The organism is Janthinobacterium sp. CG_23.3 (assembly GCF_046115965.1).
Classification (GTDB): domain Bacteria; phylum Pseudomonadota; class Gammaproteobacteria; order Burkholderiales; family Burkholderiaceae_D; genus Janthinobacterium.
The window spans coordinates 1-55,520 of the sequence record NZ_JBJXIB010000017.1; the positions used below are offsets into that span (position 1 = coordinate 1).

General features: G+C 64.6%; 56 protein-coding genes (1 of these 56 running past the window's edge). 13 read left to right on the forward strand and 43 right to left on the reverse strand.

Translation table 11 applies throughout. The annotated features are described in order from the left end of the window. Positions 1-122 precede the first annotated feature (122 nt). The 3 genes from ACFDR9_RS06695 (at position 123) to gloA (ending at position 1,936) form a co-directional block, all read left to right on the forward strand. Complete coding sequence (locus ACFDR9_RS06695; RefSeq protein WP_409030496.1) at positions 123-851, forward strand: hypothetical protein; 729 nt, start codon at positions 123-125, stop codon at positions 849-851. A gap of 205 nt (positions 852-1,056) precedes the next feature. After that, a complete protein-coding gene (locus tag ACFDR9_RS06700; RefSeq protein ID WP_081611925.1) occupies positions 1,057-1,359 on the forward strand; it encodes a putative quinol monooxygenase in 303 nt (100 codons plus the stop codon). 184 nt (positions 1,360-1,543) lie between these two features. Next, positions 1,544-1,936 (forward strand): lactoylglutathione lyase, encoded by a 393-nt coding sequence (gloA, locus tag ACFDR9_RS06705; RefSeq protein WP_409030497.1) that lies wholly within the window; start codon positions 1,544-1,546, stop codon positions 1,934-1,936. Between the two features lie 56 nt (positions 1,937-1,992). Here the strand turns inward: gloA and ACFDR9_RS06710 are convergent, their stop codons facing one another. Then, complete coding sequence (locus tag ACFDR9_RS06710; RefSeq protein ID WP_409030498.1) at positions 1,993-4,260, reverse strand: YgiQ family radical SAM protein; 2,268 nt, start codon at positions 4,258-4,260, stop codon at positions 1,993-1,995. A gap of 305 nt (positions 4,261-4,565) precedes the next feature. Between ACFDR9_RS06710 and ACFDR9_RS06715 the strand changes: the two genes are divergently transcribed. After that, positions 4,566-5,057 carry a hypothetical protein gene (locus ACFDR9_RS06715; protein ID WP_017878363.1) on the forward strand — a complete coding sequence of 164 codons (492 nt, stop codon included), beginning with the start codon at positions 4,566-4,568 and terminating at the stop codon, positions 5,055-5,057. A 69-nt stretch (positions 5,058-5,126) separates the two neighbouring features. Here ACFDR9_RS06715 and ACFDR9_RS06720 read toward each other — a convergent pair whose 3' ends face one another. From ACFDR9_RS06720 to ACFDR9_RS06750, 7 genes are all read right to left on the reverse strand, one after another. Next, positions 5,127-5,399 (reverse strand): DUF4404 family protein, encoded by a 273-nt coding sequence (locus ACFDR9_RS06720; protein ID WP_017878362.1) that lies wholly within the window; start codon positions 5,397-5,399, stop codon positions 5,127-5,129. Positions 5,400-5,410: 11 nt separating this feature from the next. Next, positions 5,411-5,623: a VF530 family DNA-binding protein gene (locus ACFDR9_RS06725; RefSeq protein ID WP_017878361.1), complete on the reverse strand. Its 213-nt coding sequence runs from the start codon at positions 5,621-5,623 to the stop codon at positions 5,411-5,413. 179 nt (positions 5,624-5,802) lie between these two features. Then, the gene (locus ACFDR9_RS06730; protein ID WP_409030499.1) at positions 5,803-7,938 is read right to left on the reverse strand and encodes a M3 family metallopeptidase; all 2,136 of its coding nucleotides are present in this window, start codon (positions 7,936-7,938) and stop codon (positions 5,803-5,805) included. 337 nt (positions 7,939-8,275) lie between these two features. After that, positions 8,276-8,707, reverse strand: coding sequence for a hypothetical protein (locus ACFDR9_RS06735; protein ID WP_409030500.1), 432 nt, complete (start codon positions 8,705-8,707; stop codon positions 8,276-8,278). Beyond that, on the reverse strand, positions 8,637-9,278 hold the full coding sequence (locus ACFDR9_RS06740) for a nucleotidyltransferase domain-containing protein (RefSeq protein WP_409030501.1): 642 nt from the start codon (positions 9,276-9,278) through the stop codon (positions 8,637-8,639). Before ACFDR9_RS06740 ends, ACFDR9_RS06735 begins: the two co-directional genes overlap by 71 nt. A 187-nt stretch (positions 9,279-9,465) precedes the next feature. Next, positions 9,466-9,978, reverse strand: coding sequence for a thioredoxin family protein (locus ACFDR9_RS06745; RefSeq protein ID WP_409030502.1), 513 nt, complete (start codon positions 9,976-9,978; stop codon positions 9,466-9,468). A gap of 1 nt (position 9,979) precedes the next feature. Further along, a complete protein-coding gene (locus tag ACFDR9_RS06750) occupies positions 9,980-10,687 on the reverse strand; it encodes a cytochrome c biogenesis CcdA family protein (RefSeq protein ID WP_409030503.1) in 708 nt (235 codons plus the stop codon). A 391-nt stretch (positions 10,688-11,078) separates the two neighbouring features. Between ACFDR9_RS06750 and ACFDR9_RS06755 the strand changes: the two genes are divergently transcribed. Together ACFDR9_RS06755 and ACFDR9_RS06760 are read left to right on the forward strand one after the other, a co-directional pair. Further along, the gene (locus ACFDR9_RS06755; protein WP_409030504.1) at positions 11,079-11,372 is read left to right on the forward strand and encodes a proline racemase family protein; all 294 of its coding nucleotides are present in this window, start codon (positions 11,079-11,081) and stop codon (positions 11,370-11,372) included. Between the two features lie 9 nt (positions 11,373-11,381). Next, positions 11,382-12,296, forward strand: coding sequence for a delta(1)-pyrroline-2-carboxylate reductase family protein (locus ACFDR9_RS06760; protein ID WP_409030505.1), 915 nt, complete (start codon positions 11,382-11,384; stop codon positions 12,294-12,296). Between the two features lie 29 nt (positions 12,297-12,325). Here ACFDR9_RS06760 and ACFDR9_RS06765 read toward each other — a convergent pair whose 3' ends face one another. Both ACFDR9_RS06765 and ACFDR9_RS06770 read right to left on the reverse strand, forming a co-directional pair. Then, a complete protein-coding gene (locus ACFDR9_RS06765; protein WP_409030506.1) occupies positions 12,326-12,529 on the reverse strand; it encodes a SlyX family protein in 204 nt (67 codons plus the stop codon). A 195-nt stretch (positions 12,530-12,724) separates the two neighbouring features. Beyond that, complete coding sequence (locus tag ACFDR9_RS06770; protein ID WP_409030507.1) at positions 12,725-14,785, reverse strand: UvrD-helicase domain-containing protein; 2,061 nt, start codon at positions 14,783-14,785, stop codon at positions 12,725-12,727. 249 nt (positions 14,786-15,034) lie between these two features. On the opposite strand from ACFDR9_RS06770, the gene ACFDR9_RS06775 reads away from it, so the two are divergent. After that, positions 15,035-15,517, forward strand: a complete 483-nt coding sequence (locus ACFDR9_RS06775) for an SRPBCC family protein (protein ID WP_017878350.1) — start codon at positions 15,035-15,037, stop codon at positions 15,515-15,517. A 56-nt stretch (positions 15,518-15,573) separates the two neighbouring features. Here the strand turns inward: ACFDR9_RS06775 and ACFDR9_RS06780 are convergent, their stop codons facing one another. Further along, positions 15,574-16,701, reverse strand: a complete 1,128-nt coding sequence (locus ACFDR9_RS06780) for an HD-GYP domain-containing protein (RefSeq protein ID WP_409030508.1) — start codon at positions 16,699-16,701, stop codon at positions 15,574-15,576. A 159-nt stretch (positions 16,702-16,860) separates the two neighbouring features. Beyond that, positions 16,861-18,300, reverse strand: coding sequence for a dihydrolipoyl dehydrogenase (locus ACFDR9_RS06785; protein WP_409030509.1), 1,440 nt, complete (start codon positions 18,298-18,300; stop codon positions 16,861-16,863). 139 nt (positions 18,301-18,439) lie between these two features. Between ACFDR9_RS06785 and ACFDR9_RS06790 the strand changes: the two genes are divergently transcribed. Beyond that, entirely contained in the window at positions 18,440-19,339 is a 900-nt protein-coding gene (locus tag ACFDR9_RS06790) for an ArgP/LysG family DNA-binding transcriptional regulator (protein ID WP_409030510.1), read from the forward strand. A 79-nt stretch (positions 19,340-19,418) separates the two neighbouring features. Here ACFDR9_RS06790 and ACFDR9_RS06795 read toward each other — a convergent pair whose 3' ends face one another. Continuing rightward, the gene (locus tag ACFDR9_RS06795; protein WP_409030511.1) at positions 19,419-21,440 is read right to left on the reverse strand and encodes a primosomal protein N'; all 2,022 of its coding nucleotides are present in this window, start codon (positions 21,438-21,440) and stop codon (positions 19,419-19,421) included. 981 nt (positions 21,441-22,421) lie between these two features. Then, positions 22,422-23,504, reverse strand: a complete 1,083-nt coding sequence (hemE, locus tag ACFDR9_RS06800; RefSeq protein WP_409030512.1) for a uroporphyrinogen decarboxylase — start codon at positions 23,502-23,504, stop codon at positions 22,422-22,424. Between the two features lie 325 nt (positions 23,505-23,829). Between hemE and ACFDR9_RS06805 the strand changes: the two genes are divergently transcribed. From ACFDR9_RS06805 to yiaA, 5 genes are all read left to right on the forward strand, one after another. Beyond that, entirely contained in the window at positions 23,830-25,776 is a 1,947-nt protein-coding gene (locus ACFDR9_RS06805; RefSeq protein WP_409030513.1) for a S9 family peptidase, read from the forward strand. 47 nt (positions 25,777-25,823) lie between these two features. After that, positions 25,824-29,993: a DEAD/DEAH box helicase gene (locus ACFDR9_RS06810; RefSeq protein ID WP_409030514.1), complete on the forward strand. Its 4,170-nt coding sequence runs from the start codon at positions 25,824-25,826 to the stop codon at positions 29,991-29,993. 83 nt (positions 29,994-30,076) lie between these two features. Further along, positions 30,077-30,562: a hypothetical protein gene (locus ACFDR9_RS06815; RefSeq protein WP_409030515.1), complete on the forward strand. Its 486-nt coding sequence runs from the start codon at positions 30,077-30,079 to the stop codon at positions 30,560-30,562. A 136-nt stretch (positions 30,563-30,698) separates the two neighbouring features. Beyond that, positions 30,699-32,609: a DUF885 domain-containing protein gene (locus ACFDR9_RS06820; protein WP_409030516.1), complete on the forward strand. Its 1,911-nt coding sequence runs from the start codon at positions 30,699-30,701 to the stop codon at positions 32,607-32,609. 284 nt (positions 32,610-32,893) lie between these two features. Then, positions 32,894-33,331, forward strand: coding sequence for an inner membrane protein YiaA (yiaA, locus tag ACFDR9_RS06825; protein ID WP_409030517.1), 438 nt, complete (start codon positions 32,894-32,896; stop codon positions 33,329-33,331). 98 nt (positions 33,332-33,429) lie between these two features. Here yiaA and tatC read toward each other — a convergent pair whose 3' ends face one another. The 29 genes from tatC to ACFDR9_RS06970 form a co-directional block, all read right to left on the reverse strand. Beyond that, entirely contained in the window at positions 33,430-34,185 is a 756-nt protein-coding gene (tatC, locus tag ACFDR9_RS06830) for a twin-arginine translocase subunit TatC (protein WP_409030518.1), read from the reverse strand. Beyond that, positions 34,186-34,665, reverse strand: a complete 480-nt coding sequence (gene tatB / locus ACFDR9_RS06835; protein ID WP_017878338.1) for a Sec-independent protein translocase protein TatB — start codon at positions 34,663-34,665, stop codon at positions 34,186-34,188. A 53-nt stretch (positions 34,666-34,718) separates the two neighbouring features. Beyond that, entirely contained in the window at positions 34,719-34,949 is a 231-nt protein-coding gene (gene tatA, locus ACFDR9_RS06840; RefSeq protein WP_017878337.1) for a Sec-independent protein translocase subunit TatA, read from the reverse strand. A gap of 142 nt (positions 34,950-35,091) precedes the next feature. After that, the gene (locus ACFDR9_RS06845) at positions 35,092-35,463 is read right to left on the reverse strand and encodes a histidine triad nucleotide-binding protein (protein ID WP_017878336.1); all 372 of its coding nucleotides are present in this window, start codon (positions 35,461-35,463) and stop codon (positions 35,092-35,094) included. 12 nt (positions 35,464-35,475) lie between these two features. Then, the gene (locus ACFDR9_RS06850) at positions 35,476-35,847 is read right to left on the reverse strand and encodes a phosphoribosyl-ATP diphosphatase (RefSeq protein WP_017878335.1); all 372 of its coding nucleotides are present in this window, start codon (positions 35,845-35,847) and stop codon (positions 35,476-35,478) included. Next, positions 35,844-36,284, reverse strand: a complete 441-nt coding sequence (gene hisI / locus ACFDR9_RS06855; RefSeq protein WP_409030519.1) for a phosphoribosyl-AMP cyclohydrolase — start codon at positions 36,282-36,284, stop codon at positions 35,844-35,846. The genes ACFDR9_RS06850 and hisI overlap by 4 nt, the downstream gene beginning before the upstream one ends. Positions 36,285-36,319: 35 nt before the next feature. After that, positions 36,320-37,081 carry an imidazole glycerol phosphate synthase subunit HisF gene (gene hisF, locus ACFDR9_RS06860; protein ID WP_409030520.1) on the reverse strand — a complete coding sequence of 254 codons (762 nt, stop codon included), beginning with the start codon at positions 37,079-37,081 and terminating at the stop codon, positions 36,320-36,322. A 111-nt stretch (positions 37,082-37,192) separates the two neighbouring features. Next, positions 37,193-37,963 carry a 1-(5-phosphoribosyl)-5-[(5-phosphoribosylamino)methylideneamino]imidazole-4-carboxamide isomerase gene (hisA, locus tag ACFDR9_RS06865; RefSeq protein ID WP_017878332.1) on the reverse strand — a complete coding sequence of 257 codons (771 nt, stop codon included), beginning with the start codon at positions 37,961-37,963 and terminating at the stop codon, positions 37,193-37,195. A 57-nt stretch (positions 37,964-38,020) separates the two neighbouring features. Then, positions 38,021-38,659 carry an imidazole glycerol phosphate synthase subunit HisH gene (hisH, locus tag ACFDR9_RS06870; RefSeq protein ID WP_409030521.1) on the reverse strand — a complete coding sequence of 213 codons (639 nt, stop codon included), beginning with the start codon at positions 38,657-38,659 and terminating at the stop codon, positions 38,021-38,023. 52 nt (positions 38,660-38,711) lie between these two features. Beyond that, a complete protein-coding gene (gene hisB / locus ACFDR9_RS06875; protein ID WP_017878330.1) occupies positions 38,712-39,302 on the reverse strand; it encodes an imidazoleglycerol-phosphate dehydratase HisB in 591 nt (196 codons plus the stop codon). A gap of 20 nt (positions 39,303-39,322) precedes the next feature. Next, complete coding sequence (gene hisC / locus ACFDR9_RS06880; RefSeq protein WP_409030522.1) at positions 39,323-40,414, reverse strand: histidinol-phosphate transaminase; 1,092 nt, start codon at positions 40,412-40,414, stop codon at positions 39,323-39,325. A 13-nt stretch (positions 40,415-40,427) separates the two neighbouring features. Further along, a complete protein-coding gene (locus ACFDR9_RS06885) occupies positions 40,428-41,354 on the reverse strand; it encodes a DNA-methyltransferase (protein ID WP_409030523.1) in 927 nt (308 codons plus the stop codon). Further along, positions 41,351-42,685, reverse strand: coding sequence for a histidinol dehydrogenase (hisD, locus tag ACFDR9_RS06890; RefSeq protein ID WP_409030524.1), 1,335 nt, complete (start codon positions 42,683-42,685; stop codon positions 41,351-41,353). Before hisD ends, ACFDR9_RS06885 begins: the two co-directional genes overlap by 4 nt. Positions 42,686-42,701: 16 nt before the next feature. Continuing rightward, entirely contained in the window at positions 42,702-43,382 is a 681-nt protein-coding gene (hisG, locus tag ACFDR9_RS06895) for an ATP phosphoribosyltransferase (RefSeq protein WP_017878326.1), read from the reverse strand. Positions 43,383-43,386: 4 nt separating this feature from the next. Further along, complete coding sequence (murA, locus tag ACFDR9_RS06900) at positions 43,387-44,637, reverse strand: UDP-N-acetylglucosamine 1-carboxyvinyltransferase (RefSeq protein ID WP_409030525.1); 1,251 nt, start codon at positions 44,635-44,637, stop codon at positions 43,387-43,389. A 6-nt stretch (positions 44,638-44,643) separates the two neighbouring features. Next, positions 44,644-44,880 carry a BolA family protein gene (locus tag ACFDR9_RS06905; protein ID WP_017878324.1) on the reverse strand — a complete coding sequence of 79 codons (237 nt, stop codon included), beginning with the start codon at positions 44,878-44,880 and terminating at the stop codon, positions 44,644-44,646. A 176-nt stretch (positions 44,881-45,056) separates the two neighbouring features. Continuing rightward, complete coding sequence (locus ACFDR9_RS06910; RefSeq protein WP_409030526.1) at positions 45,057-45,818, reverse strand: ABC transporter permease; 762 nt, start codon at positions 45,816-45,818, stop codon at positions 45,057-45,059. Then, entirely contained in the window at positions 45,815-46,729 is a 915-nt protein-coding gene (locus tag ACFDR9_RS06915; RefSeq protein WP_409030527.1) for an ABC transporter ATP-binding protein, read from the reverse strand. Before ACFDR9_RS06915 ends, ACFDR9_RS06910 begins: the two co-directional genes overlap by 4 nt. A gap of 219 nt (positions 46,730-46,948) precedes the next feature. Then, complete coding sequence (locus ACFDR9_RS06920) at positions 46,949-47,269, reverse strand: lipid asymmetry maintenance protein MlaB (protein WP_017878321.1); 321 nt, start codon at positions 47,267-47,269, stop codon at positions 46,949-46,951. A gap of 16 nt (positions 47,270-47,285) precedes the next feature. After that, positions 47,286-47,927 (reverse strand): phospholipid-binding protein MlaC, encoded by a 642-nt coding sequence (locus ACFDR9_RS06925; RefSeq protein ID WP_017878320.1) that lies wholly within the window; start codon positions 47,925-47,927, stop codon positions 47,286-47,288. Positions 47,928-47,958: 31 nt separating this feature from the next. After that, complete coding sequence (locus ACFDR9_RS06930) at positions 47,959-48,816, reverse strand: VacJ family lipoprotein (RefSeq protein ID WP_409030528.1); 858 nt, start codon at positions 48,814-48,816, stop codon at positions 47,959-47,961. Further along, a complete protein-coding gene (gene mlaD / locus ACFDR9_RS06935; RefSeq protein WP_026133252.1) occupies positions 48,813-49,283 on the reverse strand; it encodes an outer membrane lipid asymmetry maintenance protein MlaD in 471 nt (156 codons plus the stop codon). The genes ACFDR9_RS06930 and mlaD overlap by 4 nt, the downstream gene beginning before the upstream one ends. Before the next feature lie 54 nt (positions 49,284-49,337). Then, the gene (mlaE, locus tag ACFDR9_RS06940; RefSeq protein WP_017878317.1) at positions 49,338-50,123 is read right to left on the reverse strand and encodes a lipid asymmetry maintenance ABC transporter permease subunit MlaE; all 786 of its coding nucleotides are present in this window, start codon (positions 50,121-50,123) and stop codon (positions 49,338-49,340) included. Then, the gene (locus ACFDR9_RS06945) at positions 50,120-50,923 is read right to left on the reverse strand and encodes an ABC transporter ATP-binding protein (protein ID WP_026133251.1); all 804 of its coding nucleotides are present in this window, start codon (positions 50,921-50,923) and stop codon (positions 50,120-50,122) included. The genes mlaE and ACFDR9_RS06945 overlap by 4 nt, the downstream gene beginning before the upstream one ends. A 246-nt stretch (positions 50,924-51,169) precedes the next feature. Then, entirely contained in the window at positions 51,170-52,414 is a 1,245-nt protein-coding gene (locus tag ACFDR9_RS06950) for an ROK family transcriptional regulator (protein ID WP_017878315.1), read from the reverse strand. Positions 52,415-52,590: 176 nt separating this feature from the next. Continuing rightward, complete coding sequence (locus tag ACFDR9_RS06955; RefSeq protein ID WP_026133249.1) at positions 52,591-53,046, reverse strand: RbsD/FucU family protein; 456 nt, start codon at positions 53,044-53,046, stop codon at positions 52,591-52,593. Beyond that, positions 53,039-53,830 carry an ATP-binding cassette domain-containing protein gene (locus ACFDR9_RS06960; RefSeq protein ID WP_035788861.1) on the reverse strand — a complete coding sequence of 264 codons (792 nt, stop codon included), beginning with the start codon at positions 53,828-53,830 and terminating at the stop codon, positions 53,039-53,041. Before ACFDR9_RS06960 ends, ACFDR9_RS06955 begins: the two co-directional genes overlap by 8 nt. A 5-nt stretch (positions 53,831-53,835) precedes the next feature. Beyond that, the gene (locus ACFDR9_RS06965) at positions 53,836-54,795 is read right to left on the reverse strand and encodes an ABC transporter permease (protein ID WP_026133248.1); all 960 of its coding nucleotides are present in this window, start codon (positions 54,793-54,795) and stop codon (positions 53,836-53,838) included. 94 nt (positions 54,796-54,889) lie between these two features. Continuing rightward, positions 54,890-55,520: the 3' portion of a sugar ABC transporter substrate-binding protein gene (locus ACFDR9_RS06970; protein WP_409030529.1), read on the reverse strand. Its footprint extends 362 nt past the window's final position; the window shows 631 of its 993 coding nt (coding positions 363-993); the start codon falls outside the window, past its right edge; its stop codon occupies positions 54,890-54,892.

The following is a 55,520-nucleotide window of genomic DNA, read 5'->3' on the forward strand; positions in this document are numbered from 1 at the left end:
GGGGCGGTTTTGGTGGCATGCACGCATGATGCGTTATCCACGATTCGTTTACAACAACTTTCTACGCTGTACGCTCAGGCTGAATAGTCACAATAAAATTTAATCAGCAATCAAAGACGAACATGTCAAAAAAAATTCAAGCCACAGCCGTTTTCCATACTAGCGCCGTATTGCTCACTTGCTTATTGGGCGCGTTTTCTTCCGTTGCCAGCTCCGCGCAAGCCCCGGGTGAATCGGTTTCGATGGAATTGGAACCCAATCACAAGGTCAAATTCGACAACGGCAAAGTGCGCATGTATGAAGTGAATTTGCCTAACGGCAATGCCACTTTAATGCACGAGCATCGGGAAGATAATTTCCTCGTCGTGTTCAAAAACGTCGACATTACCAACGACGTGCTTGGCGCAAAACCGGCAGCCGTTTCGTTCCCGGCCGGATCGGTACGTTTCACATCAACGGCGAAGGGCGAATATTCCCACCGCGTCATCGTTTCCGGCGAAAAGCCCTTGCACCTGGTTGCAATGGAGTTGTTATCGGCGGCGCCGGCTACACCCGCGGCGGCGGCGCCGCGTCGAGCCGCACCATTTACACTCGCGATGGAAAACTCGCGTGCCCGCGTCTACAAGCTGACGCTCGCCCCCGGCGAATCGACCGAGTCGTTCATCCGTCCGGCAGGCTCGGCTCTTTTCGCCATTTCCGCTGGACGTCTGCGCGAAAAAACGGATAAAAATCCCGACCGGCTGTGGGATTTTGAATCGGGCAATTTCAAATGGTCCGAAACCAGCGAGAAGGTTTCATTAAAAAACGAGAGCGCGGTTCCGGTTGACATGGTGGAAATTGACGTTTTTTAAATGAGAAACGGCGCGCACGGTTGGATAAAATACATTCATTTTAATGAGAATGTAAGTTACTATGCGTTCCGCTCAATCAGCAAGGGAGTTATTCCGGCGCGACCACCGGTGGCCGGCTATTACTCCCTCCCTTTAATTCAGAAAGGTGTCTGACGGCGCCGCTGGATTCCAACATTAAGCAGCACCATTCATACCAGGAGCACATATGTTAGTTCTTTCCGCATCCTTCACCGCCCGGCCCGACGCCGCCCCGGCCTTACTTGAACTGGCAGCAATGCTCACGCCGCTATCGCGCGCCGAGCCGGGTTGCCTGCGTTACGACTTCCTGCAGGCGCCGCACGAGCCGAACCAATTCATGTTTTTTGAGCTGTGGAAGAGCCGTGCCGATCTCGATGAACATTTCGACACGCCGTATTTCAAAATACTGGCGGAAAAGCTGCCCTTCCTGATCGAAGGCGAAGCAGACTTGTTGACGTATGAAACACCGGGCCCAAAGCCAGCCTTCTAAAAGAAGAAGTTTCCGCCCAAGGCAGGCGGATGAGCCAAGCACGCGGCACAGGCGCGTCGGATTACGGTCCGGTCGCCATTGTGCCCGTTGGCCATGACGCCGCAGTCCGAGGCGCGCGGCGTGCGGCGTGCGGCACCCAGTGCCCACATCTCGATATTCCACACCGTACTCGACAAATCAAGACATGAGACTTCTTCACACCATGCTGCGCGTTGGCAACCTGCAGCGATCCATCGATTTCTATACCAAGGTCATGGGCATGCTGCTGCTGCGCACCACCGAGCAGCCGGGGCAGGACTACACGCTGGCCTTCCTGGGCTACGGGAACAACCCCGACCACGCCGAGATCGAACTGACCTACAACCACGGCGTCGAGCACTACGAATTGGGTACGGCGTACGGGCATATCGCCATCGAGGTGCCCGATGCGTATGCCGCCTGCGAGAAGATCCGCGCCAACGGCGGCGCGGTCGCACGCGAAGCCGGCCCGGTCAAAGGGGGCGACACGGTGATCGCGTTCATCACCGATCCCGACGGCTACAAAATCGAGTTGATCGAACGCAAGCCGTCCATGTAGGGTACTGTATTGGCGAGCTGCCGGGCGCGCGGAAACACTCCCGCGCCCCCGGCAGCTTACTTGCGGCCGCCGCGGGCGGCGCCGGTGCCGGCGCCGCCGCGCGTCGATTTGGCGCCCGGCTTGCCGGCGGGCGCGGGCGCGGCCGGCTTGGCCTTGCTCTTGATGGTCGACAGGATCGACGGCCGGATTTTCGATTCGACCGCCGTCACCTTCGGCGCGGCGGCGGTGCCGCCGAGCGCGATGCGGCTCTTGCCGACCGGCGCCTTGAACTTGTCGGGCGTGCCGGCGCCGGACGTCTGGCGGCTGCGTTCGCCCGCCGCCAGGCCGCCGGACTCGGACGAGGTCCAGGCCGGAATCAGGTGCTTGTCGCTGTTACCGATCAAGTCGCCGCGGCCCATGCCAACCAGCGCCTCACGCAGGATCGGCCAGTTGGCCGGGTCCTGGTAGCGCAGGAAGGCCTTGTGGGTGCGGCGGATCTTGCCGCTGCGGGCCGTTTCCACCACTTCCGAATCGGCCGTCACCTTGCGCAGCGGATTCTTGCGGGTGTGGTACATCGTCGTCGCCATCGCCATCGGCGTCGGCATGAAGGTTTGCACCTGGTCGAGCTTGAAGTCGTTTTTCTTCAGCCACAACGCCAGGTTCAGCATGTCGAGGTCGGTGGTGCCCGGATGCGCGGCGATGAAGTACGGGATCAGGTATTGCTTCTTGCCCGCTTCGAGCGAGAAGCGGTCGAACATTTCCTTGAACTCGTCGTAGGCGCCGATGCCCGGCTTCATCATCTTCGACAGGGTGCCTTCCTCGGTGTGCTCGGGGGCGATCTTCAGCAGGCCGCCGACGTGGTGCGTGACCAGTTCCTTCACGTACTCGGGCGAGCGCACGGCCAGGTCGTAGCGCAGGCCGGAGCTGATCAACACTTTCTTGATGCCGGGAATCGCACGGGCCTTGCGGTACAGAGAGATCAGCTTGCTGTGGTCGGTGCCCAGGTTGACGCAGATCGACGGGTAGACGCACGACAGGCGGCGGCACGACACTTCGATCTCCTTGTCCTTGCAGGCCAGCCGGTACATGTTCGCGGTCGGGCCGCCCATATCGGAAATAGTGCCGGTGAAGCCTTTGGTCTTGTCCCTGATATGCTCGATTTCGCGCAGGATAGACGGCTCGGAGCGGCTCTGGATGATGCGCCCCTCGTGCTCGGTGATCGAGCAAAAGGTGCAGCCGCCGAAGCAGCCGCGCATGATGTTGACCGAGAAGCGGATCATTTCCCAGGCCGGGATATGCGCCTTGCCATAGCTTGGATGCGGCGCCCGCGCGTAGTTCATGTCGTAGACGCCGTCCATCTCGTCCATCGCCAGCGGCAGCGGCGGCGGATTGATCCACACGTCGCGCTCGCCGTGCGCCTGCACCATCGCGCGGGCGTTGCCGGGGTTCGATTCCAGGTGGAACACGCGCGAGGCGTGCGCGTACATCACCGGGTCGTCCTTGACCACGTCGTAGGCCGGCAGGCGCACCACGGTCTTGTCGTGCTGCTCCTTGGCCAGCGCCTGGCGCTCCTCGCGCGACATGATGCGGATCGGCTTGATCACCTCCGGCGCGCCCTGCGCGTTGTCGGTGGCGCAGACGGTCTTGTCTTCCTGCGCCATGGCGTAGGGGTCGTGGTGGGCGTCGACCTTGCCGGGCACGTCGACCCGGGTCGAATTGGCGACCGACCAATCGTCGGCCGGCAACCAGCCAGGCGGCGCCATGAAGGCGGTGCCGCGCAAGTCGCGGATGTTCTTGATGTCCTCGCCGGCGGCGAGGCGGTGGGTCAGGTCGACCAGCGCCCGCTCGGCGTTACCGAACAGCAGAATATCCGCCTTCGAATCGGGCAGCACCGAGCGGCGCACCTTGTCGGACCAGTAATCGTAGTGGGCGATGCGGCGCAGCGACGCCTCGATGCTGCCGATGACGATCGGCGTGTCCGCATACGCCTCGCGGGCGCGCTGGGCGTAGACGGTCACGGCGCGGTCGGGCCGCTTGTTCGGCTCGGCGTTGGCGGTGTAGGCGTCGTCGGAGCGGATCTTGCGGTCGGCCGTGTAGCGGTTGACCATGGAATCCATATTGCCGGCGGTAATGCCGAAATACAGCTTCGGCTTGCCCAGCACGCGGAAGGCCTCGGCCGACAGCCAGTCCGGCTGGCTGATGATGCCGACGCGGAAGCCCTGGGCCTCCAGCAGGCGGCCGACCAGGGCCATGCCGAAGCTGGGGTGGTCGATGTAGGCGTCGCCGGTGACCAGGATCACGTCGCAGGTATCCCAGCCGAGCGCGTCCATCTCGGCGCGGGACATCGGCAGGAAAGGCGCAACGGCAGCGCGGGCAGACCGTTTAGGAACGGTCGCAAATAAATTGGTAGGGGAGCTCATATGGGACGAATTGTACCGGAAATGTCAAGCCGTGGCCCGGACCGGCGTCGTTTCCGCGCCAATTTTACGAAAAAAACGTTTATTTTTCAATCACTTGTGAAGTTAACCCAAGAAAAAAGGCGGCCCGGCCCGGTGGCGCAAATGATGTTTGCATTTTGTTATTTTGCCGACTATAACGAATGCAGGGCCACCTTTACCGGGAGATCACCATGCGACGCAGACTCTACTTTATGTTACCCAGCGTAGCCAGCGGCCGCGCCATGCTCGACGAATTGCTGCTGGCGCGCATCGAGGAGCGCCATATGCACTTCCTGGCGCGCGAAGGCACCTTGCTGCCCGACATGCCCGACTTGAACGCGCTGCAAAAGACCGACCTGGTACACGGCGCGCAACTGGGCATGCTCATCGGCGGCGTGGCCGGGCTGGGCGCCGGCATCTTCCTGGCGCTGTTCCCGCCCGACGGGCTGACCCTGCGCACGGTGGCGATCTTGATCGCGGCGCTGGGCGGCGCCATCTTCGGCGCGTGGGCCTCGGGCATGAACGCGGCGGCGGTGCCGAACTCGCGCCTGGCGCGCTTTAGCGCGCCGATCGCCGCCGGCCAGGTATTGCTGATCGTCGACGTGCCGGTGCGGCGCGTGAAGGAAATCGAGGAAATGATCGAAAGACGCCATCCCGAAATCAGTTTCGGCGGCGAGGAACCGCCGATGCTGGCGTTCCCGTAGTGGCTGTCGTAGCGCTAGAGCTAGCGCTAGCGATGGCGGGGCCGGCGGCCCCGCCGCTATGCTGGCGGCTTAGATGCCCATGCTGGACAGGATATTGCCCAGCTCGCGCAAAGCCGGCTCCAGTTGCGGATGCTTGACCGCGAACTTGGCCGAGATTTCCTGCGTCCGTTCGGCCAGGCCGTAGGTGGTGCTGTCCTCCGCGTCGGCGACGCGCTTGTCGAGCAATTGCTTGATGTCGCCGTCCAGCTGCAACAGCAATTCCTGCAGCTCTTCATCGACGGGACCGGTGACCGCCAATTTCGCGTGCAGGTTTTTTAACGATGCCTTCAGATTGGTGTCCATGCTTTTTCCAGTCAATTGGTAAACTGCGTGCCGAGGTAGAGCTGTTCCACCTTCGCCCTGGCCCACGGCGTCTTACGTAAAAATTTCAGGCTCGACTTGACGCTCGGGTCACTGATAAAGCAGTTGATGTCGATCCGCTTGGCCAGCTCGGCCCAGCCGTAATGCGCCTGCAGCCGCGTTACGATCGCTTCCAATGTCACGCCGTTCAAATCTTGCTCGTTCATAGTTCCATCTTACTCATATTTATTGATAACGCCCATACCGCTGAAGTACTAGTTTGCCAAAAATCCATCGCCGCGCGACATGTCGCGGCGGCGCCGAGTTGCCGCCGCCCCGCTTAAAACCAACGGCGCAGAGCCGGGGTCGGACTCTGAGGGTCTGACCCCGGACTCACGCCTCTGGTTTACTTGCCGGCCAAACCACGGCGCTCCAACAAGGCGTCGACCTTGGCGTCGCGGCCGCGGAAGTTGCGGAACAACTGCAGCGCGTCATTGGTGCCGCCGCGCGCCAGCAGCTTCTGGCGGAACCAGTCGCCGTTCTTGCGCTGCAGGCCGCCGTTTTCCTTGAACCAATTCACCGATTCCGCGTCCAGCTTCTCGCTCCACAGGTAAGCATAATACGCGGCCGAGTAGCCGCCCGAGAAACTGTGCGAGAAATAGGTGGTGCGGTAGCGCGGCGGCACCGGCGCGAAATCGACGCCGGCCTCCTTCAGCGCCGCCGCCTCGAACGCCAGCACATCGCTCGGCACTTGCGCCGGCGTCAACTGGTGCCAGCGCTGGTCGACCAGCGACGCGGCCAGATACTCGGTGGTCATGAAGCCCTGGTTGAACTTCTTCGCGCCCGTCACCTTGTCCAGCAACTCCTTCGGCATCGGCGCGCCGGTCTGGTAGTGCTTGCCGTAGTTTTGCAGCACTTCCGGCCACAGCGCCCACATTTCGTTGACCTGCGACGGATACTCGACAAAGTCGCTCGGCACGCTGGTGCCGGCGAAGCGCGGATAGGTCACGTCCGAAAACATGCCGTGCAGCGCGTGGCCGAACTCGTGGAACAGCGTGTTGACCTCGTCGAAGGTCATCAGCGTCGCCTCGCCGGCCGGCGGCTTGGGAATGTTCAAGTGGTTGCCCACCACCGGCAGGTTGCCCAGCAGCTTGGACTGCGACACGTACTCGTTCATCCAGGCGCCGCCACGCTTGTTGCTGCGCGCGTAAAAGTCGGCGATGAACAGCGCCAGCGGCTTGCCATTGACGTCGATGACGTCGTACACGCGCACGTCCGGGTCGTAGACCGGCAAATCCTTGCGCTCCTTGAAAGTGATGCCGTACAGCTTGGTGGCGGCGAAGAAGACGCCGTTGTTCAGCACGCTGTTCAACTCGAAATACGGCTTCAATTGGTTTTCGTCGAAATTGAAGCGGGCGGCGCGCAACTTGTCGGTGTAAAACGCCCAATCGGCCGCGCCGACCTGGAAACCGCCCTTTTCGGCGTCGACGATGGCTTGCAAATCGGCCGCCTCGCGGCGCGCGTTGGCGGCGGCCGGCTTGGCCAGATCCGCCAACAGGGTGTTGACGGCCAGCGTGGTCTTGGCGGTCTGGTCTTCCAGCGCGTAGGCCGCGTAGTTCGGATAACCGAGCAGGGCCGCGCGTTCAGCGCGCAGCTTGGCCAGCTTGGTGACGATGGCGCGGTTGTCGAACTCGCCGCCGCGGCTGCCGCGCGCCATCGACGCCTCCAGCAGGCGCTGGCGCACCGCGCGGTTGCTCAGCACCGCCAGCGGCGCCTGGCCGGTGGTGTTGGTCAACGCGATGACGAACTTGCCGTCCAGGCCGCGCGCCTTGGCGGCGGCGGCGGCGGTGTCGATATCGCTGGCGGTCATGCCGTCGAGCTCGGCGCGGGTGTCGACCACCAGCCCCAGCGCATTGGTTTCCTTCAACACGTTCTGGCTGAAGGCGGTCGCCAGCGCGGCCAGCTCGCCGTTGTAGACCTTGAGTTTTTCCTTGTCGGCGGCGGACAGCTTGGCGCCGGCGCGCACGAAATCGGTGTGGTAGCGTTCCAGCACGCGCTTCGCCTCGGCGTTCAGGCCCAGCTTGTCGCGCTTGGCGTACAAGCTGTTAACGCGCTGGTACAGCTTGGCGTTGAGCAAAATGCTGTCGCTGTGGGCGGCCAGCTTCGGCGACAGGTCGCGCTCGATGCCTTCCAGCGCCTCGTTGGTGTTGGCGCCGGACATGTTCTCGAACACCGGGCGGACCTGGTTCAATAGCTGGCCGCTGCGTTCGAGCGCGACGATGGTGTTGTCGAAGGTGGCCGGCTTGGGGTTGTTGGCGATCGCCTCGACTTCGGCCAACTGGCGCCGCATGCCCTCGGCGAACGCCGGCGCGTAGTGCTCGTTGGTGATCTGGTCGAACTGCGGCATGTGGAAGGGCAGCGGGCTGGCCTTGAAGAAGGGGTTGGCGGCTTCGATCATGGCGGCGGGGGCCGCTGGCGCGGCGTGGGCAACATGGGCCAGCAACATACTGGCGGCAAGGACGAGCATTTGAGGACGGACCATAGCATCTTTCATGGGGACTACAACGGAGGTCGCGATAGTGTCGAACTATGGCGGGCTAAGCGCCAAATCATAGCAGCACGACACCATTGCGTCACCAGCAACGATGGAAATGGACGCGGCGATCACCTGCAATGCCTGCCCAGCGGATCGCAGGCTAAGGCGAAGCATTGGAAAAGCAGCAGCCCCCAAACCATTCCCACTCCCAAACCCGTCCAGTGCGCCACCAAGCTAAGGTCTGGATTACCGGAATCTGGGGCAGCAATCTACATCAGTACAGTGGCCACTATTTATTGCACAGTCCGCCCCATAGTCCGGCCGGATTCGTCCAATGTCTCTTCTAGCAAGCGCCGTCCAGCGCCTGCGCCGCCGCGATCAGCGCCGCGGCATGTTCGATTAACTCCAGCACGAAGCCCTCGGTGACGTCGAGGTCGCCCTCGTATTCAGCCAGGTTGCGCTTTTTGTGAGCTTGGTCGAGCAGCAGCCAACGCGCCGGCGCCCAGCCCAGCGTGTGCTCCAAACACTGGAACACCAGGTAGCGATTGTCGCTGCGGTAGCCGCGCGCGCGCAGCGCCGCCAATGCGCCGGCGTGCGCGGCGTTATAGGCCAAGTCGAAGCGGCTCTCCAGCGACAGCGTCGCCTGCCGCGCGTCCAGCAGGCGAACCGCGGCCGAGCGCAGCAGGCCGGCGCGCTCTCGCGCGTCAGGCGGCTCCGCCTTGAGCTTGCCGATGCGCGCCAGGTTCGCCAGCGCCGCCGAGCCGGTTGATGTCATGTTCGCTTCCTTTGATGAACATTTTTGGCTGTTCCAACACGCGCAGCATGAAGGACTTGCCATCGCGTACCCGCTGCGCGAACTCCTCGGGAGTATACAAGGTCGGGTTTACCACGCGCCCCAATTGGGCGTGGGCCGGCAGCAGCGTGTCGAGCAGCTGCGCGTTCGACGACGGTACGCCGACCACCATCAGGTCGACGTCGCTACCGGCGTGTTCGCCACCTTTGGCCAACGAGCCGTAGACGAAGGCCAGCTCGATTTGCGGCCACAGCGGCTGCAGCGCAGCCCGCAGCACGTCGGCCACGCCGAAGGTCTTCACGACAATGGCGCGCAGCTCGGCGAAGATGGGCGCTTCGTGGTTGGCCTGGTAATGCTTCTGGTTGCCTATCCGGCGCACCGTCACCAAGGCGGCCCGCTCCAGCCGGGCCAACTCGCGCTGCACCGCGCCGGACCCGCAGTCGGCGAGCTGGATGATTTCGTTGGCGTAGAAGGAACGCTGTGCCTGGCCGAACAACACCGCCAGCACCCGTTGTTGCGTTTTCGTGAATAGCGCGTCTGTATAAATACCCATAATGGGTATGTTAATACCCATTATGGGTATTGTCAAACACCAGGCTAGATGACGACGAACAGCCGGCAAAATCCGGGGCGCCGGCCGGTGAAACACAACGGAAACCGGATTAGGCGTCAACACGACCAAAAATGTGGCAGGTTGAAGTCGTATGACCATTCTGTTGCACCTCAACCCTCAGCCGGCATCAGCCTGGCTGCGCCAGCAGGCGGCGAATGGTCGCTTCGGTTTCCCCGTACTGGCCCTCGCCGAAGTGCGAATAGACGATCTTGCCACCCTTGTCGATCAGGTAGGTCGCCGGCCAGTAGCGGTTGTTGTAGACGCCCCATGTGGCGTAGCGGTTGTCCTGCGCCACCGGATATTGGATGTCGAAGCGTTTCAGCGCGGCCGTGACGTTGGCGGTGGAGCGCTCGTGCGGATATTCCGGCGTGTGCACGCCGACCACCACCAGGCCCTGGTCCTTGTACTTGGCGTGCCAACTTTTCACGTGCGGCAGCGTGCGGATGCAGTTGATGCAGGTATAAGTCCAAAAATCAACCAGCACCACCTTGCCGCGCAGTTGCTGCATGCTCAAAGGGGCCGAGTTGAGCCAGGTGTCGATGCCGGTAAATTCCGGCGCCGCCACCGGGGCGGCGGCTTGGGCGGCAACGGCGCCGGCCAGCGCGGCCGTGGTCAGCAGGGTTTTCATCAGTGAGAGCATGTCAAAGTCCTTTCAGGGTTAACGATACGTCGGCGAGCCAGGCGTATGCCAGCACGTCGTATTGGAAATAGATGGCGCAGGCGCTTAGCAGCACCAGCAGGCCGAAGAACTGTTGCAGCCGCCCGGTGTGGCGCGCCAGTTGGCGCACCCGGCCGCGCATAAACTGGCCGCCGTAGGCGATGACCAGCATCGGAATGCCGGCGCCTACCGCGTACAGCAACAGCAGCAGGGCCGACCAGCTGACGTCCTGCGCCCGCGCCACCAACGCCAGGATCGAGGCCAGCACCGGGCCGGCGCAGGGCGTCCATACCGCGCCCAGCGACATGCCCAGCAGGAAGCCGCCGGCCTTGCCCGGCCCGGCGTTGCCGCCGCCGGCGCCCAAGCGCTGCAAGGGGCCGTCCACGCGCGCCATCAGCCAACGGTACGGCCGCGGCCACAGTTGGAACAGGCCGGACAGGGCCAGCATGGCGATGCCGACGTTGCGCAGCGCCTCGTGGGCCAGTTCAATACGGCTGGACACCACGCCCAGCAGCATGCCCAGCGCCGCGAACGTCAGCACGAAGCCGGCCACGATGAACAGCGGGCGCACGCGGCTCGATTGCGCCACCGCCGTGCCGAGCAGTATCGGCAGTATCGGCAGTACGCAGGGCGAGGCGATGGTGATGACGCCGGCCAGCAGGGCCAGCGGCGCTTCGATCAGGTTGTGCATGGTGGAACTCCGTGAATGCATTGGGATGGGAGTATTGGAACCGGCCAGCGTATCTGCCGTGTGTCTCCCTGCCGCCTCAGTGCAATGTTTTGTATCAGGCCCGCGGGCGGATACACGATGATACAAAGCGCGCGCCAACTTCGGCTATAACGCAGGCATTGCCCAGCAAGGCGTCCCGTATGTTGAAGCACTTGTTCGGCGTTTTGTTCATCGCGTATCAGTAGTGTGTCAGCCGCAGCCAACGCGCATTCGCCGTGGACGAGCATGGCTAGGCGGCTCCGCCTCGTCATTGGGGCGATGCCCGTAGACGTACAATACGAGCAGATATTTGAACGATGTTCAACTTCCCGCATTCTCTCCACCACTGCGACCGATTGCTTAAAAGGCGGCCATGCTCAGCTATACACGGACCATCCACACCATCGACGCGCACACCGGCGGCGAGCCCCTGCGCATTCTCGTCTCCGGCATGCCGCCGGTGCCGGGCGCGACCATTCTCGACAAGCGCGCCTGGCTGAAGGCTATCGTCGGCAGCAGTGTCGAGGTGCGCGTCACCGACACGCTGCAAGTCGGCGCCTTCGACGCCGCGATCACCGAAGTGAGCGGCCACGCCCACATCGCCGGCTTCAACCAGTGGGTGCTGGAAGATTCCGATCCCTTCCCCACCGGCTTCTTCCTACGCTAGGCGCATTCCATGCAACTATTCGATCCCACTCACACGGCGGCCGCGCTGCCCTATTCCAGACTGGTCCCGGCGCTGGCGCTGGCGGCGCAAGAACTGGCCGCCAAGGCCATCCTGGCGCCGGAACGGCTGGTCGTCCCCGTCGACGCCGCCAGCGTGCTGTTGTGCATGCCCGCCGTCGCCGCCGACATCAGCGTGACCAAGCTTGTGACGGTACACCCGGACAACGCCCGCCACGCGCTGCCGGTGATCCAGGGCGAGGTCGTGGTGTTCGACACCGCGACCGGGCGCCGGCTGGCCCTGCTGGACGGGCCGACCGTGACGGCGCGCCGCACCGCCGCGATGACGCTGCTCGGCATCGCCACCCTTGCCCCGTGCAGACCGGCGTCCGTGCTCATCATCGGCACCGGCGCCCAAGCCGCGGCGCACGTCGACGCGCTGGTACAGTTCTTCGGCGTGGCGCGCTTTTGCGTCGCCGGTACCAGCGCGGCCGGCGCGCAGGCGTTTTGCCAGGCTTTGCGCGGGCGCCACGCCGGCGTCGAGGCCATTGCGCTGGAGGCCGCCTCGCTGCGGCACGAGCTGCCGGAAACGGACGTCGTGATTGCGCTGACGACATCGAAGACGCCGGTGATTCCAGTCGATGTTGGCGCGCATACGCTGGCGGTCGGCGTCGGCGCATTCAAGCCCGACATGGCGGAGTTTCCGCCGGAACTGCTGCGGCGCCGGCAAATCGTGGTCGACGACCTCGCCGGCGCACGGCACGAGGCCGGCGACTTGATCCAGGCCAAGGCCGACTGGAACGGCGTCGTCGAACTGGCGGCGCTGCTGTCCGGCCAGCGCCCGCGTCCGGCGCTCGTGCCGGTTTTCAAGACCGTGGGACAGGCGGCGTGGGACTTGGCCGCCGCCCGGGTGGCGCTCGGCGGATAGGCCCGCCCGGCGGCCGGTTACCGCGGTGATTAATAGTGCGGCGGCTTGTCGTTGACGGGGTTCGCGCCGCCGTCGGAATTGTCGCGGATGCGCTGGGCCAGCGCGCCGCACATCGCCTCCAACTTGTTTATGCGCTTTTGCTGTTCGTAGACCAGCTGGTTCAGCGATTCGACCATGTCTTCCTGGTGCGCCAGCTTGATTTCAATGTCGATAAAACGGTCTTCGTTACCCACGGCGTGCTCCTGGCGATAAAGCAGGCATTTTAACGCTACGCGGTCGCGGTAGCTTGCCAATTATGCTGGAAGCAGCCCTCCGCCGGCCTCTGCGCCAGCGCTATTCCAGATAAACGCCGCCGCGGACGATGATGTCGTCGAGCGCTTGGCAATACATGGCTTTCTTGCCGATCATCTTGGCGTTCGCGCCGTGCGCTACACTTTCGGCGCGGCCAACAGCGCCTTCATGCGCGCCAGGCGCTCCTTCGGCGAAATGGTCTCGGCCTCGGTCGGCACGGCGTCGCCGACGTCGAGCTGCATTTCCTTGATGAAGCGCGAGACGTCGCAATGGACCTGCTCGCCGGCGCGCTTGCGCTTTTTGCACCAGGTGATGCGCAGCGTGCGCTGGGCCCGCGTGATGCCAACGTACATCAGGCGCCGCTCTTCCTCGATGCGCGCGCCCATGCTCTCAGCCGGCGCGTCCGGGTCGCCCTTGTGCGGCAGGATGCCCTCTTCGACGCCAACCAGGAAGACGTGCGGAAACTCCAGCCCCTTCGAGGCGTGCAGCGTCGACATGCGCACCGCGTCGGGCTCCTCGTCCTGGCCCTCCAACATGGTCATCAGCGCCACCATCTGCGTCAGTTCCAGCAGGTTTTTCTCCGGCCCGGACTTGTCCTTGCCGCCGCAGCCGCGCTCCTTGAGCCACATCGTGAAGTCGAGCACGTTCTGCCAACGGCTTTGCGCCTGGCGGTCGTCGAAGCAGTCGTACAGATACGATTCGTAGTTGATTTCCTTCATCATGTCGTCGAGCACGGCGGCGGCGTTCTCGCCGCTGCCGGACGGGCCGGGGCGGCTGGCGCGCGACTCAAGCTGGTTGATGAAGGTGCAGAACTGGCGCAGCGGCAGCAACTGGCGGTCCGGCAACAACGCTTCCAGGCCGCCCTTGAAGGACGCCTCGAACAGCGAGCAATTCCATTGCTTGGAAAACGCCCCCAGCACTTCCAGCGTCGACATGCCGACCCCGCGCTTGGGCGTGGTGACGGCGCGGATGAAGGCCGGGTCGTCGTTTTCATTGGCCAACAGGCGCAGGTAGCTGATGATGTCCTTGATTTCGGCTTTGTCGAAGAAGCTCTGGCCGCCGGAAATCGTGTACGGGATGCGCTCCTTGCGCAGGCACTGCTCGATGACGCGGGCCTGGTGGTTGCCGCGGTACAAAATCGCATAGTCGGAATACTTGTTCTTGCGCTCGAAACGGTCGGCCGAGATCATGATGGCGACCTGCTCGGCCTCCTGGTCGTCGTTCTGCATGCCCAGCACCTTGATCGGCTCGCCCAGGCCGTGCTCCGACCACAGCGATTTTTCAAACAGCTTCGGGTTGTTGCCGATGACGGCGTTGGCGGCGTTCAAGATACGCATGGTCGAGCGGTAATTCTGCTCCAACTTGATGACGCGCAGGTCGGGGAAGTCGACCTCCAGCGTCTTCAGGTTTTCCACGGTGGCGCCGCGCCAGGCGTAGATGGCCTGGTCGTCGTCGCCCACGGCGGTAAACATCGGTTTTTTGCCGATGCCGGTGACCATCAGCTTGACCAGCTCGTACTGGCAGGTATTGGTGTCCTGATATTCGTCGACCAGCAGGTAGCGCAGGCGCCGCTGCCAGCGGTCGCGCACCGCGTCGTTGTTGCGGAACAATTCCACCGGCAGACGGATCAGGTCGTCGAAATCCACCGCCTGGTAGGCCGACAGCGTCGCCACGTAGCTGCGGTAGATGCGCGCCGACTGGGCCTCGTCCTCGTCCTTGGCCTGGTGCAGCGCGGTGTCCGGGTCGATCAAGCCGTTTTTCCACAGCGACATGTCGTTCTGTATGCGCCGGATCAACTGCTTGTCGGTGGTAATCGCCAAGTCCTGCACCAGCGCAAAGCAATCGTCGCTGTCCATGATCGAAAAACGGTCCTTCAGGCCGACCCCGTTGGCCTCCTGGCGCAGGATTTTGACGCCCAGCGAGTGGAAGGTCGACACCGTCAGCTGCTTGGCCTGGCGCGGTTGCTTGAGCAGCTTGGCGATGCGCTCCTGCATCTCCAGCGCGGCCTTGTTGGTGAAGGTCAGCGCGGCGATCGAGCGCGGATCGTAGCCGCGGTCCTCGATCAGATGGGCGATCTTCTGCGTGATCACGCGCGTCTTGCCCGAGCCGGCGCCGGCCAGCACCAGACAGGGGCCGTCGAGGTAGGTCACGGCTTCGCTTTGCGGAACGTTCAGGCCGAACTGGGGTGCTGTGGACATCGGGAGGGGTTTTCGGGGACGGAGGACGACGCCCCATTGTATCAGCAGCAAAACCGCGCGCGCCAAGCTGGAGCTAGGTCAAGCGGCACCCGGCCGCCATTGATAAAATCGACGTTGGGCGGATATCCTCTACATTGAGCATGCCATTGAACAGGCAAATTGAGCGCTTTGCTAACGGCCCGGCGCGCCGGTGCGTTACCATTGTCCCCGACGGGCGCTGCGCGCTTCCACTTATTTGACGGCAATCCAATGAAATTTGAACACCTGATCGAGATTAACGACCCCATGAACCCGCTGATCGACACCCTCAGCGACCAGCAATTGTGGCGCGGCCTGGTGCTGCGCGCCGAGTCGCCCAAGCTGTTCGTGCCGCATCTGGACGAGTGCGAGATCAGCGCGCGCGACGACAGCGGCTTCAAGCGCAGCCTGCGCTACGGCGAGCTGGTCATCCAGGACCGCGTGCAGCTGTCGCCGCCGCACCAGGTGCGCTACGAGGTGGCGCCGCAGAAGGACATCAGCGCGTCGAGCCTGGTGATGACGATCGAGGCGCCGACCGCCGACACGCTGTGGGTGCGCTTCCAATACGACGACGGCCAGGACGAGGCGACCGACTCGGCCAACGCGATGTACAACGATTTCCGCCGCTCGGCCTACCAGGAGTCCGATATCGACACCATCCGCATCTTGCGCGAGCTGGCCGAGCAGGGCCGCCTGGACGGGCTGCTGAACTAGGCGAAGCGAGCGAGCGCCGCTGCGGAGCATGTCGGATTACGCTGCGCTCATCCGACCTACACGCTGGCCGAGCGCCCCCACAACTGGTCGAGCCGGAAACTGAGCGCCGCCTGGTCGCCGCCCAGCACCTCGCGAATCGCATGGCGGTCGATCTTGGTGTCGCGCCGCAGCGGCACGTCGAGCTTGCCGCCCCAGGGGTTGATCAGCGACAGCACGTGCGGCGTGGTTGAATTGAGCCCCTTGCGCGTGACGATGCCGATCTCGCCGCTGAGCAGCTTGACGAAGGTGCAGATCGGATAGATGCCGAGTTCGCGCAACAGCACCGATGCCAGTTGCGCGTCCACCGTTTCCTTCCCCTCCAGCAAAATGTCGCGTAGCGCCGCGTTCGGCAGCATGGCCTTGCGGTAGCTGCGCGCCGACACCCGGGCGCAGTAGCGGTCGGCCAGCATGACGATCTTGGCGGCGACGCCGATCTGCGCCGAGGTCTTGCCGTGCGGGTAGCCGGTGCCGTCCTCGTTCTCGTGGTGCTGTAGCACGCAGGCGAGCCAGTCCTCGTCGTCGACGCCGGCCGCCCGCAGCAGCGCGACGCCGGCCTGCGGATGCCCGCGCAGATAGGCCAGGTCGGCCCCGGCCAGCGGCGCCGCGGTGTGCTGGAAGCGCTCGTGGTGTTGCAGCATGCCCACGTTCATCGTCAGCGCGGCCAGGGCCACGCTCGCCACCCGCTCCGGCGGCATTTTCAGCGCGCGCGCCATGACCATCGCCACCACGGCGGTGTCGACGCTGTGGCGCGTCGCGTACTGGCCGACGTCCTGGTTGAGCAGGATGCAGGCCAGCGCGACGTCCTGGTCCACATCGATGGCATCGGCGATCAAGGAGACGACATCGTCGAGCTTCTCGCGCACAGTGGCCTGGCCGTTGAAGATATCGACGAGCGCCACGTGCAACTGCGCGCGCGCCAGGTTGAGCATGCGCAAGGTCGACGGCGGCTCCTGGCAAGTGCTTGGGACGGACCCGTCGTCGACCTCGATGAAGCCGCGTTCGAGCAATAAATCCATTTGCGTGTCGCTGGCCACCACATGGCCCCGCTTCACCAGCAAACCGCCGCTTTCACCGTGCACGTCCCATTGCAGCGGCTGCCCTACCGCGAGCTCGCTGGTGGTAATGCGTCGTATTTGTAGTGTCATCTCTGGTCCCGGCCCCGCCTGCGCTCGTGGCTGCGCTTATTTTTAAGATACGCCGCGGGGCAAGGTGTGCAATGTTTAATGATACTTACCCACAATCAATATTGTGTCGTCTCCAGATGATCGTCGAAAGCGGGGCCGGCGTCTACCCGCCCGTGTGTTTTACGCGCCGGGCGTGCAATCCTGACACAATTGCTCGGCGCCATCCTTGGACAAATGGCTGGCCAGCTCGCGCAGCGCGGTGCGCACGCCCTCCTCCACCACCGGATGGTAAAACGGCATGTCGAGCATGGCCGCCACGGTCAGCCCGGCCTGGCAAGCCCAGGCCAGCAAATGGCCGATGTGCTCGGCGCGCGGGCCGACCATCTCGGCGCCGAGGAAGCGGCCGCTGCCGAATTCGCCGTAGACCCGCAGCATGCCGCGGTTTTGCAGCATGACGCGGCTGCGGCCCTGGTTCTCGAACGACACCGCGCCGACCGCGAATTTGCCGGCGTGGCTGTCGCACAAGTCCCTGTGGCGCGCGCCGACGCTGGCGATCTGCGGTTCGCAGAAGGCCACCGTCAGCGGCGTGCGGCGCAGGCCGGGCCGCACTTGCGGGTAGCGGGCGGCGTTGTCGCCGGCGATGCGGCCCTGGTCGGCCGCCTCCGGCAAGATCGGCAGCTCGTCGTCGGCGTCGCCGGCGATGAAAATGGCGCTGTCGCCGCATTGCATGGTGCCGCCGTCATACAGCGGCACGCCGCGTTCGTCGAGCGCCAGCCCGGTCAATTCCAGGCCGAGCCGGCCGACGTTCGGGCTGCGGCCGATTGCCGCCAGCACATAGTCGAAACGCTCGCTGCGCTGCTTGCCGGCGCTGTCGACGCTGCTTACCAGCGCCGCCGCGCCATCGGCGGCGACGCCGGTGACGCGGGTTTGAAAGCGCAGGTCGAGCTCCTCCGACAAGGTGCGCGCGGCCGTTTGCAGCACCAGCGGATCGCTCAACTGGGCCACGCTGGAACCGCGCGCGAACAGCGTCACGCGCACGCCGAGACGGTGCAGCGCCTGGCCCAGCTCCAAGCCGATGACGCCGCTGCCGACCACCGCCACCGATGCCGGCAAATCGGTCCAGTCAAACACATCGTCGCTGATAATGACCCTATCGCCGGCCTTTTCCCAGTCCGGCGGCACGCTCGCGGTGGAACCGGTGGCGATCACCACGCTGCCGGCCTCGACCACGGTATGCTGGTCCACCTGCAGGCGGCGCGCGTCCAGGAAGCGGGCGTAGCCGCCAATTTTATCCTCGGCCGGAATGCCGTCTATGCTCTCCAGCACGAAGCCGACAAAGCGGTCGCGTTCGCTGCGCACGCGCGCCATCACCGCCGCGCCGTCGATCCGCGCCGGGCCGGCATGGACGCCGAAGGCCGGCGCGGCGGCCACGGCGTGGGCCGCCTCGGCCGCGGCGATCAGCAACTTGCTGGGCATACAGCCGACCCGCGCGCAGGTGGTGCCGTAAGGGCCGCCCTCGATCATGACGACGCGCTTGCCGCGGGCGCGCGCGGCCCGGTACGCCGTCATGCCAGCCGTTCCGCCGCCTATCACGGCGACATCCACTTGTATGGTCTTCATTGCATTTCCTTGTGTCAAGCCGCGTCGTAGCGCCGGTTTCCCCCGATGAATATTACTCTTTTGCGTTACATTACGTTTTACTTCCCGGCAACGATGTATTAGCATGGCTAATCATAAATAAATTTTATAAGCGCAGCTTATGCCACAGTTAGATTATCGGGCGCTCGCCGTATTGGAAGCGGTCGCCGGCCACGGCAGTTTCGAGAAGGCCGCGTTGGCCCTGGGCATCACGCAGTCGGCGGTATCGCAGCGCATCAAGGCGCTGGAAGACGCCAGCGGGCGGCTGTTGATCGTACGCGGCCAGCCGGCCGTACCGACCGGACTGGGCCAGCGCCTGATCGTACACCACCGCAACGTGAAATTGATGGAGGCGGCGCTCGACATCGACCTGGGCAACAGCGTCAGCATGCCGGAAATCGCCCTGGCGCTCGACGCCGACAGCCTGGCGACGTGGTTCCAGGACAGCCTGCCGGCGCTGCTGTCGCCGCCGCGCTGCCAGCTCGACGTGCGCCTGGCCGACAGCGACAGCGCGCTGCGGCTGGTGCGCGAAGGCAGCGTGTTCGGTTGCATCGCGGGCGCGCCCGAAGTGTCGGCCGACAACGCCGCCGGCACTAGCGTGACCGCGCTGGGCCTGATGCGCTACGTCTGCGTGGCCACGCCGATGTTTGCCGGACACTGGTTCGGCGACGGCTTTTCGGCCGAGGCGGCGCAACTGGCGCCGGCCGCCGTCAGCGACCGCCGTCTGCTGGCGCGCTTCCTGCATCAGGAACTCGACATGCGCGGCCAGTTTCCGCACCACACCGTGCCGGTGTCGGCGGCGCTGAGCGACTGCATCCTCGGCAGCATGGCCTACGGCTTGATACCGCAGAAGCAGGCCAACGCCGCGCTGGCCAGCGAACGCCTGGTGGATTTGCGACCGGGGCGCACGCTGGACGTGCCGCTGAGCTGGCACGCGTGGACGCTGGACGCGCCGTTCACCAAATTACTGTCGGAACAAATCATCGGCAGCGCGCGGCGCTACCTGGTACAGCCGGGGTAAAGTGACGTTCAGTTAGCCTGTCGCCAACGTTGTCGGGTTACGCCGTCCCGGCTCACCCGACCTACGACATCGCGCTAACTTAAATATCGAGGGGGTCCACTTCCAGCGACCATTTGACGCGGCTTTTCATGTCGCGCAGCGCCGCCAGCCATTCTTTCAGGAACGCTTGCAACGCCGGCCGCGAGGCGGACTCCACCAGCAACTGCGCGCGGTCGACGTTGTAGACCCGCGTCATGCTCATCGGTATCGGATCGTTGATCGTAATGGCCGGGTGCGCGACGCAGCCCTGCGCCAGCTTCAAAAACGCGATCGCGGTGTCCAGCTCGGGCGCCTCGGCCCGCAGCAGCGCCTGGAACAGATAAGGCGGCAGCGCCGCCTGGGCGCGCTCCTCCAGCAGCGACGTGGCGAAATGGTCGTAGTCGTGGTTGACCACGGCGTCGTACAGCGGATGGCGCGCGTAGCGGGTCTGGATCAGCACCTCGCTCACGCTGCCGCCCTCGGTCTGCGCGGCGCGCCCGGCCCGGCCCGCCACCTGCATCAATTGCGCGAACAGCCGCTCGCTGGCGCGGTAGTCCTGCGAAAACAGCGCCGTGTCCGGGTTCAAGATGCCGACCAGCGTCAGCTTCTTAAAGTCATGCCCCTTGGCCACCATCTGCGTGCCGATCAGAATGTCGACCTCGCCCCGGTGCACCGTATCGAAGGCTTCCTGCGCGCTGCCCTTCTTGCGCGTCGAGTCGGCGTCGATGCGCAGGATGCGCGCCTCGGGGAACAGCAACTGCAAGCCCTCCTCGACGCGCTGGGTGCCGCGCCCCAGCGGTTGCAGGTCGACGTTGCCGCAGGTGGGGCAATGGCGCGGAATGCGCAGCTCCAGGCTGCAATGGTGGCAGCGCAGGCGGTGCTCCGGCTTGTGCAACACCATGAATGAGGTGCAGCGCGTGCAATTGCTGATCCAGCCGCACGATTCGCAGCAAATCACCGGCGAATAACCGCGCCGGTTGAGGAACAGCAAGGACTGCTCGCCGCGCTCCATGCGCAGCTTCAACGCCGCCACCAGGTGCGAGGTCAGGCCGTCCTTGGGGCGGTCGCGCTCCATGTCGAGCAATTTAACCCGCGGCAACACCGCGTTCTTGACGGCGCGCTCGCGCAGCTCCAGCTTGCGGTAGCGGCCCGACTGGGCGTGGTGCCAGCTTTCCAGCGACGGCGTGGCCGAGCCCAGCACGATTGGAATGCCGAGTTGCCAGGCGCGCCACACGGCCAGGTCGCGCGCCGAGTAGCGCAAGCCCTCCTGCTGTTTGTAGGACGGGTCGTGTTCCTCGTCGATAACGATCAGCTTCAGGTTCGGCAGCGACGCCAGGATCGCCAAGCGCGTGCCGAGGACGATGCGGGCCTTGCCCTGGTGCGCGGCCAACCAGTGCAGCATGCGCTCGCCCTCCGACAGGCTGCTGTGCAAGGTCGCCAGCATCACGCCGGGGAAGCGGGCGCGGATATTGCCCTCCAGCTGGGGCGTCAAATTGATTTCCGGCACCAGAATCAGGATCTGCGCGTCGGCCTCGCGCGCCAGCACCTGGGCGCAGGCTTGCAGATACACCTCGGTCTTGCCGCTGCCGGTGACGCCGTACAGCAAGGTCGGCTGGAAACCGCTGGCGCCGCCGATGGCGTCGGCCGCCAACTGCTGCGCCCCGTTCAAGCGCGGCATGTCGAGCGGCGTGCCGTCGTGCTCGCTGGTGTCCTTGGCCAGCTTCTTGATGGCGCGGTCGAGCGCGACGGTGGTCAAGACGCGCAAATTCTTCGGCAGGCCCGGCAACGCCACCTCGCCCAAGGGGCGCTGATAATAATCGGCGGCAAAGCCGGCCAGCGCCAGCCATTGCGGCGACAGCGGCGACAACTGCGAGCGCACCGCCAGCGCGTCCTTCAGCTTCGCCTCCGCCACCTCGGTGGCGCCGGACACCCCGACGATCAGACCCATCACCTCGCGCCGGCCGAACGGCACCAGCGCCAGTTGCCCCACCTGCGGCCACGCGTCCGCCTCGCACGGCCAGCGATAGTCGAAACAAGCGTTTAGCGGGGTGTCGAGCGCGATTTTAAGAATGCACTGCGCCATCTATGCTACCAATCTGAAAAAGGGCGCGGCAAAGCGCGCGCCGGGGCTGCTTGAATTATCCATGCAGCTTATCCGCCGCGCGGGCGGGCTGGACCAGCGCAGCCATCATACTGCGACTGCTGGTAAAACACCCGCGAACACCCGGCTCGGGCGGCCGGCGGCGCCGCGATTGTAGCAGCAAGGAAATGAAGGTTTTCCTGTTCCGCGTCAACCCCACCACGCCGGCGCGGGCACCGCCGCCGCCGGCCCGACGGACGCGCCGCGGCGCCGCCCGGCAGCGTTGGCGCCTGTGGATAACTTTGTGGACAAAGCGAAATTGACGCAAGGAAACCATCGTTTGATAACTCAGCTAGAGACGCCGCGGGCCCGAATTGACGAAAAATAAGCGAATAAAATCAACTACTTACAAATCACCTCGTAGGAGACAAGCAATGTCGTGATTTTTCTTGCTCTCTGTGCATAAGTGAGGTATTAGCGGCCATTTTCATACCGGAATCGCATCGATAATGACGCCCGGCAACGCCGGACCGGCGCACGCGCGGCCCCCAGTTATCCACAGAAAGCTTGCGCTCGCGCAAATCAGCGGGCACGACGGCAAAATTGCCACAAAAATATACTTTAGCGCCGCGAGCTCGCGTCGAACCTGCGCTTTTCAGCTAAGTCGCGGTAAACAAAGTACTTTTCATTTTTATCCACACGATCTGTTGATAACTTTGTGGACAATGAAGTTGTTATCTCCCCGGCATGGGGAACAACCTTGCCGAATACCAAAATAAGAGGCCAAACCGGGCAAATTAAACGCTTATAAATCAAGGACTTGGCGCTACGCGCCGGGCGTGTGATTTTGACTGCCTGTTATTTCCGCAGTAAAAAAAATTGTGCATAAGTCGGTTTTTCTGTATCGCCGCGGAAGGAAAAAAGGGCACGTTTCACAGCGAAACGTGCCCTTTTTCCGGCGCCGGGCGGCGCCGTCCGGCGACATCAGGCGGCGCGCATGGCCCGGCTCTGGCTGTGCACCGCTTCGACCATCGCCGCGACCGACTCCGGCGGCGTGAACTGGGAAATGCCGTGGCCCAGGTTGAACACGTGGCCGTTGCCCTGCGCCGGCGCGCCGAAGGCGGTCAACACCTTCGCCACCTCGGCGCGGATCTGCTCCGGGCTGGCGAACAGGATGGCCGGGTCCAGATTCCCCTGCAAGCCAACCTTGTGGCCGACCAGGGCGCGCGCGCGCGCCAGGTTGACGGTCCAGTCCAGGCCGACCGCGTCGGCGCCGATATCGGCGATCTGCTCGATCCACTGGCCGCCGCCCTTGGTGAAGACGATGGCGGGGATTTTCACGCCGTCCTTGTCGCGCTTCAACTGGGCCATCACCTGCTGCATATAGCTGAGCGAGAACTCTTGGTAGGCGCCGTCGGCCAGCGCGCCGCCCCAGGAGTCGAAAATCATTACGGCCTGGGCGCCGGCGTCGATCTGGGCGTTCAAATACTGCGCCACCGCGGTCGCGTTGGTCTGCAAAATGTGGTGCATCAGATCGGGGCGGTTGTACAGCATCTTCTTGATGGTGTGGAACTCCTTCGAACCGCCGCCCTCCACCATATAGCAAGCCAGCGTCCACGGGCTGCCGGAAAAACCGATCAGCGGCACCCGCCCGTTGAGCTCGCTGCGAATCTGCGTGACCGCGTTGAACACATAATCAAGCGAGCCCAGATCGGGGGCGCGCAAGGCCATCACATCCTGCTCGGTGCGTAGCGGACGCTCGAACTTCGGCCCCTCGCCATCGACGAAATACAGGCCCAGGCCCATCGCGTCGGGCACCGTCAAAATGTCCGAGAACAGAATCGCCGCGTCGAGCGGAAAACGGTCGAGCGGCTGCAGCGTCACCTCGGTGGCGTAATCGGGATTCTTCGCCAGGCCCAGGAAAGAGCCGGCGCGCTCGCGCGTGGCGCGGTATTCCGGCAAATAGCGCCCGGCTTGCCGCATCAACCACACGGGCGTGTATTCGGTAGGCTGGCGCAGCAAAGCGCGCAAGAAAGTATCATTCTGAAGCGGAGCGAATTGTGGCATGGAAGGCGATCAATAGCTTGGAGAAAGACGCTATTATCGCACCCAATCGCCACGGATTCATCATCCGAAATGCCTACGCCCAACAGCCGCGCCAACACAACAACCCTTGGGGTCGGGTCTCAACATGGCGGCTTACTTGCCCATCGAACACAAGAACCTTGCCGAGCGCGAACAAAACCGTCAAATCGAGACCGACCCCGGGGTTGTTGCGTGCCGCCCGGGAGTTGCTTATAAGTTTGTCTGGATGATTCGCCACGCTTTCATTATGATTAACGCCCCGCCGCCTTCGCGCGCCACGCTGTTTTTTCCTTTTTCGGGAGTTCGTATGACGTCTGCCTCTTCCAGCATTACCGCCCCTTTCGGCGTGTGGCCTTCGCCGATCAGCGCCGCGCTGGTGGCCGCCGGCGCGGCGCCGTTGTCGCAGTTGGCGCTGGGCGGGGCCGACGGCGGCGATATTTTCTGGCTGGCCGGCCGCGCCACCGAGGCCGGCCGCAATACGCTGCTGCGCCAGCGCTGCGCCAGCGTCGACGAGTTGACGCCGGCGCCGTGGAATGTGCGCAGCCGCGTTCACGAGTACGGCGGCGGCGCCTACGCGGTGGACGGCGCTACCGTGTATTTCTCGCATTTCGCCGATAACCGCGTGTATGTCCAGCGCGACGGCGCCGATCCGCTTGCGCTGACCCGAGCCGGCACCCAGCGCCACGCCGATTTCGTCGTCGACCGGCAGCGCCAGCGCTTGATCGGCGTGCGCGAGCTGCACCCGGCCGAGGGCCACGCCCATCCAGTCAATTCGATTTGCGCGATCGCCGCGGACGGCGCCGAAACCGTGCTGGCCCAGGGCCACGATTTCTTCGCCGCGCCGCGCCTGTCGCCGGACGGTGGTTTTCTAGCCTGGTTGAGCTGGGACCATCCGCGCATGCCGTGGCAGGGCACCGAGTTGTGGCTGGCCGAGGTCGGCGCCGACGGCGCGCTGTCGACGCCGCGCTTGATCGCCGGCGGCGCGCGCGAATCGGTGTGCCAGCCGGAATGGTCGCCCGACGGCTTGCTGCATTTCGTCTCCGACAGCAGCGGCTGGTGGAATCTGTACCGCTTGCGCGGCGCCGACGTCGAGGCGCTGTGCCCGATGCAGGCCGAGTTCGCCTGCCCGCACTGGACCTTCGGCGTCGCCATGTACGGTTTCCGCTCGGCCGGCGAGATCGTCTGCACGTATATCGAGAACGGCGTCAGCCGCCTGGGGCGCCTGCGGGCCGGCGGCGCCAAGCTGGAAACGATAGCCAATCCCTACCAGGAGATCCGCGAGCTGCGCGTCGGCCCCGGCTTCGTCGCCCTGCTGGGCGGCGGCCCGACCATTCCGCTGGAGCTGGCGCGCATCGACTTCGCCAACGGCGAGCTGGAGGTGCTGGCCCGCTCGATCGCCGAGCCGCCCGCCGGCGCCTACCTGTCGGTGCCCGAGAGCGTGGTCTATCCGAGCAGCGGCGGGCGCCAGGCGCACGCCTTCTTCTACCCGCCGCGCAACGACGACTATGCCGGCGGGCCGGGCACCAAGCCGCCGCTGATCGTCATCATCCACGGCGGCCCGACCAGTATGGCGAGCAACACGCTGAAGCTGGCGACGCAGTTTTGGACCAGCCGCGGCTTCGGCGTGCTCGACGTCAACTACGGCGGCAGCAGCGGCTTCGGCCGCGCCTACCGCGACGCCCTGCAGGGCGAATGGGGCGTCGTCGACGTCGACGACTGCGTCGCCGGCGCGCGCTACCTGGTCGAACGCGGCCTGGTCGACCCGGAGCGCCTGATCATCCGCGGCGGCAGCGCCGGCGGCTACACCACCCTGTGCGCGCTGACCTTCCACGACGTGTTCAAGGCCGGCGCCAGCTATTACGGCGTGTCCGACCTGAAGGGGCTGGACCAGGATTCGCACAAGTTCGAGTCGCATTACAATGCGTACCTGATCGCGCCGGCGCCGCGGGCCGAGGCGCTGTACCTGGAGCGCTCGCCGATCCACCATACCGACCGCCTGAAGCGGCCGATGATTTTCTTCCAGGGCCTGGACGACAAGGTGGTGCCGCCGCAGCAGTCGGTGTTGATGGTCGAGGCGCTCAAGGCGCGCGGCGTGCCGGTCGCCTACGTCGAGATCGAGGGCGAGGGCCACGGCTTCCGCAAGGCCGAGAACATCGTGCGCACGCTGGAGGCGGAGTTGTATTTCTACCTGCGCGTGTTCGGCCTGGACGCGCCCGGCGCCGCCGCCGCGGTGCGGATCCACAACCTGCCCTGACGCCCAATCCGACGCGACCACATTGAAGCACAACAGATGGAACCTGCATGATCGACCAGCAACTGCTTACCGAATTTAACGCCCTCGAGGAACACGAAAAAATGATCATGGCGCTGTTGGCCATCGTCGGCGAACCGATCGGCAAGCACGCGCTGTGCGAGCACCTGCAGCGCGCCAACATTAACGAGCCCGACGGCACCCACTTCCGCCTGGCCGTGGTGCTGGTGGCGCTGCAGCGGCTGGTGCGCCTGGCGATGCTCAGCGAGGCGGTGGGGCGCGGCTTCAGCATCGACTCGACGCTGCGCTGGCCGGCCATCCGCGCGGCGATCGAAGCCTGCCGCTTGCGCGACCTGTGCGACGCCGTCGAAACCATCAGCCCGGTGCGCCGCAGCTGGGACCATTTCGTCGAGCTGCGCAGCTACCGCCAGGGCGTGGCGCGCCTGCGCATCGCCCTGCTGCGCGGCGACGCCCCGCAACAGGTGGCGCCTATCCTCAACGCCTGCCTGGCCTGCTACGAGGCCGGCCAGTTGCATCCGCTGATCGATATCTGCGCCCGGCCGTTCGAGCCGGAGATGATGGCGCGCATCCATCCCCAGTTGCAGGACGAGATACTGGCCATCTTGGTCAACCACAGCCAGCGCGAGCCGGAGACGGCGCCGACGCTGGCGCTGTTCTGCGTCCAGCACCTGCAACGCCGGCTGGAAGCCGGCGAGCCGCCGGCGGCGGCGCTGTGCATGGCGTTGGCCGAGCACGCCATCGTCTGCGGCGCACTCGAACAGGCCGACGCCCTGCTGCGCAGCGCCCAGGGCGCCCTGGCGCAGTTCCTGCGCTGCGCCGCCGCGCAATTGCGCGGCGACCAGGACGGCGCGCTGGCCGGCTACGACGCGGCGCTCAAGCTGCTGCGGCGCGAAAGCGGCAAGCGCAAACTATGCTTCCCCGGCATGGGCGGCCATTTATACGTGCTGGCCCTGCTTCGCAGCAACGACCCGAAGTTGCTGAAGCAAGCCGAAACCTACCTCGACTTGGCCCTGCGCGCCCAGCACAACCACGACAGCACCGTCTACCAGCAACTCAGCATGCTGCGGCAGATCCGCGCCGGCACCTTGCAAGCCGACGCGCTCCCCTCGCGCAACTGGGAAACCCAGTTGCAGGCGCAAATGTTCCAGGCCCTGCTGTACTACTGGCTGGCGCTGCCGCAACTGGAAGAACGCAAGCCGCAGTTGCAGCAACTGGTGCGCCAGGCCAACGCCGGCGGCTTCTATTTCATCGCCGCGCAGGCCGCCGGTCTGTTGGGCCGGATGGGCGACGCCGAGCTGGACGACTATGCGGCGATGCTGCGCAAGCGCCACGGCTTCGTCGACCTGGCGCCGTGGTTCGAGCGGCAGGAAGCCTGGCAGCGCCAGCTCAGCGCGCTGATCAACCTGCAGCCGCAGGGCGGCGCCGGCGCGCCGGCCCAGGTCGACGGCAAGAGTTCGCGGCTGGTCTGGCTGATCGGTTTCAACGAGCGCGACGGCGTCTCCGAGATCGAGCCGCGCGAGCAGAAGCGCGACGCCCGCGGCGCCTGGAGCAAGGGCCGCGCGATGGGCTTGAAACGCCTGTACGACGAGGCCGCGACGATCGACTTCCTGGCGCCGCAGGACGTGCGCGTGGCCGCCTCGATCGGCCCGTTCGCGCAATACTACTCGTCGTCGCCGCGCTATGAAGTCGAGCGCGAAAAGGCGCTGGTGGCGCTGGTCGGCCACCCGCTGGTGTTCCGCCTGGACGCGCCCGAGACCCGCCTGGACTTGCTGGCCGGCGCGCCGGAACTGCTGATCAAGGCCAACGGCGGCGAGCTGTGGATCACGCTGCAGCCGCCGCTGCCCGAGCACGGCGCCGGCATCGTCGTCACCAAGGAAACCCCGACCCGCCTGCGCGTCATCCACATCCTCGACGAGCACCGGCGCATCGGCGCCATCGTCGGCGCCGGCCTGGCCGTGCCGCTGCACGCCGAACAGCAGGTGTTGCAGGCGATCGGCGCGCTTTCCTCGCTGGTCACGGTGCAGTCCGACATCGTCGGCGGCGCCGACAACGTCGAGCAAATCGCCGCCGACGCCCGCCTGCACGTGCATCTGCTACCCTACCAGCAGGGTCTGAAAATGCAAATCCTGGTGCGCCCGCTCAGCGACGGCGGCGCCTACTACGCGCCCGGCAGCGGCGCCGAGAGCGTCTTCGCCGACGTCGCCGGCCGGCCGGTGCAGGCGCGCCGCGAGCTGAACGGCGAGCGCGAGGCGCGGCGCCAGCTGGTCGACAAGTGCCGCGCGCTGGAGGCGGCCGACGAGGAGCACGGCGAATGGCTGCTGGGCCAGCCCGCCATGTGCCTGCAACTGCTGGTCGAGCTGCAGGAGCTGGACCCGGAAACGCTGGTGCTGGCGTGGCCGGAGGGCGAATCGTTCCGCGTCAGCAAGCGCGTCGAGAGCCAGCAACTGCGCCTGGCGATCAAGGGGGAGAAGGACTGGTTCGCCGCCAGCGGCGAGTTGCAGATCGACGAGGGCAAGGTGCTGGACCTGCGCGCCCTGCTCGAATTGATACAAAACGGCAAAAGCCGCTTCGTCGCACTGGGCGAAAACCAGTTCCTCGCCCTCAGCGACGAGCTGCACCGGCGCCTGTCCGAGCTGGCCGCCTACGGCCAGGCGCACGGCGACGGCGTGCGCGTGCATCCGCTGGCCTCGTTCGCGCTGGAGGAGCTGGCCAACGACGCCGGCGGCGTCAAGGCCGACAAGCTGTGGAAGGAGCACATGGCGCGGCTGCGCGACCAGGCCGGCTACGTGCCGCAACTGCCGAGCACGCTGCAAGCCGAGCTGCGCGACTACCAGCTGGCCGGCTTCGAATGGCTGGCGCGGCTAGCCAACTGGGGCGTGGGCGCCTGCCTGGCCGACGACATGGGCCTGGGCAAGACGCTGCAGGCGCTGGCGCTGATCCTGGCGCGCGCGCCGCACGGCCCGACCTTGGTGGTGGCGCCGACCTCGGTGTGCATGAACTGGCTCAGCGAGGCGGCGCGCTTCGCCCCGACCCTGAACCTGGCACTGTTCGGCGCCGGCGACCGCAAGGAAACCCTGAGCGGCGCCGGCGCCTTCGACCTGGTGGTGACCAGCTACGGCCTGCTGCAACAGGAGGCGCAACTGTTCGCCGACGTCAAATGGCACACCGTCGTGCTCGACGAGGCGCAGGCGATCAAGAACGGCGCCACCAAACGCTCCCAGGCGGTGATGGCGCTGCAAGCGGACTTCCGCATGGTGGCCACCGGAACGCCGCTGGAAAACCACCTGGGCGAGCTGTGGAATTTGTTCCGCTTCATCAATCCCGGCCTGCTCGGCACCCTCGACCAGTTCAACCTGCGCTTCGCCGGCCCGATCGAGCGGGCCGCCGAGCCCGGCGCCCGGCTGCGCCTGCGCCGCCTGATCCAACCTTTCATCCTGCGCCGCACCAAGTCGCAGGTGCTGTCGGAGCTGCCGCCGCGCACCGAGATTGTGATGCAGGTCGAATTGTCGGCGCAGGAAACGGCGCTGTACGAATCGCTGCGCCGCGCCGCCCTGGAAAAGCTGGCGATGGTCGAGGAGCCGGCGGCGAAAAAGGCGATCCAAATCCTGGCCGAAATCATGAAACTGCGGCGCGCCTGCTGCAACCCGCACCTGGTGGCGCCGGAACTCGGGCTGGCCAGCAGCAAGCTGGCGGCGTTCGCGCAACTGCTTTCGGGGCTGCTGGAAAACCGCCACAAGGTGCTGGTGTTCAGCCAGTTCGTCGACCACCTGAGCCTGATCCGCCAACACCTCGACCAGCACGGCGTGCGCTACCAGTACCTGGACGGTTCGACCCCTATGCTGGAGCGCAAGGTGCGGGTCGACGCCTTTCAGGCGGGCGACGGCGACGTCTTCCTGATCAGCCTGAAGGCCGGCGGCATGGGCATCAACCTGACCGCGGCCGACTACGTGATCCATATGGACCCGTGGTGGAACCCGGCGGTCGAGGACCAGGCCTCGGACCGGGCCCACCGCATGGGCCAGTTGCGCCCGGTGACGATTTACCGGCTGGTGGCCAAGCACACCATCGAGGAAAGCATCGTCAACCTGCACAAGCACAAGCGCGACCTGGCCGACAGCCTGCTCGAGGGCAGCGACGCGGTTGCGCGCATGTCGGCCGGCGACATGCTGGGCATGCTACAAGAAGGCTTGCGGCAATAGCCCGCGCACCGGCCGGCCGCGGCGGTGTTGGGCCGGCGCGGCGATCCGTGGCATTATCCGCGCACCACCAGACAAGGAAACTTATGGAAGACAGCAACGAATCCACCATCGGCCACTCGGCCACTCTACTGTGCGGCAAGTCCTGGACCGCCTACATCGGCATCACCATCGTCGCGCTGCTGCTGTTCTTCGGCCTGCTGCCGCTGGCGTTCAACTTCAACCAGATGGCGGCGGCCGGCGTGCTGGCCGTGTCGGCGCTGCTGGTCGGCTACCGCGTGCTGCTGATCCGCAGCTACCAGCTCTACTACGACGACGTCGGCGTTTGGCTCAGCTCGGGCATCCTGCCTTGGAGCAAGGGCGTCGCCGGCGTCAAATGGCGCGACATGGACGAAGCCAGCTACGTGCCGAACTTCCTCAGCTGGCTGTGCAAGTCCTACACCATCCGCATCGGCCACCGCTTCACCAAGTCCAGCGAAATCGTCCTCACCGGCATGGCCCGCGGCAAGGACGCCGTCGCCACCCTGAACGGCCACCACCAGGAACTGATACGCCGCGGCGCCATCGCCTGAGGGCCGGCTTGTAAAGCGCGTGTAACAGCGCGATGCAACAACGCCGATTGATGATAATCTGGCGGCCTCGTCGAGGGGCGCTGCGTTCGGACAGGCCACCTCGTCGCCCAGCTTGCTAAATATTCAAGAGACTACGATGATCAAAACCAAAATCGCGCTGGCCGCCATGCTGATGGCGTTTGCGCTGACCCCGGCCGGCGCCGTCCAAAAAACGCAGAAACACGCCAAGGCCACGTCCTCCAGCGCGGCGCCGAAGAAAGCCGCCGCGTCCAAGGGCGCCAAGCCGTCCAAGGGTAGCCAGCCGTCGAAGCTCGCCAAGGCGGCGCCGGCGGCCGCCGCCGTTGCCGCGGTGGCGGCGCCGGTGGCGGCCAGCACCGAACGGCGCCAGGACCGCGCGCTCGACACCCTGAGCGGCCAATTCCTGACGGCGCTGTGGCGCATCGACCCGGAAAGCGCGATCGCCGCCGGCAAGTACGACAACGCCGCCCAACTGAGCATTCCCGACCAGGCCGGCCGCGCCAAACAACTGGCCTTTATCGCCGACTGGCAAACCCGCTTCGCCAAGATCGACGCGCGCCAGTTGTCCGACAAGCAGCGCACCGACCTGGCCCTGCTCAACAACAAGCTGAACTCGGACCGCTGGTATCTGACCACCTTGCGCGAATATGAATGGAACCCGGCCTATTACAACGTCGCCGGCGCGCTCGACTTCATCCTCAACACCGAATACGCGGCCCAGCCGCAGCGCCTGCGCACCCTGCTCAAGCGCATCGCCGGCGTGCCGCAATATTACGCGGCGGCGCGCGAGAGCATCGCCAACCCGACCCGCGAGCATACCCAGCTGGCAATCGCCCAAAGCGCCGGCGTGCTGACCGTGCTGGCCGACGTCGAGCGCGCGGCGCTGGCCTCGATCCTGACGCCGGCCGAGAAGCAGCTCTACAGCCAACGCGTCGGCGCCGCCCGCGCCGCGGTGAGCGGCTACACCGCCTGGTTGGGCGAACTCGACAAGACGCTGGCGCCGAACGGCGGGCGCTCGTTCCGCCTCGGGCGCGACTTGTACGAGCAAAAATTCGGCTACGACATCCAGTCCGCCAGCAGCGCCGAGCAAACCTACTTCAAGGCCCTGGCCGCGCGCGAGCAACTGCTGGTCAATATGGACAAGCTGTCCGACGAGCTGTGGAGCAAGACCATGGGCGAGGCGGCCAAGCCGGCCGACCGCACCAGCAAAATCGGCCTGGTAATCGACAAGCTGTCGAACCAGCACGTGGCGCGCGCCGATTTCTTCCCCGAAATCCGCCGCCAGATCCCGCTGCTGCAGGACTGGGTCAGCAAAAACAACCTGCTGACGATGGACCCGAAAAAACCGCTGGTGGTGCGCGAAACGCCGCTGTACCAGCGCGGCGTGGCCGGCGCCAGCATCGAGGCGCCCGGCCCGTACCGGCCGCAGGACAAGACCTACTACAACGTCACCCCGCTCGACAGCGAAACGCCGGAGCAGGCGGAAAGCAATCTGCGCGAATACAACCACTGGATTTTGCAGATCCTCAACATCCACGAAGCCATTCCCGGCCACTACACGCAACTGGTGTACGCCAACAAGTCGCCGTCTATCGTCAAATCGATCTTTGGCAACGGCGCCATGATCGAAGGCTGGGCCGTCTACGGCGAACGGATGATGCTGGAATCGGGCTACGGCGACAACGCGCCGGAAATGTGGCTGATGTATTCGAAGTGGAACCTGCGCAGCGTCACCAACACCATCCTCGACTACAGCGTGCACGTGCTCGGCATGCGCCGGGAGGAAGCGCTCGACCTGCTGACCCGGCAGGCGTTCCAGACGCCGCGCGAGGCGGCGGAAAAATGGCGCCGCGTGCAACTGACCTCGGTGCAACTGACCAGCTACTTCAGCGGCTACAGCGAAATCATGGAATTGCGCGAACAGCGCAAGCAGGCGCTGGGCGGCAAATTCGTGCTGAAGGACTTCCACGAGCAATTCCTCAGCTACGGCAGCGCGCCGGTGCGCGTCATCAAAGACTTGATGCAATAGTTAAGGTGTCGTAGGTCGGATGCACGGGCCGCCGGGGCGGACGCGTCATCCGACCATGTTGGCCGGCGCGCAACGCGCCGCGCCGGGCCAACGTTGTCGGGTTACGCCCTCGCGGGCTGACCCGACCTACGCAATGCGCTGCATCGTTTGCGGCCGCGCAAGGCCGGGGGCCGCACCACAGCGCCATTTCCGGGCGGGCTTATACAATGTGCAATAATGCCCAATGGCACCGAAATTCGGTCCTGCACCCGCCCCGCGGGTGCCATTCCTTACACTGGAGAACCATGAAACCGCAATTTCAACGTCCGACCGCCGCCTTTGTCGGCGCATCCTGGATAGCGCTGCTGATCGGCGCGCTGACCTATCTGACCGGCTTATGGAACAGCGCGATGCCGCTCAACGAGCAGGGCTATTACTTCACGATTTTGATGTACGGCCTGTTCTCGGCGGTCTCGCTGCAGAAATCGGTGCGCGACCGCCTCGAAGGCATCCACGTCACCAGTATCTATTTCGGCCTATGCTGGATCTCGCTGCTGTTGTCGCTGCTGCTGCTGGGTGTCGGCCTGGGCAACGCCACCTTGGCCTTGAGCGAAAAAGGTTTCTTCGCGATGTCATTCACGCTGAGCCTGTTTGCGGCGGTGGCGGTGCAAAAGAACGTGCGCGACATCTCCGGCAGCGAATCGAGCGAGAACCGCGACGGTATCAAGGACGACGTGGCGTAAGGGCGTTAAGTTGGCGCGTCGTAGGTCGGATGCGCGGGCCGCCGGGGCGCGACGCGATGCTCCAGCAAACCACGGGCAAGGCCGCGACGCCCGGCGGTTCAGCCCAGTTCTTCGGGCGCCTGGGTGGCTCTGACGAAGACCGGCGCCACCAGCAGGCCTAGTTCGAACAGCAGGCACATCGGGATGGCCAGCGAGAATTGGCTAACGATGTCCGGCGGCGTGACGATGGCGGCGATGACGAAGGCGCCGACGATGACATAGGGCCGCACTTCCTTGAGCTTGGCCACGCTGACCAGGCCCATGCGCACCAGGACCACCACCACCACCGGCACCTCGAAGGTGGCGCCGAAGGCCAGGCACATCGACATGACGAAGTCCAGGTAATTTTCAATGTCCGGCGTGACCGCGATCGAGGTCGGCGAAAATTCGCTGATGAATTTGAAGACCCGGCCGAACACCAGGAAATAGCAGAACGCCACGCCCGCCAGGAACAGCAGCGACGACGAGATCACCAGCGGCGCGATCAGGCGCTTTTCGTGGGCGTACAAGCCCGGCGCGATGAAGGCCCACAACTGGTACAGCACCCACGGCAGCGCGACGATCAGGGAAATCATCAGCGTCACCTTCATCGGCACCAGGAACGGCGAGACGATGCCGGTGGCGATCAGTTTCGAGCCGGCCGGCAGCGAGGCGATCATCGGCGCGGCGATGAAGTCGTAGATCTGCCGCGGGCCGGGCCAGTACATCAGCACGGCGCACACCAGCGCAATGCCGATCGAGGCCTTGACCAGACGGTCGCGCAATTCGATCAGGTGGGATACAAAGGTCTCTTCAACCGCGGGTTTGCTTGTCATTTAGTAAAACGATCCCTGGGATTTTCCGCCGGGGCGGAACTTGGCGACCCGCGCCGCGCCCGACAGCACGTGCATCTTGCCGCCGTTGCGTTGTTTGTACCAGGCCGGCACGGCCGAGCTGCGCAGCAGTTTCTTGCGGCGGAACTCGCGCGCCTTGCGCGCCAGGTCGTCGGTGCTGGCGACCGGCAGCGGCACGTCGTCGCGCCACGCGTGCTCGACGTCGGACAGCTTGTGCGATATCGAGTTTTCGACGTCGTCCTTGATCGAATGGGCCGCGTCCCGCACTTCCTTCTGCAGGCTCTTCAGCTCGTCGAGTTCGATCTCGCGGCTGACCTCGGCCTTGACGCTGTTCAGGTAGCGCTGGGCGCGGCCGTACAGCGAGCCCGCCATGCGCGCCACCTTGGGCAGCTTTTCGGGACCGATGACGATCAGCGCGACGACGCCGATGATGGCGAGTTTGGAGAGACCGAGATCGATCATAGGGTATCAAAGTCCAATACCGGCGGGACGCACAAGCCGCCCCGTACCGGTGCTCAGAGCTTGCTTTTCTCTTTCGCGTCGACGTCGATCGTGCTTTTCTCGGCGGCGACCTGGGACGGCGCGGCGCTTTGCGCCGGCTTCTCGTCCTCGCCCTTGATGCCGTCCTTAAAGCCCTTGACGGCCTTGCCGATGTCGCCGCCCATGTTGCCGATCTTCTTGGTGCCGAACACCAGCATCACCACCACCAGCACGATCAGCCAGTGCCAAATACTCAATGAACCCATTCTCTTCTCCTTGCCGGACGGTATGCGCCCGAAATCGTCGAACCACCAGCGCACAGTATAAGCGATGCGCGCATGTCATGTGCCTGTCACACTGGGGGCCGCGGCGCTCGCGTCAAGCCTGGCGCCCGCCGCGACGCCGGACTCAGTGCTGGCCGCGCCACGGCCGCGGGCCGCCGTACAGATGCAGGTGCAGATGGTACACCTCTTGGCCGCCGTCGGGACCGCTATTAATGAGGGTCTTGTATCCGCCGTTCGGCGTACCGTCGGCGTCGTACGAGACGGCGCAGCCGAATTCCAGCGCCAGCTTCGGCGCCAGGCTGAGCATTTTACCCAGCACCAGCGTGTGGCTGTCGTCGCACTCGGACAGGGTCGCCACGTGGCGCTTCGGAATCACCAGCAGGTGCACCGGCGCGGCCGGGTTGATGTCCTTGAAGGCCAGCAGGTCGTCGTCTTCGTAGACCACGCTGGCGGGAATTTGTTTGGCGGCGATTTTACAGAAAATGCAGTTGTCCACGGCGGCTCCGGCTTAGTGTTTGTTCGATTCGTCGGCGTCGCGCAGCTCGTCCTTGCGCGCCGCTTTTTCCTCGATGCCCGAGATGCCCTCGCGCCGCGCCAGCTCGTCGAGCACTTGCTGCGGCGTCAGGTTGAACTGCGCCAGCATCACCAGCGAGTGGAACCACAGGTCGGCGCACTCGTAGAGCACCTTGGCGCTGTCGTTGTCGCGGCGCGCGTCCTTGGCCGCCATGACGGTCTCGGTCGCCTCTTCGCCGATTTTCTTCAGGATCGCGTCGTCGCCCTTGGCGAACAGGCGCGCCACGTACGAGGTGTCGGGGTCGCCGCCGTTGATCAGTTTGCGCGACTCGATGATTTCGGCCAGGCGGTTCAGTGTTTCGCTCATTTTGTCTTTGCCGTGTCGGGGTAAATCGTTGCGGGGTCTTGCAGCACCGGCTCGGCCACCTGCCATTCGCCGGTTTTCTCGTCGCCGTCGAACTTCTGGAAGAAGCAGGAGTGGCGCCCGGTGTGGCAGGCGATGCCGCCGGTTTGTTCAATCTTCAGCAGCACCACGTCTTCGTCGCAGTCGAGGCGGATCTCCAGCACCTTCTGGGTGTGGCCCGATTCCTCGCCCTTGTGCCACAATTTCTTGCGCGAACGGCTCCAGTACACCGCCTCGCCCAGCTCGACGGTGCGCGCCAGCGCGTCGCGGTTCATCCAGGCGAACATCAGCACGTCGTTGCTGCCGGCCTCCTGGGCGATCACCGGCACCAGGCCGTTCTCGTCCCACTTGACCTTCTTGAGCCATTTGGCATTGCTTGCGCTTGTCGTTGGGTTCTGCATCTGTGTTCCTGTTCTTGTTGCAATCGACCGCAGGCTTACGCCAGGCGCATTGGTATGCCCTGTTGCGCCATGAAACGCTTGGCCTCCTGCACCGTGTGCTGGCCGTAATGGAAAATGCTGGCCGCCAGCACGGCGTCCGCCTTGCCTATCTTGATCCCATCAGCCAGGTCTTGCAAGCCGCCCACGCCGCCGGAGGCGATGACGGGGATGCCGACGGCGTCGGAGACGCCGCGCGTCAAGCCCAGGTCGAAGCCGATCTTGGTGCCGTCGCGGTCCATGCTGGTGAGCAGGATTTCGCCGGCGCCCATCCGTTCCATCGTCTTCGCCCACTCGAAGGCGTCCAGGCCGGTGGCGGTGCGGCCGCCGTGGGTGAACACTTCCCACTTGCCGGGCGACACTTGCTTGGCGTCGATGGCGACGACGATGCATTGCGAACCGTGTTTTTGCGAGGCGTCGAACACCAGTTGCGGATTCGTCACCGCCGAGGTGTTGATGCTGACCTTGTCGGCGCCGGCGTTGAGCAGGCGCCGCACGTCTTCGACCACGCGCACGCCGCCGCCGACGGTGAGCGGAATGAAGACTTGCGAGGCGACCGCCTCGATGATGTCGAAAATCAAGCCGCGGTTGTCGCTCGACGCCGTGATGTCGAGGAAGGTGATCTCGTCGGCGCCCTGCTCGTCGTAGCGGCGCGCGATCTCGACCGGGTCGCCGGCGTCGCGCAATTCGGTGAAGTTGACGCCTTTGACGACGCGGCCGTTGGTCACGTCGAGGCAGGGGATAATTCGTTTAGCAAGCATGATGGAACCAATATAAAGCCGGGGCGCGCTGGCCCCGGATAAGCCGCCGCCCGCCGCCGCCCGCCGCCGCGCCCGCTTGGGGCGGCGCGGCGGGCGCGTGGGCGGCCGCTGTTAGGCGGCGTCGCTCAGTTCGTCGGCGCGCAGTTGCGCCGACGCCAGGTCGATCGTGCCCTCGTAGATCGAGCGGCCGCAGATGACGCCCTCGATGCCTTCGGCTTGCACCGCGCACAGCGCTTCGACGTCGCCCAGGTTGTGCAGGCCGCCGGAGGCGATGACCGGGATCTTCACCGCTTGCGCCAGCTTGACGGTGGCCTCGATGTTGATGCCGCCCATCATGCCGTCGCGGCCGATGTCAGTGTAGATGATGGATTCGACGCCGTAGGCCTCGAACTTTTTCGCCAGGTCGATCACCTCGTGGCCCGACATCTTGCTCCAGCCGTCGGTGGCGACCTTGCCGTCCTTGGCGTCGAGGCCGACGATGATGTGGCCCGGGAAGGCGCTGCAGGCGTCGTGCAGGAAGCCCGGGCTTTTCACCGCGGCCGTGCCGATGATGATGTAGCTGATGCCGGCGTCGAGGTAGCGCTCGATGGTGTCGAGGTCGCGAATGCCGCCGCCCAGTTGCACCGGAATCTCATCGACGCCGTTTTCGACGGCGAACTCCTGCACCGCCTTCAGGATCGCCTTGACGGCGCCCTCGTTCTTCGGCTTGCCGGCGAAGGCGCCGTTCAAGTCGACCAGGTGCAAACGCCGCGCGCCTTGCCGCAGCCAATGACGCGCCATGTCGGCGGGGTTGTCGGAGAAAACGGTGGCGAGTTCCATATCGCCTTGTTGCAGGCGTACACAGTGACCGTCTTTCAGGTCGATGGCAGGAATAAGCAGCATGGTCAGGTTTGATTTATGAGTGGAAAGGGGAAGAAACGGCAAACACCGGCGCCCGGGTTACGGTTGCCAGTGGACGAAGTTCTTGTAGAGCTGCAAACCCGCGGCAGCGCTTTTTTCAGGGTGGAACTGGGTGGCGAAGATATTATCACGCGCCACGGCGCAGCTGAACGGCGCGCCGTACACGGTCTGGCCGACCGTGTGCGCGGCCACTTCCGGCTGGGCGAAATAGCTGTGCACGAAGTAAAAATACGCGTCGTCCGGAATGCCCGCCCACAAAGGATGAGACGCCGTTTGCCGAACTTGGTTCCAGCCCATCTGCGGCACCTTGAAGCGCGAGCCGTCCTGCTGCACCTGGCCGTCGAGCTGGAAACGCACGACCTTGCCGGGCAGCAAGCCCAGGCCGGCGGCGTCGCCCTCCTCGCTGGCGTCGAACAGCATCTGCTCGCCGATGCACACGCCCATCAGCGGCTTGCTGGCGGCGCCGCGCAGCAGCGCTTCCAGCACGCCCGATTCGCGCAGGCTGCGCATGCAGTCGGGCATCGCGCCCTGGCCGGGCAAGACGATCCGGTCGGCGCTGTCGATATCGGCAACGCCGCCGGAAATGATCACGTCGGCGTCCGGCGCGACCGCGCGCAGGGCCTGCGCCACCGAGCGCAGGTTGCCCATGCCGTAGTCAACCACAACAATTTTATTCATAGTGCCAATCAAAACTAAAGACAATCCGGAAGGGCGCGCCCCTCCGGCGCGGTTAAAGGCTGCCCTTGGTCGACGGAATCGTGCCGGCGGCGCGTTCGTCGAGTTCGGCGGCCATGCGCAGCGCCCGGCCGAAGGCCTTGAACACCGTTTCGCACTGGTGGTGGGCGTTGCTGCCGCGCAGGTTGTCGATATGCAAACTCACCAGCGCATGGTTGACGAAGCCGCGGAAGAACTCCAGCGTCAGGTCGACGTCGAAGCCGCCGATCATCGCGCGGGTGAACGGGATGTGGTACTCGATGCCCGGGCGGCCGGAGAAGTCCAGCACCACGCGCGAGAGCGCCTCGTCGAGCGGCACGTAGGCGTGGCCGTAGCGGCGGATGCCCTTCTTGTCGCCGATGGCCTTGGCCACCGCCATGCCGAGCGTGATGCCGACGTCTTCCACCGTGTGGTGGTTGTCGATGTGCACGTCGCCGGTCGCTTCGATGTCGAGGTCGATCAAGCCGTGGCGGGCGATCTGGTCGAGCATGTGGTCGAGGAAGGGCACGCCGGTGTTGAGCTTTTGCAAGCCCGTGCCGTCGAGGTTGATGGCGACGCGGATTTGCGTCTCGTTGGTCGTGCGCGTGATTTCAGCGGTGCGGTTCATGGGGAGGCTCTGGCGATTGGCTATGCGAGCGATGCCGTTATGGCATCGAGAAATACGGAATTTTCTTCCGGGGTGCTGACGGTGACGCGGACGCAATTGGCCAGCACAGCATGCATTTTACCCATATTTTTGACTAATACCTTGTGGGCGTGCAGTTTTGCGCACACTTCTGCCGAATCGGGCACCCGGATCAGGAGGAAATTCGCCGCCGACGGGAACACTTCGACGCCCGGCAGCGCCGCCAGCCGCGCGCTCAAGTCGCTGCGCGCGGCGCGCAGCGCGGCCGCCTGTTGGTTCAGCACGTCGATGTGGTCGAGCGCGAACTCGGCCGCGGTCTGCGTCAGCACGTTGACGTTGTACGGCGGACGCACCTTGTCGAACTGCTCCAGCAGTTCGGGCGCGGCCGACATGTAGCCGAGGCGGATGCCGGCCAGGCCCAGCTTGGACAGCGTGCGCATCACCACCAGGTTGGGGAACCGCGGCAGGCGGCCCATGAAGCTGTGCTGGGCGAACGGCTCGTAGGCTTCGTCGACGACGACGATGCCGTGCTCGCCCATGGCCTCGATCAGCGCGACCATGTCGTCGGCGTCGTACAGGTTGCCGGTCGGGTTGTTCGGGTAGGCCAGGAACAGCAGCGCCGGCTGGTGCTCGGCGATGGCCGCCAGCATGGCGGCGCGGTCGAGCGTGAAGTCGGCCCGCAGCGGCACGCCGACGAAGTCCATGCCGGCGAACTGGGCCGAGCGGGAGAACATGACGAAGGCCGGCACCGGCGCCATCAGCACGGCGCGGCGGTCCTGGCGCGCGGTGGCCATCGCCATGATCGAGATCAGCTCGTCGGAGCCGTTGCCGAGCAAGACGTCGTAACCGGCCGGCACGCCCAGGTGCCGGCAAATCTTCGCCTTCACCGTCGCGTAGTCGGCCACCGGGTAGCGGTTCAGCATGGCCGTGGCCAGGCGCTGGCCCAGCTCGGCGCGCAGATGCTCGGGCAGCAGGTACGGGTTTTCCATCGCGTCGAGTTTGATGTAACCGCTCGCGTCAGGCACGTGGTACACGCCGATCTCGCGGACGTCGGCGCGAATCGTGTTGCTGATGAGGTTTTCGATGAAAGACATGCTGCAAACGCTCCTAAAGTGAGACTTCTTCGGATATGGAATTCTTGGCTGGCTTGGCGGCGGCTTTCTTGGCGCGGGGCGTGGCGACCTTTTTGGCGACTTTGGCCACTTTCGCGGCCGGCTTGGCCGCGGCCTTGGCGGCGCGCTTGACCGGTTTTTTCTTCTCCGGCTCGGCCTGGTCCAGCGCCAGCAGGCGGGCGTTGATGATGTCGCAGTAGTCCTGGTTCAGCTCGAAGCCGACGAACTGGCGCCCGCAGCGCTTGGCCGCCAGCGCGGTGGTGCCGCTGCCCATGAACAGGTCGAGCACCACGCCGTCCGGCGGGCAGGAAGCCTTGACCATGCGCTCGATGATTTCGAGCGGCTTCTGGGTCGGGTGGTCGGCCCGCTCCGGGTGTTCCTTGTGCAGCCGCGAGACGCTCCACAGGTCCTTGGGGTTGTAGCCCACTTCGAGCCACTTGGCGCCGACGAAAATCGAGCGCGAGCGGGCCTTCTTGGTGGCGGCGTCGTAGGCGATGCGCACCGAGTCCAGGTCGAAGTAGTAGTCCTTGCGGTTGACGAAAAAGCCGATGGTGTCGTGCACCGACGAAAAGCTGCGCACGCTGCCGCCCATCGACGGCACCCGGCGGTCCCAGATGATTTCGTTCATCATCGTCATGCGCTGCTTCAGCATGACGAAGATCTCCGGCGAAAAACGCCAGGTCAGGAAGATGTACAGGCTGCCGTTCGGCTTCAGCTTGGGCAGCGCGGCGCTAATCCACCGCTCGGTCCAGCGCAGGTAGTCGGCCACCGTCTGCTGGTCCGAGGCGTTGCCGTAGTCCTTGCCCAGGTTGTAGGGCGGATCGGTGAGGATCAAGTCGATGGACGCGTCCGGGATGCGCGCCAGCCCGGCCAGCGCGTCCTCGCAGAACACCTGGTTGATCCAAGCCGTACCGTCGCTCATGGCGCCGGTGGCGTTGGCGTCAAGCGCAATTCGGCGCTGCGGGCGTGCGCCTGCAAGCCTTCGCCGTAGGCCAGTTCGGCCGCGACCTTGCCCAGCGTTTGCGCGCCGGCTTCGCTGACATAAATGATCGACGAGCGCTTCTGGAAGTCGTACACGCCCAGCGGCGACGAAAAGCGCGCGGTGCGCGAGGTCGGCAGCACGTGGTTCGGGCCGCAGCAATAGTCGCCCAGCGACTCGGACGAGAAGCGCCCCAGGAACATCGCGCCGGCGTGGCGGATCTGGTCGGCGTACTGCTGCGGCTCTTCGGCGGAAATCTCCAGGTGCTCGGCGGCGATGGCGTTGGCGATGGCGCAGGCCTCGGCCATGTCGCGCACCTTGATCAGGGCGCCGCGGTCGCCCAGCGAGGTGCGGATGGTCTCTTGCCGCGGCATCGTCGGCAGCAGCTTGTGGATGCTGGCCTCGACCCGGGCGATGTAGTCGGCGTCCGGGCACAGCAAGATCGCCTGCGCCAGTTCGTCGTGCTCGGCCTGCGAGAACAGGTCCATCGCCACCCAGTCCGGGTCGGTAGTGCCGTCGCAGATGATGAGGATCTCGGACGGGCCGGCGATCATGTCGATGCCGACGATGCCGAACACGCGGCGCTTGGCGGCGGCGACGTAGGCGTTGCCGGGGCCGACGATCTTGTCGACCGCGGCGATGGTCGCGGTGCCGTGCGCCAGCGCGCCGACCGCCTGCGCGCCGCCGATGGTGATGACGCGGGTGACGCCGGCGATCGCCGCCGCCGCCAGCACCATCTGGTTCTTCACGCCGTCCGGGGTCGGCACCACCATGATGATTTCGGCGACGCCGGCGACCTGCGCCGGAATCGCGTTCATCAGCACCGACGACGGATACGCCGCCTTGCCGCCCGGGACGTAGATGCCGACCCGGTCCAGCGGCGTGATCTTCTGGCCCAGCACCGTGCCGTCCGGCTCGGTGTAGCTGAAGCCCTGCAGCTCCCGCTTCTGGCGTTCGTGGAAGGCGCGCACGCGCACGGCGGCCGTTTGCAGCGCCTCGCGCTGGGCCGCCGGCAGCGCCGTCAGCGCGGCCTGCAACTCTTCCTGCGAAACGTCGAAGGCGGCCATGCCGGCGGCGCCGCCGTTCGGGATGCGGTCGAAGCGGTTGGTGTATTCCAGCACGGCGGCGTCGCCGCGCGCCTTGACGTCGGCCAAGATGGCGGCCACCGCGGTTTCAATCGCCGCGTCGGTGCCGGCTTCGAACGCAAGCAGCGCGTCCAGTGATTGTTTGAAATCGTCTTGGGTTGAATCGAGCTTGCGTATCGTAATCGACATAATGGGTTCCAGCGGACTAGCCTTGGTTTTTTGAGGCGCGTTCAAATGCTTCGATGATCGGCTGCAGACGCTCGCGCTTGAGCTTGAGCGCGGCCTGGTTGACCACCAGGCGCGAGGAGATCTCCATGATGTGCTCGACCTCGACGAGGTTGTTGGCGCGCAGCGTGCTGCCGGTGCTGACCAGGTCGACGATGGCGTCGGACAGGCCCACCAGCGGCGCCAGCTCCATCGAGCCGTACAACTTGATCAGGTCGACGTGCACGCCCTTGGCGGCGAAATGCTCGCGCGCGGTCTGCACGAACTTGGTCGCCACGCGCAGGCGCGCGCCCTGGCGCACCGCGGTGTCGTAGTCGAAGCCGGCCTTGACGGCGACCGACATGCGGCAGGCCGCGATGTTCAGGTCGATGGGCTGGTACAGGCCCTCGCCGCCGTGCTCGAGCAGCACGTCCTTGCCGGCCACGCCGAAGTCGGCGGCGCCGTATTGGACGTAGGTCGGCACGTCGGTGGCGCGCACGATGATGACGCGCACGTTCGGATCGTTGGTCTCCAGGATCAGCTTGCGCGAGGTTTCCGGATTGTCCAGCACCGTGATGCCGGCCGCTTCCAGCAGCGGCAGCGTGTCGTCGAAAATGCGGCCCTTCGACAGCGCCAGGATCAGCTGGGAGGTGTCGCCGTGGTTCGATCGGTTCATGGTCATCCCCTTATTTCACGCGCACGATGTCGGCGCCCACCGCCGACAACTTCACTTCCATGCGGTCGTAGCCGCGGTCGAGGTGGTAGATGCGGTCGATCAGGGTTTCGCCCTCGGCGGCCATGGCGGCGATCACCAGCGAGGCCGAGGCGCGCAGGTCGGTCGCCATCACGGGCGCGCCGCGCAGGCGCTCGACGCCGGCGATGATGGCGGTCTTGCCTTCGATGGTGATGGCCGCGCCCAGGCGGTTCATTTCCTGCACGTGCATGAAGCGGTTCTCGAAGATGGTCTCGGTGACGCGGCTGGCGCCGCCGGCGACGGTGTTGACGGCCATGAACTGCGCCTGCATGTCGGTCGGGAAGCCCGGGTATTCGGTGGTGCGGAAGCTCACCGGGGTCGGCCGGCGCGACATCTGCGCGCGGATCCAGTCCGGCCCGAAGGTCATCACCAGGCCCATGTCGCGCAGCTTGTCGAGGGCGGCGTCGAGGATGTCGACGCGGGTGTTTTTCAACGTGACGTCGCCGCCGGTGGCCGCGACGGCGCACAGGAAGGTGCCGGTTTCGATGCGGTCGGCGATGACGGCGTGGCTGGCGCCGTGCAGTTCGGCGACGCCCTGGATGACCAGGCGGTCGGTGCCGATGCCTTCGATCTTGGCGCCCATTTTCACCAGCAGGTTGGCCAGGTCGGTCACTTCCGGCTCGCGCGCGGCGTTTTCCAGGATGGTTTCGCCGTCGGCCAGGGTCGCCGCCATCAGCAGGTTCTCGGTGCCGGTGACGGTGATCATGTCGGTGACGATGCGGGTGCCCTTGAGCTTTTTGCACTTGGCGTAGATGTAGCCGCCCTCGATGGTGATCTCGGCGCCGAGCGCCTGCAAGCCCTTGATGTGCTGGTCGACCGGGCGCGAACCGATGGCGCAGCCGCCCGGCAGCGACACCTTGGCCTGGCCGAAGCGCGCCAGCAGCGGACCGAGTACCAGGATCGAGGCGCGCATGGTCTTGACCAGCTCGTAGGGCGCTTCCAGGGTGTCGATGGCGGCGCCGTTGAGCACCACGCGGTCGTCGTCCCGGGCGACCTTCAGGCCGGTCTGGCCGAGCAGCTTGAGCATGGTCTTGACGTCGTGCAGATGCGGCACGTTGCTCAGTTCCAGGTCGCCCGCGGTCAGCAGGCCGGCGCAGAGGATCGGCAGGGCGGCGTTCTTCGCGCCGGAGATGGCGATGTCGCCGGACAGGCGCTTGCCGCCTTGAATGAGGAGCTTATCCATGCTTGCTTATCCTTGGTATTCTTCTGGGGTCAGGGTTTTCATCGACAGCGCGTGGATTTCCTCGCGCATGCGGTCGCCCAGGGCCGCGTAGACCAGCTGGTGGCGCTGGATCAGGCGCTTGCCGGCGAAGGCCGGCGAGACGATCACGGCGGTGAAGTGCTGGCCATCGCCTTCCACTTCCAAATGGGTGCATTCGAGGCCGGCGGCGAGATAGCCGTGAATCAGTTCTGGGGTGGTGGTCACGATTTTTCCTTGGTGCGTAATAAGTGGTGTTGAATCAGGTATTCAAAGGCCGCTGGCCCGGACAAGAAACCAGAGGCGCGAACCCGGGGTCAGACCTTCTCGCCTTGGCGCTGGGGATCCGACCCCGGCTCCATGCCTGTGGTTGTAATGTATTCCCCGGCATCTTAACTTAACGGCTAGTGGCGCAGCCGGTAGCCGCTTTTCAGCAGGCGGATCGACAGCAGCGCCAGCATGATCAAAAAGCCGCCGACGATGGCCAGGCTAAGCAGCGGGTTGACGTCGGATTTGCCGAAAAAGCCGTAGCGAAAGCCGTCTATCATATAAAAGAACGGGTTCAAATGCGAGACCGATTGCCAGAACGGCGGCAAGGAGTGGATCGAATAGAACACGCCCGACAGGAAGGTGGCCGGCATGATCAGGAAATTCTGGAACGCCGCCAGCTGGTCGAACTTCTCGGCCCAGATGCCGGCGATCAAGCCCATGGTGCCGAGCATGGCCGCGCCCAGGAAGGCGAACAGCAAAATCCACAGCGGCGCCTCGAACGACAGGTCGGCGAACCAGACCGTGACGGCGAACACGCCGCCGCCGACGGCCAGGCCGCGCAGCACCGCCGCCAGCACGTAGGCCGAAAAAATCTCCCAATGCGACAACGGCGTGAGCAGCACAAACACCAGGTTGCCGGTGATTTTGGACTGGATCAGCGACGACGAGGCGTTGGCGAAGGCGTTTTGCAGCACGCTCATCATCACCAGGCCGGGAATCAGGAAGGCGGTGTAGCTGACGCCCGGGTGCACTTCGACGTGGCCTTCCAGCACGTGGCCGAACACCAGCAGGTACAGCATGGCCGTCAGCACCGGCGCGGCCACGGTCTGGGTCGCCACCTTCCAGAAGCGCAGCGTTTCTTTGTAGACCAGGGTGCGGAAACCCGTCGATATCATAATGTTCCCTTGTCCATGATCTGCAGGAAGATGTCTTCCAGATCGGCTTGTTGCAATTGCATTTCGTCGATCACGGCGCCGCTCTCGCGCAGGCGCGCCAGGATCTTCTCCACTTCGGCGTATTCGTTGACGCGCAGGCTGAACTTGTTCGGCGGCGCCGCCTCGTCCGGATGCGTGACCAGGTGGCGCAGGTCGGCCGGCAGCGCGCCGCTCTTCAGGTGCAGCACCAGTTGCGAGCCGGAGATGCGGCGGATCAGCGCCGACATCGTGTCCAGCGCCACCACCTTGCCGCTTTTGAGCATGGCGACGCGCTGGCACATGGCCTGCGCCTCTTCCAGGTAATGGGTGGTCAGCACCACGGTGTGGCCCTCGCGGTTCAGGCGCGCGATGAACTTCCACAGCGTCTGGCGCAGCTCCACGTCGACACCGGCGGTCGGCTCGTCGAGCACGATCACCGGCGGCTTGTGCACCAGCGCCTGGGCCACCAGCACGCGCCGCTTCATGCCGCCCGACAGCGCGCGCATATTCGTGTCGGCCTTGCTGGTGAGGTCGAGGTTTTCCATCACCTCGTCGATCCAGCGGTCGTTGTTGTTCAGGCCGAAATAACCCGATTGCAGGCGCAGCGTCTCGCGCACCGTGAAAAACGGGTCGAACACCAGTTCCTGCGGCACCACGCCGAGCGCTTTGCGGGCGGCGCGGAAGTCGCCGACGACGTCGTGGCCGTGGATCTTGACGCTGCCGCCATCGGGCCGGATCAGGCCGGCGATGATGGAGATCAAGGTGGTCTTGCCGGCGCCGTTCGGACCCAGCAGGCCGAAGAACTCGCCCTCTTCGATGGCCAGCGAGACGCCGCCCAGCGCCTTGAGCGACTTGTAGCTCTTCTCGACATTCGTAATTTGGATTGCTGTCATGCTTGGCTTCTGTATAGGGTGCTGCAATGTGGCGCGCCGGAGCGGCTCGGGTGCATGGGCCGGTCGGGTCGGCGCAACGCGAGCCGACATTGCCGACGCACAGGCGATTGTCCGGCCGTGCAACGTTCAATTATATGGGAAATTCAACTCGGAAGAGTCGAACCGGCAATTACCGGCTTGGAGCGCGGGAGCGGAACAGGGGTAGCGGCGGGGACAGGGTCAATGATGGTGCAGGTCGGCCGGACTGGCGTCGGTCGCCTTCAGCGTGCTCGACACGAGGTCGCAGACGCCGTACAGCCGGGTCAGGCTTTTCAGCTTGGGCGGCAGGTTCTTCAGTTCCAGCTTCAGGCCGGCCGCGTCGGCGGCGCGTTGCCACGCCAGCATCACCGACACGGCGGCCGAGTCGACCTGGCTGACGTTGCGCAGGTCGAACACGGTCTGGCCGGACTTGATCGCGTCGACACCCTGCTCCAACGCCGCCTTGGCGTTGAGCACTGTCAGCGAAGTCAGCGATTGCAGGGTATCGAGCGGGTCTGGCATGGTGGACTTCTCTGGCTTATTTGCTTGCGGCTTTGATCGGCTTGCTGGCGAGCTTCTTGTTCTTCTCGGCCAGGGTCTTGATCAGGCCGTCGACGCCCGATTTGCTGATTTCGCTGGCGAAACTGCCTTTGTAGGTTTCGACCAGCCACGCGCCCAGCACGTTGATGTCGTAGATCTTCCAGCCCGCCGGACCCTTGGCGACGCGGTAGTTCAGCATGACCGGCTCGCCGCGCGCGACGTTGACCTGGGAGCGCACTTCGACTTCGGTGTCGCTAGGCTGGGCGCGCAGGGCCTTGAATTCCACGGTTTCGTTCTTGACCTGCGACAAGGCGCCCGAGTAGGTGTAAATCAGCAGGGTGCGAAACTCCGCCGACAACAGTTTTTTCTGCTCGGCGGTGGCGTCGCGCCAGTGGCGTCCGGCGGCCAGCGCGGTCATGCGCTCGAAATCGACGTAGGGCAGGATTTTGCTTTCAACCAGGTCCATCACGCGGTTCTGGTTGCCGGCCTGGATTTCCTTGTCGGCCTTGGCCACTTCCAGCACTTCCTGGCTGATGCGCTTGACCAGCGCGTCCGGCGCTTCGTTGGCGGGGGCGGCGGCTTGGGCGCTCAGGGCGAAGGCCATGGCGGCGGCGCCTAGCAGTTGTTTCACTAATTTCATGTGTGTTTACCTTCCATATTGGTTGAACGGGTTACAGGCTGGCGTTGTGCCCGGCCGGCGCTTCCATGGTTAACTCTTTGACGGCCGGTTCGGATGACAGCGGCGCGGCGATTTCCGCGGCGACGGGTGCGCCGGCGCCGGTGTCGAGCGCGGCCGCGTCGTCCTTCTTGGCCTTGTTGCGCGGATTGCCGTCGGCGCCGAAAATCTTGTTTTCGCGTTGCTGCAAGTAACCGTCGCGGACGAATTCATAGCGGTCCAGCGCGGCGCCTTCCAGCAGGTTCGAGGCGTCGAGCAGGTAGGCGCGCTTGTCGATCAGGCGCACGCCGCTGCCGATGTTGCGCACGTTGACCGGGTCCTTGTAGCCCCACGGGTCGGCCTTGATGTCGAGCGGCAACGCGACCGTGTCGCGCATCGTCGACGGTCCCAGCAGCGGCAGCATGATATACGGGCCGGACGTGACGCCCCAGTAACCGAGGGTCTGGCCGAAGTCTTCGTCGTGCTTGGTCAAGCCCGCCTCGCTGGCGATGTCGAACAAGCCCAGTATACCGAAACTGGAATTGAGCATCACACGGGTGAAGTCGGACATGCCGGCCTCGCCCTTGCCCTGCATCAGGTTGTTGGCGGAACTCCAGACGTCGGCCAGGTTGCCGAAAAAATTGCCGACCCCGGTTTGCACGAACGACGGCAGCACCGCCTTGTAGACCTTGGCCACCGGCTTGAGCGCGACCTTGTCGACGGTGTCGTTGAAGGTGAACACGCCGCGGTTGAAACCCTCGAACGGATCGTTCGGATTGTTGGCGGTGGCGCAACCGCCCAGTGCGGCGGTGGCGGCCAGCGCGAAGGCGAGCTTGCTCAGGTTCATGGCGGTGGTCTTGGTGCTGTGGCTCATTTACTATCCTTTCCTTCCGCAGCCTTGCTGTAGATGAACTGATTGATCAGGTCTTCCAGCACGGTGGCAGATTGGGTCCTGCTGATTTTATCGCCGGTCACCAGATTGTTGGTGTCGCCGCCCGCTTCAATGCCGATGTATTGCTCACCCAGCAGGCCGGCCGTCAAAATCTTCGCCGAGCTGTCCTTGGGAAATTTATACCCTTCTTCGATATGCATCGTGACCAGGGCTTGGTATTGCTTGTCGTCAAATGTGATATTCGCCACCCGGCCCACCACCACGCCCGCGCCCTTGACTGGCGCCTGCGGCCGCAAGCCGCCGATATTGTCGAATTTGGCGGTCACGGCATAGGTCTTGGCAAACGAGATGGTGCTCATGTTACCGGCCTTCAAGGCCAGGAACATCAGCGCGATCACGCCCAGCAGCACAAACAAACCCACCCATACATCCATTGATTTACGTTGCATAACAATCCTAAATGATTTTCGCCAGCAGGCTTGTTCTGCTGACATACGATTCGACTACTTGCTGAACATCAAAGCCGTCATCATGAAATCCAGCCACCACACCATCAGCGAGGAAATCACGACCGTGCGCGTGGTCGCGCCGGCGACGTCTTCCGGGGTCGGCTCGGCCTGGTACCCCTGGAACAAGGCGATAAAGGTGATGGCGACGCCAAACACCATGCTTTTGATGAAACCGTTGGCGATGTCTTTCCAGATATCGACGCCGCTTTGCATCTGCGACCAGAACGAGCCCTCGTCGACGCCGATCAACTGCACGCCGACCAGGTAGGCGCCGAAAATGCCGACCGCGGTAAAAATCGCCTGCAGCAAGGGCATGGCGATCACGCCGGCCCAAAAGCGCGGCGCCAGCACCCGTTGGATCGGGTTCACTGCCATCATTTCCATCGCCGACAATTGCTCGCCGGCCTTCATCAAGCCGATTTCGGCCGTCAGCGAGGTGCCGGCGCGCCCGGCGAACAGCAGCCCGGTGACGACCGGACCGAGTTCGCGCGTCAGCGACAGCGCCACCAGCAGGCCGAGCGCCTGCTCGGAGCCGTATTTGTTGAGCGTGTAATAACCTTGCAGGCCCAGCACCATGCCGACGAACAGGCCGGAGACGACGATGATGACCAGCGAATGGGTGCCGAGGAAATACAGCTGTTCGGTCAGCAGGCGCGGCCGCCGCAGCAGGCCGCCCGAGGCGCCCAGCACGGTGAAGAAGGCGCGCATGGTGAAGCCCAGCGTTTCGACCGCGGTGCGCAGCCAGGCGCCGATGGCCGCCAGGACATCGAGGGCGATCATGCGGACCTCCCCAGACCCAGGTCGTCGGCCAGCGAGCGGCCCGGATAGTGGAAGGGCACCGGGCCGTCGGCCTCGGCGTGCACGAATTGCTTGACGTAGGGGTGGTTCGACGCGGCCATCTCGACCGGCGTGCCATGCGCAACGACTTTCCCCGACGACAGGAAATACACGTAGTCGGCGATGGCGAAGCATTCCTTGACGTCGTGCGAGACCAGGATCGAGGTCGAGCCGAGCGCGTCGTTCAGGTTGCGGATCAGGTTGGCGGCGACGCCCATGGAAATCGGGTCGAGTCCGGCGAAGGGCTCGTCGTACATGATCAGTTCCGGGTCGAGCGCGATGGCGCGCGCCAGCGCGACGCGGCGGCCCATGCCGCCGGAAATTTCGGCCGGCTTCAACTGGGCGGCGTTGCGCAGGCCGACCGCGTGCAATTTCATCAGCACCAGGTTGCGGATCAACTCTTCCGGCAAGTCGGTGTGCTCGCGCAGCGGGAAGGCGACGTTTTCAAACGCGGTCAGGTCGGTGAACAGGGCGCCGTGCTGGAACAGCATGCCCATTTTGCGGCGCAACTGGTATAACTCGTCGGTTTCCAGCGAATGGACGATTTGGCCGTCGACGTTGACCGAGCCCGAGCTGGGGCGCAACTGGCCGCCGATCAGGCGCAACACCGTGGTCTTGCCGCTACCGGAACCGCCCATGACGGCAACCACTTTGCCGCGTGGGAAATCCATCTGAAGGCCCGATAAAATCGAACGCTTTCCATAGGCAAAGTGTAGATCGCGGATTTCGACAAGATTAGGCACAACGAAGCTCTTTTTTTTTAATGGCGTATTGTAGTGCAGAACTACCAATGTCTGCAGAGGGCGGCCTTTTTTGGACCTCAAAAAAGTTAAGAATACAACATTAATGAACGAATAGTCAGATATTCAATTGTAAAAATGTTGCAATGTGCCAATACGCAACACCTGCGCGGCGCCGCTACGGGACGCGGCGGCCCCGCCTGGCCCCGGTTTGACGCCTTTGCTTCATTTTATCGCCGCCGCTACAGCTTACTTGAGAAACAAGTCGCGGTCCGGCGCGAAATGCGCGTACAAGGGCAGGAAGGCGCCGCCGACGGCGCGCGCGTCGGCGCCGACGGTGCCGCCCAGCACCTGCGGGCGGGCGGTGCCCTCCCAGCTATAGCATTCCTGCGCGCGCTCGACCTGGGCCAGCAACTGGTCGAGCAAGCCGCGGTCGAACGAGCCGTCGATGATCACCCCCTCCAAGTCGAGCAGGCAGGTGGCGCTGTTGATGGCCAGCGCGATGGCGCGCGCGGCGTCGTCGAGCCAGGTGACGGTGTGCGTAACGAAGGGTTCCTGCAGCGCGCGCCCGTCGTGGGCGGCGGCCGGGTCCAGCCCGGCCAGGCTGAACAACTGCTCCAGGTTGAACAGCGAGGCGTCGCCCAGCAACTGGCCGGGCGGGTTCCTGGCGCCGGCCGTGGCCAGGCCGAGCGGAAAGGAGCCGACGGCGCCGGCGTTGCCGTGCAGGCCGCCGTGCAAATGGCTGTTGATGACCAGGCCGCCGCCGATGAAGGTACCGACGAACACGTACAGGAAGTTCTTGATGCTGCGCCCGCGCCCGAGCACCAGTTCGGCGACGCAGGCCGCCGCCGTGTCCTTCGCGAACTCGACCGGCAATGGCGTCATCGCCTGGACGCGCTGGCGAATGTCGATGTGGTCCCACTCGTTGGCTTGTTCCGGCGCCATCTCCAACAGGTTTTGCCAGCCGCCCAGTTGAAACGGCGCGGCGATGCCGATGCCGCACAGGCGCGGCAGCAGCTTCGGCCCCAGCAGCACGGCCATGCTCTTCAGTGCCGACTCGATCTGGCCGAACACGGTGTCGGCTGCGGGGAAGGGGTAGGACAGCGAAAAGCGCTCGCGCGTCTTGCCGACGAAGTCGACCAGCAACACGTCCAGGCTGCGCCGGCCTATCTTGATACCGATCGAAAAAGCGCCGTCCGGATTGAGCATGATCGGCACCGATGGCTGGCCGACCTTGCCGCGCACCGGCGCGAGTTTGCTGACCAAACCCTCCTCGAGCAAGCGATTGATAATCAGGGAAACCGTTTGCGTGCTCAGATTGGTCAGCCGGGCCAGGTCGGCCTTCGGCATGCTACCGTGCAAGCGCACCGCCTGCAGCACCACCCGCTCGTTGAACTGGCTCATACCGATCTGGTTCGAGCCGCGCGGCCGCAGCCATTGAATATCGTCGTTGGCCGCTTGCGGCGCGGACGACTCGGTAAAGGTGTCTAACATGATGGGGCTGGGTCCGATTTCTACAGGCGTAAAACACATTCATTTTATTACATATCCAGCGGCCCGCCCCGCCGCATGCCAGAACGGCCAAGGCGCCGCCGGCGGCAAAACAACGCCGCGGCGCCGAACCGCGGTCAGACCCCGCGGGTCCGACCCCCTTGCTTGTCAGCGTAAAGCTAGGCCGCCAACGGCGCGCCAAGCACACCCTTCTTGAACAGGAAGTTCGCGTAAGGCTGCATTTCCCCGGTCTGCACGATAGCGTAGGCGCCCTTGACGCGCGCATAAAAAGCGAAGCGCTCAAGCGCCTCGCACTGCGCCGGCTGGGCCGCGCCGCTGTCGGCGAACTGCGCCAGCAAGTCGCGCTGCAAGCCCGACAAATAGCCGTCGGCCGTCTCGCACACCTTCATGAAGGCGACCGGCTGGCGCACCTTGTCGTCCAGCGGCAACACCGACAACACCGCCGCGCAGGCGCGCGCCAGGTCGACGCCCGGCAAGCGCACCAGCGGCTTGCCGGCGCCCAAGGTCTGGCCGGTGAAGTTGGCGTCGACCAGCACGACTTCGTCGCCATGGCCCATTTCGCACAAGATCTTCAGCAATTCCGGGCTGAGTAGTGGATCGATTCCTTTAAGCACGGGCTTCCTCCGGTAATTCCTCGACGTTCTTGGCGCCGGTCATCACGGCAACGGTGTCGGACATGCTGATGTGCTTAGGATTGACGACGGCGACGCGCCGGCCGAGCCGCTGGATGTGGATGCGGTCGGCGATCTCGAACACATGCGGCATATTGTGGCTAATTAAAATCACCGGCAGGCCGCGGTCGCGCACGTTGCGGATCAGCTCGAGCACCATATTGCCCTCCTTGACGCCGAGCGCGGCGGTCGGCTCGTCGAGGATCACGACATGCTTGGCGAAAGCGGTGCTGCGCGCCACCGCCACACCCTGGCGCTGGCCGCCGGACAGGGTGCCGACGGCTTGCTTCATGGAACGGATGCCGATCTTCAGATCGCGCATATGGGCCTCGGCCTCAGCCAGCATCTTTTTCTTGTCGATGATGCGCAGGAACCTGGAAATCATGCCCGGACGCAGCAACTCGCGGCCGAGGAACAGGTTCTCGGCAATCGTCATCGCCGGGGCCACGGCCAAGTCCTGGTACACCGTCTCGATGCCGTAACGGCGCGCGTCGATGGGCGACTTGAAATGCACCGGCTTGCCGTCGAGCAGCATCTCGCCCTCGTCGGGCACGGTGGCGCCCGACAGGGCCTTGATCAGCGAGGACTTGCCGGCGCCGTTGTCGCCGATGACGGCGAGGATTTCACCCGGCAGCAAATCGAAATCGGTGCCGTCGAGGGCGGTTACACTACCGTAGCGCTTGACCAGGCCGCGGGCCTGGAATACGGGTTGCACATTGCTTGTCATGATGATCAACCTTTCTTATGTGTAAGTTGATCGGTTGCCACTGCCAAGATTACCAGGATGCCCGTCACCAGGATCTGGTACACCGAGGACACGCCCATCAGGGTCAGGCCGTTGCGGAACACGCCGACGATCAGCACGCCGACCAGGGTGCCCATGATGGAGCCGCGCCCGCCGAACAGGCTGGTGCCGCCGAGCACGACCGCGGTGATGCTGTCGAGGTTGTCGGTCTGGCCGCCCTGCGGATCGCCGACGCCCATGCGCGCCACCGACATCAGCGCGGCAATGCCGTAGCACAGTCCGGCCAGCATGTAGACGCCCAGCAAAACCTTATTGGTGGCGATACCGGTCAGCCGCGCCGACTCGGGGTTGTTGCCGACCGCGTAGATGTGCCGGCCCGGCGCGGTGTCGCGCAGGAACAGCCAGGTCAGCACGTACAGCCCCAGCATCAGCACGGTGCCGAAGGTGAAGGTGGCTTGGCCGATTTGGAAGGTGTTGCCGAAAAAACCCATCGATTCCGGCAGCCCGGTGATGGTTTGGGCTTGCGAGTACAACTGTGTGACGGCGAAGGCGATGTTCATCGTGCCCAGCGTGACAATAAACGCCGGCAACTTGATCGAGGTGACCAGGGCGCCGTTGATAAAGCCGATCAGCACGGTGACGGCGATGCCGCACAGCACCGCCAGATAGGGGTTCATGCCGAGGTCGACGGCGAATTTGGTCATGACGACCGATCCCAGCGCCATCGCCATGCCGCACGACAAATCGATGCCGGCGGTCAAGATGATCAGCGTCTGGCCGATCGCGATGATGCCGACGACCATCACTTGCTGCAATATCAGGGAAAAATTCTGGCCGCTGAAGAAACGCTCGCTCTGCGACGCGAAGAACAGGCAGGCGGCGAGCAAGGCGATAACCGGCCCCAGTGTTGCGATCGACGGCAGAAATTTCGGGAGGGAGGAACTCATACATTATCCATATTCAATAGGGGAAAAGGGGGCGCGCCGGCGGCCGCGGTCGGCAGGGCGCTTGGCCCGCCAGAGCGCGGCCGCCGGCGTGGGCTTATTTACCCCAGCAAGAGCTCAGGCCGAACACCGTGTCGCGGCTCTCGACGCCTTTTTGCGCCTTGTCGCTGATCAGGGTAACGCCGGTGTCGACGTAGCCGCTGGCCTTTTTCCCGCTCTTGGCGTACTCGACGCCGGCTTCGACGCCCAGGCCCGCCATGTTCAGCGGATACTGTTGCGAGGTCGCCGCGATGACGCCGGCCTTGACGTCGCGCACGCCGGCGCAGCCGCCATCGACCGAGACGATCATCACGTTCTTTTCCTTGCCGAGGGCCTTGAGCGCCTTGTAGGCGCCGGCGGCGGCCGGTTCGTTGATGGTGTACACCAGGTTGATGTCGGGATTTTTCTGCAGGCAGTTTTCCATCGCCGTCTGGCCTTTGCCCTGGTCGCCGAAGCTGTCGGCCATGCAGACCACGTCGGCGGTTTTGACCAGCTCGATCGTCTTGGCGCTGACGCCCGGCGCGCCGAAGCCCGCCAGGAAACCGTTGTGGCGGGAAATACCGACAGGATGGCCGGGGAACAAGTCCAGCGTGGCGATTTTGGCGGGCTTGCCGGCGAAGGCCGCCTTGGCGTATTGGCCGATCAGCAAGCCGGCCTTGTAATTGTCGGTGGCGAACAGCGCGTCGGTG

What these genes read in the sequence shown, in the direction of transcription:
- ACFDR9_RS06695 (WP_409030496.1), top strand. Translation starts at nt 123, where the DNA reads ATGTCAAAAAAAATTCAAGCCACAGCCGTTTTCCATACTAGCGCCGTA.
- ACFDR9_RS06700 (WP_081611925.1), top strand. Translation starts at nt 1,057, where the DNA reads ATGTTAGTTCTTTCCGCATCCTTCACCGCCCGGCCCGACGCCGCCCCG.
- gloA (WP_409030497.1), top strand. Translation starts at nt 1,544, where the DNA reads ATGAGACTTCTTCACACCATGCTGCGCGTTGGCAACCTGCAGCGATCC.
- ACFDR9_RS06710 (WP_409030498.1), bottom strand. Translation starts at nt 4,260, where the DNA reads ATGTCCCGCGCCGAGATGGACGCGCTCGGCTGGGATACCTGCGACGTG.
- ACFDR9_RS06715 (WP_017878363.1), top strand. Translation starts at nt 4,566, where the DNA reads ATGTTACCCAGCGTAGCCAGCGGCCGCGCCATGCTCGACGAATTGCTG.
- ACFDR9_RS06720 (WP_017878362.1), bottom strand. Translation starts at nt 5,399, where the DNA reads ATGGACACCAATCTGAAGGCATCGTTAAAAAACCTGCACGCGAAATTG.
- ACFDR9_RS06725 (WP_017878361.1), bottom strand. Translation starts at nt 5,623, where the DNA reads ATGAACGAGCAAGATTTGAACGGCGTGACATTGGAAGCGATCGTAACG.
- ACFDR9_RS06730 (WP_409030499.1), bottom strand. Translation starts at nt 7,938, where the DNA reads ATGGTCCGTCCTCAAATGCTCGTCCTTGCCGCCAGTATGTTGCTGGCC.
- ACFDR9_RS06735 (WP_409030500.1), bottom strand. Translation starts at nt 8,707, where the DNA reads ATGACATCAACCGGCTCGGCGGCGCTGGCGAACCTGGCGCGCATCGGC.
- ACFDR9_RS06740 (WP_409030501.1), bottom strand. Translation starts at nt 9,278, where the DNA reads ATGGGTATTTATACAGACGCGCTATTCACGAAAACGCAACAACGGGTG.
- ACFDR9_RS06745 (WP_409030502.1), bottom strand. Translation starts at nt 9,978, where the DNA reads ATGCTCTCACTGATGAAAACCCTGCTGACCACGGCCGCGCTGGCCGGC.
- ACFDR9_RS06750 (WP_409030503.1), bottom strand. Translation starts at nt 10,687, where the DNA reads ATGCACAACCTGATCGAAGCGCCGCTGGCCCTGCTGGCCGGCGTCATC.
- ACFDR9_RS06755 (WP_409030504.1), top strand. Translation starts at nt 11,079, where the DNA reads ATGCTCAGCTATACACGGACCATCCACACCATCGACGCGCACACCGGC.
- ACFDR9_RS06760 (WP_409030505.1), top strand. Translation starts at nt 11,382, where the DNA reads ATGCAACTATTCGATCCCACTCACACGGCGGCCGCGCTGCCCTATTCC.
- ACFDR9_RS06770 (WP_409030507.1), bottom strand. Translation starts at nt 14,785, where the DNA reads ATGTCCACAGCACCCCAGTTCGGCCTGAACGTTCCGCAAAGCGAAGCC.
- ACFDR9_RS06775 (WP_017878350.1), top strand. Translation starts at nt 15,035, where the DNA reads ATGAAATTTGAACACCTGATCGAGATTAACGACCCCATGAACCCGCTG.
- ACFDR9_RS06780 (WP_409030508.1), bottom strand. Translation starts at nt 16,701, where the DNA reads ATGACACTACAAATACGACGCATTACCACCAGCGAGCTCGCGGTAGGG.
- ACFDR9_RS06785 (WP_409030509.1), bottom strand. Translation starts at nt 18,300, where the DNA reads ATGAAGACCATACAAGTGGATGTCGCCGTGATAGGCGGCGGAACGGCT.
- ACFDR9_RS06790 (WP_409030510.1), top strand. Translation starts at nt 18,440, where the DNA reads ATGCCACAGTTAGATTATCGGGCGCTCGCCGTATTGGAAGCGGTCGCC.
- ACFDR9_RS06795 (WP_409030511.1), bottom strand. Translation starts at nt 21,440, where the DNA reads ATGGCGCAGTGCATTCTTAAAATCGCGCTCGACACCCCGCTAAACGCT.
- hemE (WP_409030512.1), bottom strand. Translation starts at nt 23,504, where the DNA reads ATGCCACAATTCGCTCCGCTTCAGAATGATACTTTCTTGCGCGCTTTG.
- ACFDR9_RS06805 (WP_409030513.1), top strand. Translation starts at nt 23,830, where the DNA reads ATGACGTCTGCCTCTTCCAGCATTACCGCCCCTTTCGGCGTGTGGCCT.
- ACFDR9_RS06810 (WP_409030514.1), top strand. Translation starts at nt 25,824, where the DNA reads ATGATCGACCAGCAACTGCTTACCGAATTTAACGCCCTCGAGGAACAC.
- ACFDR9_RS06815 (WP_409030515.1), top strand. Translation starts at nt 30,077, where the DNA reads ATGGAAGACAGCAACGAATCCACCATCGGCCACTCGGCCACTCTACTG.
- ACFDR9_RS06820 (WP_409030516.1), top strand. Translation starts at nt 30,699, where the DNA reads ATGATCAAAACCAAAATCGCGCTGGCCGCCATGCTGATGGCGTTTGCG.
- yiaA (WP_409030517.1), top strand. Translation starts at nt 32,894, where the DNA reads ATGAAACCGCAATTTCAACGTCCGACCGCCGCCTTTGTCGGCGCATCC.
- tatC (WP_409030518.1), bottom strand. Translation starts at nt 34,185, where the DNA reads ATGACAAGCAAACCCGCGGTTGAAGAGACCTTTGTATCCCACCTGATC.
- tatB (WP_017878338.1), bottom strand. Translation starts at nt 34,665, where the DNA reads ATGATCGATCTCGGTCTCTCCAAACTCGCCATCATCGGCGTCGTCGCG.
- tatA (WP_017878337.1), bottom strand. Translation starts at nt 34,949, where the DNA reads ATGGGTTCATTGAGTATTTGGCACTGGCTGATCGTGCTGGTGGTGGTG.
- ACFDR9_RS06850 (WP_017878335.1), bottom strand. Translation starts at nt 35,847, where the DNA reads ATGAGCGAAACACTGAACCGCCTGGCCGAAATCATCGAGTCGCGCAAA.
- hisI (WP_409030519.1), bottom strand. Translation starts at nt 36,284, where the DNA reads ATGCAGAACCCAACGACAAGCGCAAGCAATGCCAAATGGCTCAAGAAG.
- hisF (WP_409030520.1), bottom strand. Translation starts at nt 37,081, where the DNA reads ATGCTTGCTAAACGAATTATCCCCTGCCTCGACGTGACCAACGGCCGC.
- hisA (WP_017878332.1), bottom strand. Translation starts at nt 37,963, where the DNA reads ATGCTGCTTATTCCTGCCATCGACCTGAAAGACGGTCACTGTGTACGC.
- hisH (WP_409030521.1), bottom strand. Translation starts at nt 38,659, where the DNA reads ATGAATAAAATTGTTGTGGTTGACTACGGCATGGGCAACCTGCGCTCG.
- hisB (WP_017878330.1), bottom strand. Translation starts at nt 39,302, where the DNA reads ATGAACCGCACCGCTGAAATCACGCGCACGACCAACGAGACGCAAATC.
- hisC (WP_409030522.1), bottom strand. Translation starts at nt 40,414, where the DNA reads ATGTCTTTCATCGAAAACCTCATCAGCAACACGATTCGCGCCGACGTC.
- ACFDR9_RS06885 (WP_409030523.1), bottom strand. Translation starts at nt 41,354, where the DNA reads ATGAGCGACGGTACGGCTTGGATCAACCAGGTGTTCTGCGAGGACGCG.
- hisD (WP_409030524.1), bottom strand. Translation starts at nt 42,685, where the DNA reads ATGTCGATTACGATACGCAAGCTCGATTCAACCCAAGACGATTTCAAA.
- hisG (WP_017878326.1), bottom strand. Translation starts at nt 43,382, where the DNA reads ATGACCATGAACCGATCGAACCACGGCGACACCTCCCAGCTGATCCTG.
- murA (WP_409030525.1), bottom strand. Translation starts at nt 44,637, where the DNA reads ATGGATAAGCTCCTCATTCAAGGCGGCAAGCGCCTGTCCGGCGACATC.
- ACFDR9_RS06910 (WP_409030526.1), bottom strand. Translation starts at nt 45,818, where the DNA reads ATGATATCGACGGGTTTCCGCACCCTGGTCTACAAAGAAACGCTGCGC.
- ACFDR9_RS06915 (WP_409030527.1), bottom strand. Translation starts at nt 46,729, where the DNA reads ATGACAGCAATCCAAATTACGAATGTCGAGAAGAGCTACAAGTCGCTC.
- ACFDR9_RS06920 (WP_017878321.1), bottom strand. Translation starts at nt 47,269, where the DNA reads ATGCCAGACCCGCTCGATACCCTGCAATCGCTGACTTCGCTGACAGTG.
- ACFDR9_RS06925 (WP_017878320.1), bottom strand. Translation starts at nt 47,927, where the DNA reads ATGAAATTAGTGAAACAACTGCTAGGCGCCGCCGCCATGGCCTTCGCC.
- ACFDR9_RS06930 (WP_409030528.1), bottom strand. Translation starts at nt 48,816, where the DNA reads ATGAGCCACAGCACCAAGACCACCGCCATGAACCTGAGCAAGCTCGCC.
- mlaD (WP_026133252.1), bottom strand. Translation starts at nt 49,283, where the DNA reads ATGCAACGTAAATCAATGGATGTATGGGTGGGTTTGTTTGTGCTGCTG.
- mlaE (WP_017878317.1), bottom strand. Translation starts at nt 50,123, where the DNA reads ATGATCGCCCTCGATGTCCTGGCGGCCATCGGCGCCTGGCTGCGCACC.
- ACFDR9_RS06950 (WP_017878315.1), bottom strand. Translation starts at nt 52,414, where the DNA reads ATGTTAGACACCTTTACCGAGTCGTCCGCGCCGCAAGCGGCCAACGAC.
- ACFDR9_RS06960 (WP_035788861.1), bottom strand. Translation starts at nt 53,830, where the DNA reads ATGACAAGCAATGTGCAACCCGTATTCCAGGCCCGCGGCCTGGTCAAG.
- ACFDR9_RS06965 (WP_026133248.1), bottom strand. Translation starts at nt 54,795, where the DNA reads ATGAGTTCCTCCCTCCCGAAATTTCTGCCGTCGATCGCAACACTGGGG.